Here is a 55,727-nt window from a genome sequence, read left to right as displayed (position 1 = left end):
CGAGAAGACCGTGGAGTACATGCGCGCCACCGGCCGCGACGAGGCCGAATGCGTGCTGTTCGAGGACTACTTCCGCGCCCAGGGCCTGTTCGGCGTGCCGCGTGCGGGCGAAATCGACTACACGCGCACGCTGGTGCTGGAGCTCGCCACCATCCAACCGTCACTCGCCGGTCCCAAGCGCCCGCAGGACCGCATCGCCCTGCCCGCCATGCGCCAAGAGTTCGAGCGCCTGTTCTCCGCGCCGGTGTCCGAGAACGGCTTCGGCCGAGAGCCCGGTCAGCTCGGCGACCGCTTCGCCACCGCGCGCGAAGGCGTGGACCTCGGCCATGGCGACGTGCTGATCGCCGCCATCACCTCGTGCACCAACACCAGCAACCCCGCGGTGATGATCGCCGCCGGCCTGCTAGCCAGGAAGGCCGTGGAGCGCGGCCTGCGCGTGAAGCCACACATCAAGACCTCGCTCGCCCCCGGCTCGCGCGTGGTCACAGATTACCTCGACAAGGGCGGGCTGCTCGAGCCGCTCGCTGCGCTCGGCTTCGCACTCGCCGGCTACGGCTGCACCACCTGCATCGGCAACGCTGGCGACCTCGCCACCGAGTTCAACGAGGCGATCGCCGAGCACGACCTGGTGGTGGCCGCGGTACTGTCGGGAAACCGCAACTTCGAAGCGCGCATCCACCCCAACATCCGCGCCAACTATCTCGCCTCGCCACCGCTGGTGGTGGCCTTCGCGCTCGCCGGGCGGGCCAACATCGACCTGACGCAGGAGCCACTGGGCACCGGCAGCGACGGCCAGCCGGTGTATCTGCGCGACCTCTGGCCGAGTTCGGACGAGGTCGCCGCGGTGCTGCCCTTTGCCACCGACCCGTCCACCTATCGCCGGCTCTACGCCGACTTCACCCGCGACCACGACCTGTGGAACGCGATCGCGGCGCCCACCGGCCAGGCCTACGACTGGCCATCCTCCACCTACATCGCCTGCCCGCCCTTCTTCGCGGGCTTCGGCATGACGCCGCCGCCCGCGCGCGACATTCACGATGCGCGCGCATTGCTGCTGCTCGGCGACTCGGTGACCACCGACCACATCTCGCCCGCCGGCTCCTTCCGCGAGACCAGCCCGGCAGGGCGCTGGCTGCGTGAGCAGGGGGTGGATAAGAAGGACTTCAACTCCTACGGCTCGCGGCGCGGCAACCACGACGTGATGGTGCGCGGCACCTTCGCCAACGTGCGTGTGAAGAACCTGATGCTGCCGCCCAACCCCGACGGCAGCCGTGTCGAAGGCGGCTACACCCTGCTCGACGGCGAGCAGACCACGGTGTACGAAGCAGCGAGCACCTGGATGGCGCGTGGCGTGCCGAGCATCGTCTTCGCCGGCGAGGAGTACGGCACCGGCTCGTCGCGCGACTGGGCGGCCAAGGGCACTGCGCTGCTCGGGGTCAAGGCGGTGGTGGCAAGGAGCTTCGAGCGCATCCACCGCTCCAACCTGGTCGGCATGGGCGTGCTGCCGCTGCAGTTCATCGGCGACGACAGCTGGCAGGGGCTGGGGCTCGACGGCAGCGAGACGTTCACGCTCGAAGGCATCACCGCCGGCCTGGCGCCGCAGCAGCAGCTCACGCTGCAGATCAAGCGGACTGATGGGTCAAAGCGGTCGGTGCCTGTGCTGTGCCGCATCGACACCCCGATCGAGATCGAGTACTACCGCCACGGCGGCATCCTGCCCTACGTGCTGCGGGAGATCCTCGGCGCGTGACAACGCCGTTGGCGCGGGCATTCCCGCGCCAACGGCAACCCAGCCCTCTGCGGCTCGCCAGGCTCCATGACCCGCCTACCCGTCGCGGGAATCTCCCCGGGCCAGCCCCGGTATACTCCTGCCGCATGAAACCCACCGCCCCCTGCCTCTGCGGCTCCGGCCAGCGCTTTGCACAGTGCTGCGGCCCTGCGCTGTCCGGCGCACACCCGGCGTGCACGGCCGAGGCGCTGATGCGCTCGCGCTACACCGCCTTCGCGCTGTCCGACACGGCCTACCTGCTCGCGAGCTGGCACCCGAGCACGCGCCCGGCCTCGCTCGACCTGGACGAAACGCCGGCGCCGAAGTGGATCGGCCTGCAGGTGCGCGCCCATCGCCCGCTGGACGAAGTCCATGCCGAGGTCGAGTTCATCGCCCGCTGCCGCGTCGGCGGCCGCGCCCAACGCCTGCACGAGACCAGCCGCTTCGTGTGCGAGGACGGACGCTGGTACTACATGGATGGCGACCTCCACCCCGACTGAGCGCGCACCGGCAAGCCCCGCCCGGTTCCGACCGGCGGCGCGCGAGACATCGCAATGCGCCAGGCGCATAATCTGCAACACCACCTACCGGGCTCCGCGGCCGTCACACCGGCCTCGACGGGCCCCACCGAAGGAAGATCATGAACCTCGAAAAAGTCATCTTCGGTTTTTTCATCGTGCTCGCCGCCACGCTGAACTTCGGCTTCTTCGTCGGCGACATCGACAACCCCGCGCACCATGACATCTACGAGCTCTTCGCCGCGCTGGTGGTCAGCCTGATCGCCACCGTGCTCAAGTTCGGCGACCGCACGCAGATCGGGGCGATCCACCTGTCCACCAGTCTCGCGGCCGACCTGCAGTTGATCGCGGCAGCCATGGTGTGGGGCTATGCCGCACACGTCGGCGCCGAGGGCGTCACACCCGACATGATGGCCAAGATCGTGTCGCTGTCGGGCGGTGCGCTGTTCGCCAACATGGTGTCGGTGGTGATCCTGATCGCCGAGACGATCATGCAGCGCCGCTGAGCCGGCGACCGGGGCCGCGGCATGCAGAACCTCGCCCACCATCACAGCGTCTTCTTCCTGATCCTTCGGCGCCTGCGCACGCCGCTGATCCTGCTCATCACCCTGTTCTCGATCTCGGTGCTGGGGCTCACGCTCGTCCCCGGGCCGGAGGTCGAGGGCCGGACAAGCTACCTGAGCTTCTTTCACGCCTTCTATTTCATCAGCTACACCGCCACCACGATCGGCTTCGGCGAGGTTCCCTACACCTTCTCCGACGAGCAGCGGCTATGGGTGATGGTGAGCATCTACCTTTCGGTGATCGGCTGGGCCTATACCCTGGGCTCGGTGTTCAGCCTGTTGTCGGACCGCAGCCTGCGCCAGGCAATCGCCATGCAGCGCTTCGTGCGCGCAGTCCGGAGGCTGCGCGAACCCTTCTATCTGGTGTGCGGCTACGGCGAGACGGGTCGCCTGATCTGCGAGGCCCTGGACCGCATGGGCCTGCGCGCGGTCGTGGTGGAGATCGACGAGGGTAAGGTCGGCGAACTCGATCTGCACAACTACGTACTCGACGTGCCTGCGGTGTGCGCCGACGCCGGAAACCCCGAGACACTCAAGTTCGCCGGCCTCACCCACTCCAGTTGCAGGGGTGTGATCGCGCTGACCAACGACGACCACACCAATCTGGCGATCGCGATCTCGGCGCGCCTGCTCGCGCCACGACTGCCTGCACTGTGCCGGGCAGAGAACGACGCCACCGCGGACAACATGGCGTCCTTCGGCACGCGGCACATCATCAACCCCTTCGAGCGCTTCGCCGAGACCCTCGCGCTGTCGCTGCACGCGCCCAAGGCCTCGCAACTGATGAGCTGGCTCACCGGCGTGCCGGGCACAGAGGTCGAGCGCAGGCGCGATCCGCCGCATGGGGAATGGATCGTGTGCGGTCATGGCCGCTTTGGCAGCCAGCTCGTTGAAGCCATGGATTCCGAGGCCGTGCCGGTCACGATCATCGACCTCGACCCCAAGCCCGACGGTCTGCACCGCTGGGTGCAGGGTGATGGCACGGGCGCGAAGTCGCTGCGCGAAGCCGGCGTGGAGGCTGCCACGGGTATCGTGTGCGGCACCAGCTCGGACGCGGACAACCTGTCGATCGCGGTCACCGCGCGCGAGCTGAATCCGGAGCTGTTCATAATCCTGCGCCAGAACCACGAATCCAACCGCGCCCTGTTCGACGCTTTCGACGCCGACATCACGGTGGTGCCCAGCCGCGTCATCGGTCACGAGTGCATCGCCATCCTGAGCACACCGCTGCTCGTTCCCTTCCTGGGCGAGATCCGCGCTCGCGACGAGGCGTGGTGCGGGGCACAGCTCGAGCGCCTGACCGATCGCCTGGGCTGGACCGTACCTGAGGTGCGCAGCGAGCGCATCAACCTGAGCCGCGCACCGGCACTGTACCGGCGCCTCATGCGCGGAGAGACGATCACACTCGAGCAACTGATGCGCTCGCCCTCCGACCGCAGCCGCGGGCTGGACTGCGAGGTGATCTACCTGGAGCGCGACGACGACGACCACCTGCTGGTGCCGGAACCCGGCACCCGGGTCCGTGCCGGCGACGAGTTCCTGCTGGCGGGCACGCGGGCCGCACTCGACGATATCGGCCTGATCATCGCCAACGAGCACACCCTGGCCTACATCCTCACCGGCGAGGATCTGCCCGGAGGCTGGGTCTGGGAGAAATTCTCCCGCCGCGCGCGCGCAGCCGCTGCCCCGCACTTGCCCTGAACGATGTTCAGTCCTGCTGCATGAGCGTGATCTCCGCGCCGGCGTAGCGCACCTTCTGCCCGGGGCGCAGCTTGGCACGCTTGCGCATCTCGACCTTGCCGTCCACCCGCACCTGCCCCTGCTCGACCGCAGCATGCGCCGCGCCCCCCGAATCCACGAGGCCGGCGGCCTTCAGCAGTTGATCGAGCTGAATGTATTCGCCGCGCACGGCAAAGGAAGTGTTCATCGCGTTCTCCCGGTGGCCTGCGCGACGCCGCACGCACCCGCCCTCATGTCAAAATGGCGGCATTGTCTCCCCGACTCGAGCGCATGACCAGCACAGCCCACCCAGCCCCTGCGCAATTCGCTGAAACTGAGGTCGAAGACCTGATCGAGCGTGCCGACCGCTGCATCGCTGCGGCGCTGGAGCGCGGCGCCCTGGAACCCATCCGCACCGAACAGGACTGGCTGGAACAGGCCGGACTGCGCTTCTCCGTGCGCTGGGTGTCATCGCTGGCGCTCAAGGACCGCGCCCGCGTCGATACGGTGACCCGGCGACGCGCCGACTTCAACCCTTTCCTGCCGCCCGAAGCCGCGCTCACCGTCGCCAAGCTGGGCGACGACCACCTCTTGGTGCTGAACAAGTTTCCGGTGATCGAGCGCCACCTGCTCGTGATCACGCGTGACTTCGAGGACCAGAGCTGTCCGCTCACCGTGGCTGACTTCGATGCCCTGGGCAGCATCATCGCCACCCACGGCGGCCTAGGTTTCTATAACGGCGGCCGGGTCGCGGGGGCCAGCCAGGCGCACAAGCATCTGCAGTGGGTACCCGCGAGTGCGAGCCGGCTGGACAGTTTCATCCCGGCGCCGCAGCCTGGCCACACAGTCCCGGCCGGGGCAGCGTTCTGCAATCCGGCCCTGCCCTGGGCCCACGCCTTCGTCCGCCTCGACCCGACCTGCTGGCACTCGCCCAGCTCCCCCGGCACAGCCCTGCACGCCGCCTTTGCCCACGCCTGCAGCCAACTCGGCATGGCATGCAACGACGATCCGATGCCGGCCTACAACCTTCTGCTCACGAGACAGGTGATGCTGGTGGTACCGCGCACACTGGAGAAGTGGCGGGACGTGTCGATCAACTCGCTCGCCTACGCAGGGTCGCTCTTTGTGCGCGACCGCGCCCAGATCGAGGCGCTGCGCACAACCGGCCCGCTCACGGTGCTGACGAGCGTGGGCCACCCGCGCTGATCAGGCCGCGCGCGGAAGCGGCGCATGCGGTAGCGGCGGCAGACCAATCGTCGCGCGCAGCTCATCACACTTGGGGTTGGGCGTGCCGTCCTCGAAGTACACCGGAAATTCGCGACAGGGCGAGGGCCGGTTCTCGTAGATCGAACACGACACCGCCTTGCCAACTTCGCCGGTAAGCGCCGAACAGCGCCGCGGCACCTGATTGCTGCCCTTCATGCAGCGCAGGTTGTGGTTGAGCTTTTCGGTCATGTCCGCAGGTACGTAGCCACCGGGCGTGTCGTCCGCCTCGGCCCAGTAGAAGGAGATGCGGAAGTGCGTGCAGCAGATGCCGCAGTCCAGGCAGGGGTTGTAGGCGTCCATGATCGGGGGCGGAGTGCGCGAGGCGAGCGGTACGCGCGGCATGCGCGGAGCGCATGCTCGCAGCGCACTCAGGCGCTCTCGCGGGGTTGTTCGGCGCGCGGATTCTAGCGCTTCCGCGGCGCCGTTCAAGCCCCCGAATTTCTTTTTTTATTCAATGGCCTAAAGAGTTTTTGCGCAAAACTCTTCAGGCATGGAGAGCGTGCCTCAGGCGCTCTCTGCGCCGCAGCACTTCTTGAACTTCTTGCCGCTTCCACACGGGCAGGGGTCGTTGCGTCCCGGCCCGCCTGCTGCCGGCTTGCGCGGCGCCTCGGCCGAGAGCGCTTCCGCCGGCGGCAGGCCGAGATCGCGCCAGTGTGCGTAGACGTCATTGACCGCCTCACCTACCGCTGTGAGCCAGCCCAGGCGGGTGTCGTCGTCGGCCTTCGCCGCGCCCTCCTCGCCCCAAGGGGCGAGCACCTCGTCCAGCGTCGCGCGTACCGCCTCGACGGCGTCCTCATCCAGCCCTTCTTCCCAGCCCTCGGGCCACAGGTCCAGGCCCTGCGCAAAACCGTCGATCCAGGCTTCACCCAGCTTGAGGCCGTCGCCTTCCGCCACCGCGAAGCAGAAGGGTTCCCAGCAGGCTTCGTCCTCGTCGTCCAGACCCAGCGTGGAGAGCAGTTCGTTGTGGTAGGCCTTGACCAGGCGGATCGCACGCTGCAGCGCGCTACCCGAGCCGAAGTCCGCCTCATCGCCGTGGGCGGACCACACGCCCGGCAGCCAGCGCTCGGGCGGAATCGCACGCGGCGATATCAGCACGCCGGCCAGGTAGCCGTCGAGCATCTCGAGGTCCATGCAGTCCTCGGGCACCACATCCGAGGTGAGGATCTCCTCGAGTGCCTCGAAGTCCTCCTCGGTCATCTGTTCGCCCTGCATGGCGGGGAGGGCTGCAGCGTCGTCGCGAATATCGTCGTTCATCGTGTTCTCCGGTAATGGGGGCTAGCGTGGCGCAAGCGCGCACAGGGGGCAAGTCGGATCATCTCTTCGCCGCCGGACATCCGGCGCGGCTCATGCACCGGGTGGCGTCCCGCACCCCAGCCCAAGGTCAAGCTCGAGGCGGTACAGCGCCTGTCCGGAATCGCGGTATTTGCGCTCGAACGGCGTGAGCGGCACCTCAGCCGTGAAGGGCGCCCACCCCACCGGACGACCGGTGACCTCGCCCAGCGCGAGCGCGAACTCCTCGGCGTACACCTGCCAGTTGCTGCGGCATTCGAGCACACCGCCGAGGCGCGGAATCCAGGGAAACACGGGGTGGGCATGCCAGCGGCGACCCAGGTGCCCGATCTTGGGCCAGGGGTTGGGATAAAGGATGTAGTGGCGCGCCAGGCGCAGGCCAGCGTCGTCGAGCAGACGCCAGAAATCCACCAGATCCGCGCGCACGAACACCATGTTTCGCGGCAACAGGGCCTCTGGGTAGGGCTTGCGCCGGTTGAGGCGGTCTTCCGACTGGTCCACGCCCATCACCCAGTGATCCGGGTGAGCGCGCGCAATCTGGATGGTGCTGTGCCCCACTCCGCAGCCGGCATCGAGGATCAGGGGCGCCTTGCCGTCCCAGCCGGCGAGGGCGTGTTCGAGTGCGGCACGGTTGTAGTCGGCATAGGGTTTGCGGAAGGGTTGCATCAGGTGCTTGCGCACGCGCTCGCGCAAGGCGTCGTGAACGCCAGCCTGGGCGCTCTGCGGGATGCGGGAATTGGCGTAGCTCATCGTCGTTCCGTAGGTCTCATGCTGCCCGCGCCATGGCTTTGAGCGCGAGCGGAGGGTGCTCGATCCGCCGCCAGGGATCGCCCGCCGGCGCATCGCCGGGTTGCGGAGCGTGGATGCCGTGGCGCTGCAGCTCTGCCGCCACTTCGGGCAGGCTGCGCAGCGGGCGGATGCATGCGAACAGCGCGCGCGCAGCCTCGTGCCTGCGCGCGAGCATCTGCACCCATTGCTTGATGCGCCCCGGCGCATGCCGAGCCTCGACCTTGCGCTGTACCCCCTGGACGAATTCGCCGATCAACGGGCGCAGGGCCTGCCATTCGGCAGCGCGCTCATCGGCGTCGGGTTCGTCGAGGCCCCCGGCCCGAATGCGGCACGCGAGGAAAGGGTCGGCGACCGCACCGCGCCCGAGCATGACGTCCGCCACGCCCGACACCTCGCGGCAACGCACCCAGTCCTGCGCCGTCCACACCTCGCCATTGGCCACCACCGGCACCGGCACCGCGGCGGCGATGCGCGCCACCCACTCCCAGTGCGCAGGCGGGCGGTAACCGTCCGCCTTGGTGCGCGCATGCACCACCAGCCACTGCGCGCCGCCATCGGCCAGTGCCTGCGCACACTCCTGTGCGCGCCCGGCATCCCGCACGCCGAGCCGCATCTTGGCGCTGAGCGGCATGCCGGGCGGCAGCGCCGCGCGCACGGCCTGCGCGATGCGCCACAGCAGCTCGGGTTCGTCCAGCAGCGCCGCGCCGCCGCCGTGGCGATTCACCGTGGGCGCAGGGCAGCCAAAGTTGAGGTCGATCCCGGGCGGATTCAGACGCGCCAGCCTTGCGGCATTGGCCGCCATGCATGCGGGATCCGAGCCCAGCATCTGCACATGCACCGGCGTCCCCGCCACTGTGCGCCCCCCGCGGTCGAGTTCGGGCACGATGCGGCGGAAGAAGCGGTCCGGCAGCAGCGTGCCGGAGACGCGCGCGAACTCGCTCACCGCATGGTCGTAGCCGCCCACGCGCGTCAGCGCCACGCGCAGCACATCGTCCAGCAAGCCTTCCATCGGCGCGAGCAGCAGGCGCATCCAATCTCCCGAACACCGCCGCCGGCGCGGCAAAGTGCGCGATTGTAGCGCCGCCCGGGCGGGGGAACGGCCCAACGGGCGTTTTTTGCTGCTGTTTTCCTGCTGTTTTCCTTGCCAGCGGCGCGCAAGTGCACGATAATCCAGCGCTTTACGGCCTCAGGGTGGTCACATCCGCCACCCGCTCGATTCAGGAACACACCATGAAAGCAGACACCCATCCCAAATACGAAGACGTGAACGTGACCTGCTCCTGCGGCAACACCTTCGTCACCCGCTCCACGCTGGGCAAGCCCCAGTACCACGTCGAAGTCTGCTCCGCCTGCCACCCGTTCTATACCGGCAAGCAGAAGATCGTCGACACCGCCGGTCGCGTCGAGCGCTTCCGCCAGAAGTACGGCAACGTTCAGCGCGCCAGCTGAGTTGCAGGATCCCGCCGTGCAGGCGCGCATCGGTGATGCGCGCACACCGGCCCGGAGCCCCACACGAAAAGGCAGCGCAAGCTGCCTTTTTTAGTTTGCGCGTGCGCCGCGAAACCGCGCAGCCTTGGTCTTCACGCGCACTTCGCCGCACAATGCCCGCATGATCCGCGACCCCGCCACGCCCACCACGTTCCAGCGCCGTATCTACGGCACCGTCGGCCTGACGGTGCTGATCGGGTTGTACCTGCTCGTGGGACTGACATCGCACGATCCCTGGCGGGGCGACGACGCACGGCACTTCGGCCCGGTACTCGCCATGCTGCAGGGCGAATCCTGGCTTTTTCCCTTTCTCGCCGGCGCACCACTGGCTGAGCACCCCCCGCTCTATCACTGGGTCGCCGCTGCCTTCGCCTGGCTGACCGGTAGCCTGCTGCCCGCGCATGCCGGCGCCCGCCTGGCAAGCGCCTTCTTCGTCGCGCTCGCGGTGTTCTGGGTGGCGCGGACTGCGGAGTCGCTGTACGGGCGGCCGGTGCGCACGCCCGCAGCGCTGCTCACACTCGGCGCCCTGGGTCTGGTGCTGCACGCACACGAGACCCAGCCCCTGCTCGCGGTATTCGCCATGCTCGCACTCACGCTGCGCGGGCTTGCCGAAATGGCCGAGCGGCCCCTCACCGGCAGCCTCAAGGCCGGCGTCGGCAGCGGCCTCGCCTTTCTCTCCGGTGGCCTCGGCGGCCTGCTCATTACCCTTCCGCTGCTGCCGCTAGCCGTGCTGCTGTGCGCAGAATGCCGCACGCCACGCGCGAGCGGTGCCTTGCTGCTGGGGCTTTGCGTAGCGCTGGCGATCACGACGGTCTGGCCGCTCGCCCTGCACCTGAACCAGCCCGAGTTGCTCGAGTTATGGCTCCGCACCGAGTGGGCGCGCCTGAGTACGCCCGGGCTCAGCACCGCAAAGTTGCCCGGCGCCCTGGAGCTGGCAGGATGGTTCCTCTGGCCGCTGTGGCCGGTGGCCTTGTGGGCACTCTGGCGCGGCCGGCGCCGGCTGACCCAGCCGGCAATGATGCTGCCGCTGAGCAGCATTCTGCTTGTGGCGCTGTGGTTCGTGCTCGATGGCGACCTCGCCCAGGCCCGGATGACGGTGCTGGTGCCCGCCGTCGCGCTGCTCGCCGCGACGGGTGTAAGCACGCTGCGCCGAGGAGCCGCGAGTGCCTTCGACTGGTTCTCGCTGATGAGCCTTGCGGTCTTCGGCGTGCTGGTTTGGCTGGCCTGGAGCGCACAGACGGCTGGCTGGCCGCCCGGACTGGCGCGCCACGTCGCCCGCAACGCCCCCGATTTCGTACTGCCCGACAGCGAATACCGCCTCGTCGTCGGGGTGATCATCACGCTGACGTGGATCGTGCTGATCGCACGCCTGCCGCGCTCGCCCTCCCGCGCCCCGGCAAACTGGGCCATCGGCCTGGCCATGCTGTGGTGCCTCGCGGTGACACTGCTGATGCCCTGGTTCGACCACGGGCGCAGCTACCGCGAAATGGTCGGCTCGCTGGAGATCGCAGTGAGGGGTGAGCGCAGCGCGCAACCGGGCGCATGCATCGCGGGCAGCGGCCTGACCGACGCGCTGCGCACCTCGATGGACTACTACGCCGCCCTGCGCGTCGAACGCCCGCAGGACGGCGCCACAAACTGCCCGCTGCTGCTGATCGACACCGAGCGTGCGGAAACCGTGCAGGCCCTGTCGCACAAATGGGAGGCGGTGTGGGAGTACAGCCGCGGTGCCGGCAAGCGGACCGAAGGCTACCGGCTTCTGCGCCGCGTCACCGAATGAGCCGCAGCCTCAGCCGTAGATCTTGCACATCCCCGGCATGCTGACCGGATTCGAGAAGTAGCCCAGCACACTGAAGAACAGCGACAGCAGCAGCAGTATCAGCAACAGCCGCCGATGCCGGCGCACCCAAGCCACCAGCCCGGCGACCCAGCCGGAGAACCCGGGCGGACGCGGTGTGTTCATCGGACCGTGACCGTCATATCCTGCACCGTGTGCCACCCGGCCTCATTCGAGGCGCAGGAAATGATCCCGGTAATGACGCAGTTCGGCGATCGACTCATGGATATCGGCGAGTGCGGTATGGCTGCCGGCCTTCTTCACGCCCTCGTACACTTCAGGCCGCCAGCGCCGCGCGAGCTCCTTGATCGTGGACACGTCGAGGTTGCGGTAGTGGAACCAAGCCTCGAGTTGCGGCATCCAGCGCGCCATGAAGCGGCGGTCCTGGCACACCGAGTTGCCGCACATCGGCGAGGTGCGCGCCGGCACGTACTGCTGCAGGAATGCAAGCATCTGCGCCTCGGCCTGCGCTTCCGACAGCGTCGAGGCGCGCACGCGATCAATCAGCCCGCTCTTGCCGTGCGTGTTGCGGTTCCACTCGTCCATGGCATCGAGCACGCTGTCCGGCTGATGCACGGCGATCACGGGCGATTCGGCAATCACCTCCAACGACTCGTCGGTCAACACCACGGCCATCTCGATGATGCGGTCGCGGTCGGGTTCAAGGCCGGTCATCTCCATGTCCAGCCATATCAGGGTCTTCGGGTCCTGTGCCATAATCGTTCGGCCTATGTGAGCACCAAAGCGGGTACCTCGGCGGGCACCCCGGGTGCGAAACAATCAAGGGCGCGATTGTGTCACAGTTCCTGCCCGCTTCCTGCATCACCCACGGAACCTAGATGAACGCCCCTGATTCCTTCAGCCTCCTGTTCCTGCTCGCACTCGGCGCCGGCCTGATCGTGCGACTGTGGCTGCTGCACCGCCACGCCTGGCATGTGAAGGCCCACCGCGATACGGTGCCCTCCAGCTTCGCCGGCGCGATTCCACTCGCCTCGCACCAGCGTGCCGCCGACTACACCTTCGAGCGCGCACGCCTGGGTGCCATCGACGCGGTCGCCGGGGCTGCGCTGACACTGGCGCTGACACTGGGCGGCGGCCTGGACATACTGCACACGCTGTGGGCGCAGTTGCTCGTGCCTGGCGAGATCGCACACGGGGTGGCACTGCTTGCCAGCCTTGGCGTGGTGGGCTGGGCCGTCGAGCTGCCGTTTGCGCTGGTACGCACCTTCGGCATCGAGCGTCGCTACGGTTTCAACCGCATGACCCCGCGGCTGTTTGCCACCGACATGCTGCGCGAAGGGGCGCTGGCGGTCGTGATCGGCTTGCCGCTTCTCGGGGCGCTGCTGTGGATCACGCAGTCCATGGGAGCGTTGTGGTGGTTCTGGGTGTGGCTTTTCTGGCTTGGCTTCAACCTGCTCGTGATGGTGGTGTGGCCCACGTTCATCGCCCCCCTGTTCAACACCTTCACCCCGCTCGCCGACGAAGCCCTGAAGGCACGTGTCGAAGCGCTGCTCCAGCGCTGCGGCTTTCGCGCCAGCGGCGTGTTCGTGATGGACGGCTCGCGCCGTTCCGCACACGGCAACGCATACTTCACCGGGCTGGGTGCGACCAAGCGCATCGTGTTCTTCGATACGCTGCTCGACAAGCTCGAGCCCGACGAAGTCGAGGCGGTCCTCGCGCACGAGCTCGGCCATTTCCGCCGCCGGCACCTGCTCAAGCGACTGGCCGTGCTGGCGCCCGCCAGCCTCGCCCTGCTCGGCCTGCTCGGCTGGCTGATGAGCCAGCCCTGGTTCTTCAGCGGCCTGGGCATGCGCGCACAGGACATGGCGAGCGCCTTCGCGCTGTTTTTCATCGCCCTGCCGGTATTCACCTTTCCGCTCGCGCCGGTGCTGAGCCACTGGTCGCGCACGCACGAGTTCGAGGCCGACGACTACGCCGCGCGCCAGACCCGCGCCGAGGCGCTGGTCCGCGCACTCGTCAAGCTCTACCGCGACAACGCGGCGACGCTGACGCCGGACCCGCTCTACTCCCGCTTCTTCGATTCCCACCCGCCCGCCGCGCTGCGGGTGGCGATGCTGCAGTCAAGACAGTCGGCATGACCACGATAGAGAGGAGACAGACATGAACAGGACGACCCTTGCCGCGATGCTGGCCCTCGGCCTTCCCTTCGCCGCGCACGCCGACCCCTTCCCCGGCGCAGATCATGCACAGGCCATGGACATGCACAAGCGCATGTGTGTCGAGTGCCACGAGCAACGCTTCGGCGGCGAGGAGGGTTCGGCAATCTACCTGCGCCCTGATCGCCGCGTGAGTTCGCCCAGCGCGCTATCCCAGCAGCTGACCGCCTGCACGACGATGCTCAACCTCGACCTGTTCCCCGAGGACGAGCACCACCTCGCCGGCTATCTCAACAGCAAGTACTACAGGTTCGAGTGAGAACACGCGCACGCCCCGGCTCATCGAGCCCCCACCGGACGCACGGACGTATCGTCGCCGCCTTCGGCCGCCACTACGAGGTCGACACCGCCGCCGGCCACCTGCAGTGCTACCCGCGCGGCAAGAAAAGCAGCTACGCCTGCGGCGACGAGGTGGAGGTCGTGCCCGGTGGAGATGGCCAGGGCGTGATCGAGGCGCTCACCCCGCGACGCAACCTGCTGTGGCGTTCGGACGCGTTCCGCGAGAAGCTGATCGCCGCCAACCTCAGCCACATCATCATCGTGGTGGCGACCGAACCCGGGTTCTCCGACCTGCTGGTATCGCGCTGCATCGCAGCGGCCGAGAGCCAGGGCATCACGCCCCTGATCGTTCTCAACAAGGCCGACCTGACGAACCGGCTCGCCGGCGCGCGCAGGCAGCTGGAGCCCTTCGCCCGGCTCGGTTACGAAGTGCTCGAAGTCTCCGCGCTCGAGGGTGCCGATGGACTTCGGCGGCGCCTGAGTGGGTTGCGGGCGATCTTCGTCGGCCAGTCGGGCATGGGCAAATCGACGCTGACCAACGCCATCATCCCCGAGGCGCAGGCCGCCACGCGCGAAATTTCGGACGCGCTGGACTCAGGCAAGCATACGACCACCTTTGCCCGCCTGTATCCGCTACCGGCAATACCCGAAGGCCAAGGGAAGGAGAACGGCACGGGCGATGCGGGCTGGCTGATCGACAGCCCCGGACTGCAGGTGTTCGGCCTCGCTCACCTGTCCGCGGACGATCTGGCCGAGGCCTTCGTGGAGTTCCGCCCCCACCTCGGGCACTGCCGCTTCCGCGACTGCCGGCACGACAGCGAGCCGGGCTGCGCACTGCTCGCTGCGCTGGAAGCGGGCGAGATCCACGCCCGACGCTGGGAACATTTCTGCACGATCCGCGGCGAGATCGCAGAGGCGCGCCGCCTGAACCCGGGCTGGTGAAAGGCGCTCAGTCTGCCAGCAGGAACGCACGCACCACGCTGATCTGCGCCGGATCCATCAGCATCGGCGCATGGCCGACGCCGGGAAACTCCACCGTCTGGGCGCACGGCCCACGCCCGGCCATGGCGGCAAATGTGCCGCGCTCGAGCAGGTCGGACTCGGCGCCGCGCAGCGCCAGTGTCGGGCAGCGCACACCTTCATAGATCGGCCACAGATCGACGTCGGACACGATGGGCGTATTGCGGAAGGCATCGCCGATGCCCGGGTCATACACCATGCGGAACCCCCCTTCGCCGTCGTCGGTGGCGCCCACCGAATAGCGGGTGAGATGCTGCCACTGTGCGTCGGACAGCGGGCCGAAGGGCGCGCTCACCTGGCGGATGTAGCGCTCCGCAGCCCCGATGTCGGGAAACCGGGGCGCAGTGCCCACGTATTGCCCGATGCGGATCAGTGACGAGGCGGTGATCACCGGGCCGACATCGTTCAGCACCAGGCGCGTGATCGGCGTCTGGGGCTGGCTGGCGAGCAGCATCCCGATGATGCCCCCCATCGAGGTTCCGACCCAGTGCACCGTCTCCACGTCGAGTCGGGCAATCAGCGTCACCATGTCGGAGAGATAGACCGGAAAGCCGTAGTCCGTCTTCACCCCCAGCCACTCGCTGCGTCCGCGCCCGACCACATCCGGGCACACCACGCGATACTCCCCCGCCATCGCCCGGGCGAGCTCGTCGAAGTCGCGCCCGTTGCGGGTCAACCCGTGCACGCACACCAGCACGCGCGGATTCTGCGGATCACCCCATTCGGTGTAGGCCATGCGGTGCAGGCCATGCGGCCCCATGCACTGTACGCTGCGCTCGCGCGGCGAGCCTGCGGAGCGCGGGGTAGCCGGGGCCGGCGTGAAGAGACTTCGGAGCGAATCGAACAGGGACATGATGAGGAGGCGCGCTGCGCAGTCGGGTAGCCGGGCTTCAAGTCTAGCCCGAAGCGGCACCTTCCCGCAGGAAGGAAGCACCGCAAAAGGAGGAGCTACCCGCGCAGCGCTGGCGGGCTGCCCCCGCCCTCAGCCGCCCTCCTGCCCACACTCAGCGCCCGTGCCAGTAGCGTTCACCCGACACCCGCGCGGCAGACACCGACACCCCCTCTTCTACGCGGTCGCTCACGTCGATGCGGATCGCCCCCTGCGCATCCGTGCGCCAATTGCGCGCACCCACATCCGCCCAGCGTGCCCACACCTCGGGGTGTGGATGGCCAAAGGCGTTGCCATGGCCTGCCGTATGGACCACATGCTCGGGCAGTACCGCATCGACAAAGCGCGCTGATGAAGCGGAGCGGCTGCCATGATGTGCGCTCACCACCACCTCGGCGCGCAGGCCATCTTCCCCGTGTGAAGCAAGCAGCGACGCCTCGACCCGGATGCCGATATCCCCCGGAAGAAGAAGGCTCCCGCCTGCGCCACGCACGCGCAGCACGCATGAGGCATCGTTATCGTTGCCCGGCGGCCGCGATGAATCCGCCCCCTGCGATGGATGCAGGAACTCGAACAGCACGCCATCCCACGCCCAGGACTGACCTGCCGCACAGGCCATTCGTACGGGTACGGCGACCGCACGAGGCCGTCCCTTCATCCTGTGCTCATGCGCACCCGGCACAGCCTCGGTCTGCCCGGCGATCACCTCGGCCACCGGCACACCGGCCAGCACCGAGGCCGCGCCCCCGACGTGATCGGCATCGGCATGGGAGAGCACCAGCCGATCCAGCCTGCGCACACCAGAAGCGCGCAGATAAGGCAGGATCACCCGCTCGCCCGCGTCACTCGCGGAACCCCAGGCAGGCCCGGCATCGAACAGCAGGTCGTGCGAACGCGTCTGCACATGCACCGCAAGGCCCTGCCCGACATCGAGCACCTGCGCGACGAATCCGCCCTGCGCGGGCCGCGAAGGCTGCCACACGAGCAGACTCGCCAGCACGAGCGGAGCGGCCACCCGTCCTGGCGTGCCCCGAGGCAACAGCAGCGCCGCCACGGCCGCAAGCCCCACCGCAGTCAGCCATGGAGGCGGCGGAGCGTGCTCGTGAAAGGCATAAGGCAACGCCGCCATCCATTCCAGCGCCTTCATCATCAGGCCCGCCACGGCATCCGCGGGCGCCAGCAGCACAGGATGCGGCCAGGCGATGGCGAGCAAGGTCAGCGGCGCGATGACCAGACTGACGAGCGGCACTGCAAGCAGGTTCGCCAGCGGTGAAACGAGCGGAAAGGACTGGAACTGCGCGACCAGCAGCGGCATCAGGGCGAAGCTCACTGCGAGCTGGATGCGGACCGCCGCACGCCAGCCGCGCACCGCATGCGGCCGGCCGCCGAGCGTTGCCAGAATCACCGCGACAGCACCAAAGGACAGCCAGAACCCTGCCGACAGCACCGCCCATGGATCCACCACGAGCACCCCCAGCAAGGCCAGCGCGAGCACCTGCGAGGGCGCCACCGAGCGCCCGCCGAACAGCGCGAGCACAGCCGCGAGCAGCATCAGCCACGCGCGCTGCACCGGGATTCCCAGACCAGAGAGCAGCGCATAGCCCCCGGCAGCGATGAGCGCACCCAGTGCAGCCGCCTTCTGTGCAGGACAACGCAGCGCCAGCACCGGAGCACGCCGCCAGACCGCCCCCAACGCACCACCGCACAGCAGGCCGACCAGTGCAACATGCAGGCCGGAGATGGACACCAGATGCCCGACGCCCGTGCGGCGGAAGATGTCCCACTGCGCGGGAGATATCTCACCGCGCTCCCCTACGGCCAGCGCCACCAGCAGACCGGTCTGTTCACCAGCAGGAAGCGCCGCGTGGAGCGCGTCACGTACCCGCGCACGCAGACGGTGTACATGATGCATGAACCGGTCGGGCTCGGGGTCGAGCAGCACCGCCTTGCCGCGGACGTATCCGGTGGCGCGGACACCGCGCCCGAGTTGCCAGGCCTCCTGATCGAAACCGCCGGGGTTGGCCAGGCCGCGCGGGCGGCGCAGGCGCACCTCGAACGACCACTGCTCGCCGGCCTGAAGCGCGGGCGGCAATGCTCCCGTCCGCCGGTCGGGGTACCAGGAGAGCTCCGCGCGGGAAGGCAGGCCGGGGAGAGACGGATCGAGTTCGAACACGAAACGCCAGCCGCCCTCGCGCGCGCTGGGGAGACCGGCCACGCGCCCGTGCACGACGACGTCGACGCCCTCGAGCGCGCTGCCAAGCTGGTCCTGCAGCCGCAGCTCGGCGCGCCAGGTGGTCCACGACACCCCTGCGCCGAAGGCCAAGGCCGCCATCGCCATCCCCATCGCCACCGAAATTCCTGCGCAACCGCGCGCACCGGAGCACCGGGCACGCAGCAACGCGCACGCCAGCGTGGACGGCACGGCGAGCAGCAGCACAGCCACACCTGCCACCAGCCAGCCGTCCAGCGCTGCGCGCGTCTGCACCAGGCACACGCCAGAAAGGAAGGCTGCCGCGAAGATCTTCATGCCCGAATAATGCCGAAGGCATGTTCAAGGCGCTACTGAACGGCACTTTCTGTCTGCCTTGTCCCCTCCTGCGAGCCAAAAAAAGCCGCTCCGAAGAGCGGCCTGGCAGACGCTGCAGCCCTGCGCTCAGACCCTGAACCGGCTCGCCTGCTGGCGCAGTGCGCTGGCCAGCGCCTCCAGGGTCTCTGCCGTCGACGCCGTCTCGCGCACCGTACCGCTGTTGTGCTCGGCCATGTCGGCGATGCGCTCAATATTGCGAGCAATCTGCGTGCTCGCCTGGCTCTGCTCGTTGAGTGCGGTCGAGATCTCGCGCACCGCATCGAGCACCTGCCCGGCACCGGTGCTGATCTGCGCCATCGACGCCCCTGCGCGGTTGCTCATCTCGACACCATCGCGCACCCGCGTCACGCCCTGCTGCATGGTTTCCACGGCACGCTCGGTGCCCTGCTGGATCGCCACCACCATGCCGCTGATCTCCTGCGTGGCCAGCGAAGTACGTTCCGCGAGCTTGCGCACCTCGTCGGCCACCACTGCGAAGCCACGGCCGCTTTCGCCCGCGCGCGCGGCCTCGATCGCCGCATTGAGGGCGAGCAGGTTGGTCTGGTCCGCAATGTCGCGGATCGCATCGACGATGGTGCTGATCTGGTGGGATTTCTCGCCCAGCGCCTGGATCGCCTCACTCGACATATCGACCGCCTGCGCGATGCGCTCCATCTCGGCAACCGACTTCTGCATCACCTCGCGCCCTTCCGCCGAGAGCCTGCCCGAGTCCTCGGCCAGTTGCTGGGCAGTGGCCGCGTGATGGGCAATCCCATCGACCCCGCTCGACATCTCCTCGACCGCGGCGGCCACGCCCGAGGCGGCATCGCTCTGCGTCTCGGAGCCCTCTAGCACCTGCCGTGCAGACGCGTTGAGCTCGGTCGCGGCGCTGCCCACCTTTTCTGCGCCTTGCTGAATCTCGCGAATCAGGCCGGAGACCTGATCCGCCATGGCGTTGAACTGGCTCGCCACCTCGGCAAGCTCGTCATGCGCGGAGAACGCCACTCGCACCCGATAATCCCCCGCGGCAAAGGCCTGCGCCCCAGCCGAGAGCTCGCGCACCGAGCGCAGAATCGCCAGATAGACGCCGATGAACAGATAGGCCGCAAGCACCATGGCCACCGCGGAAATGAGGATCTGCGTCATCAGACGCTGATTCAGCTCGGCCAGACGTGCTTCGAGCAGACGGCCGGTTTCGGGGCGCAGCACCTGGTCGAAATTGCGCACCGCGGTGTCGATCGCACCGGTGACGAGCTCGAAGAAGGCCGCCGAGCTGATCGTGAAGCGCTGGTCGAGCACCTCCTGCTCGGCGGTCGTGCGCACTTGCGCCACCGCGCTGGAGATCTCCTGCCCCATCGTACCCAGGCGCCCCGAGAGGGCCGCATTGGCGCGCGCGGTGCGCTGCAGGCGCTCGAGCAGTGCGGATTCTGCGCGGTTGATCTCCGCAAGCAGGGAGACGACGCCATACTCGTCCGTGCGCAGCAGTTCGCGCCGCGCGACGATGTTCGTGCCACGTGCGCGCAACTGGCCCAGACGTTCGCTTAGTTCCGGCAGCGTCTGCAGCATCGGCACGATGAGGTTCGCGCTCGCCTGCTCGGGATCGAGCGCGAGACCCGAGACGTCACCGAGCTCTCCCAGCCAGCGCAACATCAGACCGATGGTCTGAGTGTGCGCGGCAAAGTTCTCCGGGCCGCTCAGGCGAAGGCCGGTGTCGGCCAGGGCCAGAAGCTCGGCGCGCGGCTTCTCCCAGCCCGGCTTGAGCACCGCCCAGGCAGGGTCGGCGGCGATCGCGGCGTCAAGCGCGTTCATCGCAGCCTTCAGTTCGACGGCCTTCTGCTCGCGCCGCGGCACGAGGTCGCTGGAGCCGCCGAGCACACCGGCAGAGAGGCCGCGGTGCTGCTGGGTCTTGAGGATGACCGCGAACCCGGCGTCGAACAACTGGAGTCCGGCGATCTCCTGCTGGGTGACCCGGATCTCCTCGCGCAGGCTGGTGAAGATCTGCGACAGAAGGACCAGCGAGGCCGCCGCACAGACGAGAATGATGAGACCGAACTTGAAGGGATAGCTCAGCTTGTCGAGCAAGCGGATGGCGGGCAGAAAGAGCAGTTTCATCGTCGTGGGCCGGCCCGGAGGCCAGAGCTGGAAGGAGATGAATTGTCTATCGACAGCCCCCGCGGAAACTTTAAGATTTGCGAAAAGTGGCTCGGTAAATCAGCACAAACGCCCGTCCACAAGACGGAGCACCCGTTGCGCGCGGGCCGCGAGCGCCTCGTCATGAGTGACGATCACGAAACTCGTCGCCAGCCGCTCGTTGAGCGAGAGCATCAGCTCGAACACCGTCTCGGCGGTGCGCCGGTCGAGGTTTCCGGTGGGTTCGTCCGCCAGCACACAGGCGGGCTGCGACACCAGCGCCCGAGCGATCGCCGCACGCTGGCGCTCGCCACCCGAAAGCTCGCCCGGCGCGTGGTCGAGGCGATGTGCGAGACCCACCTCGCCGAGCATCTGCGCAGCGCGCTCGTCGGCCTCGGCGCGTGGCACGCGCCGGATGTAGAGCGGCATCGCGACGTTCTCGAGCGCGGAGAACTCGGGCAGGAGGTGGTGGAACTGGTAGACGAAACCAAGCGCCTCGTTGCGCAGGCGGCCGCGCGCCGTTTCCGATAACCCGGAAAAGTCCTGCCCCATCAGCCGCACGCTGCCCGCGCTGGGCACGTCCAGCCCGCCGAGCAAGTGCATCAGCGTGCTCTTGCCGGAACCGGAAGCACCTACGATCGCGATCCGCTCGCCGCGCCGCACCTCGAGGTCGATCCCATCGAGCACCCGCACCGCATCGACCCCCTCGCGAAAATGCTTCGAGAGCCCCGAGCAGGCCACCACGGAAGCCTGCTCGCCGGTCCTGCCCATGGCCTCACTCATAACGCAGCGCCTCCGCCGGATTGACCCGCGAGGCCCGCCAACTTGGGTACAGCGCGGCCAGCAACGTGAGCACGAAGGAGACCGAGACGATGGTCACCACATCCGCGCCGAGCACTTTCGAGGGCAGTTCGTTGATGTAATAGATTTCCTTGTTCCACAGGGTTGCGCCGGTCAGCGCCTCCAGCGCAGGAATCACGACATCGAGATTGTTGGCGATCGCCAGCCCTCCGATCACCCCCGCCGCAAGCCCCACCAGGCCGATGATCGACCCCTGCAGCACGAAGATCGTCATGATCGAGCCCGGGCTCGCACCGAGGGTGCGCAGGATGGCGATGTCGGCGTATTTCTCCTGCACTGCCATCACCAGCGTGGACACGATGTTGAAGGCCGCCACCGCCACGATCAGGAACAGGATCAGCGTCATCATCGTCTTCTCCAGCGCCACGGCACGGAAGAAGTTGGCATGGCTGCGCGTCCAGTCGGACACGATGAGCCCCGGCTCGGTGATGCTCAGCGCCAGTTCGCGCGCCACGCGCGGCGCGCCGAACAGATCGTCGAGCTTGAGGCGCACCCCGCTCACGGCGTCGCCAAGCCGGTACAGGGCCTGAGCGTCGGCCATATGCACCAGGGCCAGCCCCGAGTCATATTCGTACATGCCGGCCTCGAAGATGCCCACCACCTCGAACTGCTTCACCCGCGGCAGCACCGCGGCGGGGGTCACCAGTCCCTGGGGCGCGATCAGCGTAATCTTGTCGCCAAGCCGCGCGCGCAGCGCAAACGCCAGATCCCGCCCCAGCACGATTCCGAAACGCCCGGGCTGCAGCGCGTCGAAGCTGCCCACCTGCATGTAGCGGGCAAAATCGGCCACCTTGTCCTCCTCGGCCGGAATCACGCCGCGCACGATGGTGCCACGCACGCCCTCGTCGAACGAAAGCATGCCCTGCTCCTGCACGTAGGGCGCAGCGGCCAGCACCGAGGGGTGGCGCATCGAGTCGTCGGCAACCTGTTGCCAGCGCAGCAAGCCACCCTCCGGGCTGTGTACCTGCACATGCGAGGCCACGCCCAGGATGCGCGTGCGCAGTTCTTCCTGAAAGCCGTTCATCACCGAAAGCACCACAATCAGCGCGGCGACCCCCAGCGCAATGCCGAACATCGACACAAGGGAGATGAACGAGATGAAGCGGTTGCGTCCCTGCGCCCGCTTGCGCGAGCGCGTGTAGCGCAGGCCGACGAGAAATTCGTAGCGCATCGGAGTGTTCGGGTCCCGGTTCCACATGGCAAGGGCCCGAATTGTGCACGGCCAGGACCGCACTGGCGAGCCCGAAAGGCATGTGAATGTAAGCATCGTCACGATCCGTCCTCTATAGTTCGAGGAGGCGACTGGCTCCTCGGTGGGAATCGTGGAAAACTGCAGACATGCAATCGAGGATGAATGCCCATGAGCGTGGCGACCCCAAAGCCAGCCTCATTCCAGACCGGCTTCACCCTGCTGGACCGCAAGTCGGTTGCCTGTGTGGCACTGAGCCTTGCGCTCGCGGTGACGCTGGTGACGTGGCGTCATTTCGACCTGCAGTTCGAAAGCCGCACCCAGGAGCGCTTTCGGCTGCGCGCTGAAATCGAGCACGGGCTGCTGCTATCGAAACTCGAGGCCTATGAACAGATGCTGCGCGGGGTCGCCGGATTATTCGCGGGGAGCGAACGCGTGGACCGCTGGGAGTGGAGCGCCTATATCGAAACCCTCGACCTGAAGCGCTTTCTTCCGGGCGTACAATCCATCGGCTACGCCCCGGTGTTCGGCGCGGACAAGCGCGCAACGGTCGAGCGCGCGGTGCGCGCAGAAGGCTTCCCCGGCTTTCGCATCCATCCGGAAACCGAGAACGACACGCAAAGCAGCATCGTATTCATCTCGCCGCTCGACGCAGTGAATGCCCCCGCCTTCGGCTACGACATGCTGACCGAGCCCAAGCGCAGGGCTGCAATGGAAGCCGCTCGCGACAGCGGCACCACGACGCTGAGCGAAGCGGTGATGCTGATCCAGAGCGCTCCGGAGCGGCCCATGCCGGGGTTCCTGATCTATCTCCCCGTCTACACCGCCCATGCGGACGCAGAAGCCTCACCCTCACCGGATAACAAGCTGCAGGGCTACGTCTTCGGCGCATTTCAGACGCAGAGGATCATGGAGCGCGTGTTCGGCGTATCTCCCGGCGCGATGGGCGTGGAGCTCTTCGACGGCAGCGTTGGCGAGCACCAGCGGATGTTCTCGAACGTGCCGGACGGGCATGCCTCGGCATTCAGCGCCACGCTGCCGGTCGAGTTCGGCGGGCGCACCTGGGTCGCACGCTTCAGCAGCACAAGGCACTTCGAGACCCTGGCGGTCAACCGCACGCCTGCGCTTGTACTGGTGGGCGGCCTCGCCCTTGACCTGTTGCTGTTCGCAATGCTTTACATCAATGCGCATCACCGCCAGCGCATGTCCACCGCCGCGACGCGGCTGGCCGACAGCCGCGAGCAGTTCCGCACCCTGGTGGAAAACGTGCCGGGGGTGGTGTTCCGCTCCGAGCCCCGAGCCCCATGGCGCTTCATTCACGTCAACCAGCGCATCGAAGGCCTCACGGGAGCAGACGCACTGCGTTTCATGAACGGGGAGCTCACCTTTGGCGACTTCATGGCCGAGAATGACATCCCGCACGTGTCCACGCGGATCGAGCAGGCGATCGCCACACGCAGCCCCTACGAAATCGAATACCGCATCATCGACCGCAGCGGGCGGCAGCGCTGGGTCAGTGAGCGCGGGCAAGCGCATGTCGATGCCACGGGGCAGGCGCAATGGCTGGACGGCGTGATCGTGGACATCACCGAACAGCGCGCTGCAGTCGAAGCCGTGCGCAACCTGGCCTTCGTGGACACGCTGACGCAGTTGCCCAACCGCCGCTTCCTGCTCGACCGCCTGCGTCAGGGCATTGCCAACAGTCGCCGCAGCGGGCGTCATGGTGCCCTGCTCTTCGTCGATCTGGATCACTTCAAGATGGTCAACGACATGCACGGGCACGACGCGGGTGACCAGCTCCTGTGTGAAGTCGGCACGCGGCTGCGGCAAAGCGTCCGCGAAGGCGACACCGTTGCCCGGCTGGGCGGGGACGAGTTCGTGGTGATGCTCGAAGACCTGGGCGACACCGGCGCAGAAGCCAGCGAAAAGGCCCAGCATATCGCCGAGAACGTCCTCGCAGCGCTCAACCGCCCCTTCATTCTCGACGGCAAGGCCTGCCACAACACGCCAAGCATCGGCATCAGCGGCTTCAGCGGTGCGGACGAGCGCGCCGAAGACCTGTTGCGCCGTGCGGACGAGGCGATGTACCGCGCCAAGGCCGGCGGGCGCAACCGCTTCGCAACCACGCCGCAGGCGATCGCGTAGTCGTCAGGCTCGGCCGCGGCGCGGCCTCCCGACCTGCGGGGGGTTTCCGGCTGTGGGCTTGGATCCGCTCTTGGGTGTGCTCGCGGGCGCACTGCTCGGCACCTTCTTGCGGGCACAGTGCCCGCCTTTCTCCTTTCGCGCCCCTGCCGCAAGCGCTGCGCCAGGCTGGTGGCGCGGAACGAGGCAGTGCGGGCCGTTGCCGATCAGGTCTGCGCGCCCCATCTGCGTCAGCCCCTCGCGCAGGGTCGGCCAGTTTTCCGGGTCGTGCCAGCGCAGGAAGGCCTTGTGCAGCTTGCGGATCTTCCCCGCACGAGCCGTTTCCACAACCTCGGAATCGGCCGAGACCTTCTTCAGCGGGTTCTTGCGCGCGTGGTACATCGTGGTCGCCAGCGCCATTGGCGTGGGCAGGAAGGTCTGCACCTGGTCGAGGCGGAAGTTGTTCTTCTTCAACCACAGCGCCAGGTTCAGCATGTCCTCGTCGGTCGTGCCCGGATGCGCAGCGATGAAGTACGGCACCAGATGCTGCTTCTTTCCCGCCTGCGCCGAGAACTTGTCGAACATCTGGCGGAATTCCTCATACGCGCCGATGCCCGGCTTCATCATCTTGGAGAGCGTGTTCTCCTCGGTGTGTTCGGGCGCGATCTTGAGCAAACCGCTGACGTGATGGGTGACCAGTTCCTTGACGTACTCCGGTGAACGCACCGCGAGGTCGTAGCGCAGTCCCGAGCCGATGGTGATGCGCTTGACCCCGGGCACCGCACGCGCCTTGCGGTAGAGCTCGACCAGCGAGGAATGGTCGGTGTCGAGGTTCTCGCAGATGCCCGGATACACGCAGGACAGTCGGCGGCAGTTCTCCTCGATCGCCTTGCTCTTGCAGGCCATGCGGTACATGTTGGCGGTCGGCCCGCCGAGGTCGGTGATGTGGCCCTTGAAGTCGGGTGACTTGTCGCGGATCTCCTCGATCTCGTGGAGGATCGATTCGTGCGAGCGGCTCTGGATGATGCGCCCCTCGTGCTCGGTGATCGAACAGAAGGTGCAGCCGCCGAAACAGCCGCGCATGATGTTGATCGAGAACTTGATCATGTCCCAGGCCGGGATGCGTGCATCGCCGTAACTCGGGTGCGGTGCGCGGACGTAGGGGCGGTCGTAGACGAAGTCCATCTCGGGCGTGGTCAGCGGCACCGGCGGCGGATTGATCCACACCTCGCGCGCACCCGGCCCTTCGCCGTGACACTGCACCAGCGCGCGCGCGTTGCCCGGGTTGGATTCGAGGTGGAACACCCGAGAGGCGTGGGCGTACATCACCAGGTCGTCCTTCACCTGCTCGTAGGACGGCAGCCGGATCACCGTGCGCGCGCGGTCGGCGCGGCGCGCGGCCACTCGCTCGGCCGCCGGCACGATGCGCACCGGCTGCGCACCGTCGGCGGCAGCCTTGGGCGCGGCGGCCGTCGGCTCCATCGCGTAAGGGTCGGGATGCGCATCGATGCGGCCCGGTCTGTCGAGCGCGAGCGAATCGACCTCGTGCCATTCGTTCGACGGCTGCCAGCCGGGCTTGACCATGAAGGCCGTGCCGCGCAGGTCACGGATCGCCTCGATCGGCTCGCCCGCTGCCAGCCTGTGGGTCAGCGCCACCAGCGCACGCTCGGCATTACCGAACAGCAGGATGTCGGCCTTCGAGTCCGGCAGCACCGAGCGCCGCACCTTGTCCGACCAGTAATCGTAATGCGCGATCCGGCGCAGCGAGGCCTCGATGCTGCCGATGACGATCGGCGTACCGGGGAAGGCCTCCCGGGCGCGCTGCGCATAGACCGTGACCGCGCGATCGGGCCGCTTGCCCGCCTCGGCGTTGGGCGTGTAGGCATCCTCGGAGCGGATCTTGCGATCCGAGGTGTAGCGATTGACCAGCGAATCCATGTTGCCGGCGGTGATGCCGAAATACAGACGCGGCTTGCCCAGTGCGCGGAAAGGCTCGGCCGAATGCCAGTCCGGCTGGCTGAGGATGCCGACACGGAATCCGTGCGCCTCCAGCAGGCGCCCCACCAGCGCCATGCCGAAGCTGGGATGGTCGATGTAGGCGTCGCCGGTCACCAGGATGACGTCGCACTGGTCCCAACCGAGCGCGTCCATCTCCTTGCGCGACATGGGCAGGAAGGGCGCAGCGCGGCGGCCCGCGACTGCACCGTCGACGATGCTGGAAACCTCTGATTCGACAACGGAAAGCGCGGCACTGGAGGCAGGATTTGATCGCATGATGGGCGCCATTGTATAGGGCGTAACGGGCCGGTGCGCCACCGTTACGCCCCTACCCGCCGGGTACCGCCCGCCACGCTCGTCCCGGACCATGATCCGGCGTCCAACCCGGGCGCGGGCGGGTTAAGTCACGCCGCAAGGTGCAAGTCACCTGCCATTTGTCCCTGAGGCGACGGCGAAGGGCAGCTTCTTCATCCTGCGAACTGACACGACTACTGTTCAGCTTTGTTCACTGGCTCCGACCTGTCTGTCCTCCACTCCGCCTGCCCCTTGTTATTACGCAACGAATGCCGCAGGCGCCCTTTTCAAGACGCTCCGCGACCCGTGCTGGTGTCGACTTCCAGCCCCCAGTCACCGTGCAGGTACCAGTCCTCCCCAAGCATCTCGGCAGGATGCATCGTTCGACCAGAACCGTTTCCACAGCCGCGCGCATCGGTCGCGCAATACTTGTCGCATCCCCAGCAGATACGTTCGGGTTGCTTTGGATTCAAGGGGAAGGATTTGCGCATGTCATGCTCTCCTTCGGATGTCGAGGGGTTCGCGCTGGTGTGCCTCGCTGCCGTGCCTTTGGGGCCAACGCGGAGCCCGCCCAAAAAAAGAACAGCGACACTTTACATCATGCCGTGATATAAAAGATCTCCTTCAGCTCTCCCCGCTCCCGATCGATCATGTTGCCCCTTCACCTGCCGCCAATGCTCTGGTCCTCTGATGCTGCTTGGGGCGAGATCTCCCGCCGTCCGCCGTCGTTGATCGCGACCGCCTTCGGGCTGGCGCTTCCGGCAGCGATGGTGCCCCCCGCCATACTGTTGCACGCCACGGATCTCGGCTCTGCGCACTACTTGCCTGCGCTTTCAGCCTCGGGTTGGCAGTTCGTCGAATTGGCGCTGATTGCCGCGCAACTGGTGGGTTTCCTGATGGTTCTGTGGTTGGTCAGGGCGGTTGCAGGGACACGTGGCGCAAAAGCGAGCGCGCGCGATGCATTCATGCTTACGACGGTGTCCCTGTTGCCACTTTGGCTGTCGTCCTTGGCGCTCATCCAGGACGAGATCCTTCCCGTTCTGGCGATCCCAATACTGGCAATCGGCGCTTCAGTCGCACTGCTGAAGAGGGGCGCGCGCTGCGTGCTGGGAATCCGAGAAGACATCGTTGCACTCGAGCTTGGCCTCGTCGCAATTCAAGGGGGAGTCCTGGCTTGGGCTGCAACGATGGTCGTGCTTCTGATTCCCGGCCTTCCGGCTGCGCCTCACCCGGCTAATTGACGCAGGCCTCCACCCCGCAGAGCGTATCCAAAGGCGCGCGGGCATGGCAGCGGCCGGCACTGCGTCAACCTGTGGTCTATGGTTCGAATACGAGCCATTCCGCCGCCGCTGGCGGAGGCTCGAACTGTCGGGGGGCCCATATGGAAAGGCATTCTCGTCGCTTGCCGGTATTCCTGAATCTGGCGCAGATCCGCTTTCCGATCGGTGCGATCGCGTCGATCGCGCATCGGGTGGCAGGGGTGCTGCTGTTCATTGCCCTGCCCGTCGTTGCCCTGATGCTCGACGCCTCGCTGCGCACCGAGGCGGGTTTCGTGGCGGCGCGCGATCTGTTTTCGTCGCCCTTATGGGGCGTGACGGCGGCGGTGCTGTTGTGGGCGCTCATGCATCACGTGCTGGCCGGGGTTCGCCACCTGCTGATGGACGTCGGCGTGGGCAGCGAGCTTGTGCGGGCACGAACCAGTGCGCGCCTGGTCCTGGTCGCAGCGCCTGCACTCACGCTGGTGATTCTCGTCTGGGGGCTGACATGAGGCTGTACGACGGCCAGCGGGCATGGGTGGTGCAGCGCATCAGCGCCTTGCTGCTGCTGGTGCTGATCGTGTTCGGCGTGCTTGCGCTGCCCTTTGCGTCGCCGCTCGATTTCGCCGGGTGGCGCGCCTTCGCCGGCGGCGTGCTGGGCGGGCCGCTGATCGCGCTGCTGTTCGGCGCCTTGTGCGCGCACGCCTGGGTCGGGATGCGCGACATCGTGCTCGACTACATCCAGCCGCGCGGACTGCGGCTGGCGGTGCTGAGCCTGATCGCGATCGTGCTGCTCGGCGTGCTGGTGCGCGTGCTGTTGAGCCTGGCCACGGTGGCGCTCACCGCCTGAGCGGCGAAGGGACGGACATGAAACTGAGCATCTATCGCTACGACCCGGAGACGGGCGATCCGCCGCGAATGCAGGCCTATGACGTGCAGCCGGAGGCGGGTGACAAGAAGCTGCTCGACCTGCTGATGCGGCTGCGCGTGCAGGACGACAGCCTGTCGTTCCGGCGCTCGTGCCGCGAGGGCGTGTGCGGCTCGGACGCGATGAACATCAACGGCCGCAACGGCCTCGCCTGCCTGACCGCGCTCGACGGGCTGAAGGAGCCGATCGTGCTGCGCCCGCTGCCCGGCTTTCCGGTGATCCGCGACCTGATCGTGGACATGACGCAGTTCTTCGCCCACTACCACTCCATCCAGCCCTGGCTGATCAACGACGACCCCCTGCCCGAACGCGAACGGCTGCAGAGCCCGACCGAGCGCGAGCGCCTGAACGGGCTGTATGAATGCATCCTGTGCGCCTGCTGCAGCGCGTTCTGCCCGTCCTACTGGTGGAATCCGGACAAGTTCATCGGGCCTGCGGGGCTGTTGCAGGCCTACCGCTTCATCGCCGACAGCCGCGACACCGCCACCGCCGAGCGCCTGGACTTTCTCGACGACGTCTATCGCCTCTACCGCTGCCGCACGATCATGAACTGCACCGAGGTCTGCCCGAAAGGCCTGAGCCCCTCGCGCGCGATCGAGCACATCCGCCTGGCGCTGCTGCGGCATTCATCCTGAAACACCGCGCCCTGCTGCGTTCCCTTCACCGCGCGCGCAAACGAAAGTGGGCGCTGCAGCCTTCGAGTTCGAGCAGGTGAGGCAGCAACTCGGAGTGCTCGTGTACGTGGAACACGAAGCGCGGTACGTCCCGCCCGGTCGCCTGGGCCATGAAGGGTTCGCCCCAGAAGCTCAGCAGGGCCTCGCAACCGCCGCTGTGCTGGCTGTCCGCGAGAATAAAGGAGAGTGTGCGCTCCAGCTTGCACCAGCGTGGCGGGCGAACACGCGCATGACCGGCGCAAGCGGCGATCTGGGGCGCGATCGTGCTGTCCCACAGCTCGCGCTGGCTTTCATCGAGCACGAACTGGATCGACCCGACCGCCGGGTTGTCGATGGCCGGTCGCAGCAGGGCGTCGAAGAGCGCGGGGGTGCGGTACATCGACAGGCACACGTTGAACCAGATCGAGTCTCCGCTCATCGCAAGCAGGAAGCGGTGATACGCCGTCTGCAACTGGCGCGGCCCGATCAGGGCCAAGCCCGGACGCACGAGTGCGGCCTTCAGGCTGTCGACCGTATGCCCCATGCGCTCGACCTGCTCGGCGGTCAGCTCGTTGTTGCGGCTGTGGCGCATGAAATTGATGAACAGCAGGCCCACGAGCGCCAGCAGGATCGGAAGCACGACCGTCTCATCGACGATGTGCAGCAGGTGCAGAACGATGGCCACGAAGGCGGCGGCGATGCCGGCGATCGCGTCCCACTCCCAGCTCATGGCCTGACGGATCTTCATCGCTTCCCCTCCACTGTTTTTCCAACATAGCACAGCCCCCCGAAAGGCCTTGGCACCGGCCTTGGTTTCGGTCCGGCGCTCGGCCAGTTCCTTGACGGTGACGCGCCGCTCGGGGCAGGCCCCGGGGTACATGAGGGCCCGAAGCGCGTAGCCGTTGTGCTGTGTGATGTTCATAGCCAGAGCGTGCAGGTAAGTGACTGCCAACAGCATGCTAGCAACAATAGATTCACATCAGTTGACTCTTTTAAAGAGGAGTTCTAAATTCTTCTTTAAAAGAGTCATTACAGGAATCCGCCATGAAGCGCCACACCCGCCTCGCCCAGTTGTCCCGTGAGCATCACACCGCGCTGCGTCTCGGCAGGCACTTGCTCGCCGGCGGCGCCCGGGCCGAGCTCGGCGCCGAGCTTCCCGGCATCAAAGCCCATTTCGCGGAGGAGGAGCGCGACCTGCTGCCGCTGCTCGAGACGGATCGCCACGGCGCGCTCGCCGAACGGCTGCGCGCCGAGCACGCCCAGCTCAGGCTTCTTTTCGCGGCGGCGCTGAGCGGCAGGGACGAAGCGCAGGCCGGGCAGGCACTGATCGATCACGTTCGCTTCGAGGAGCGGGAGCTCTTTCCCGTGCTCGAGACCCTGTTCGAGGAGAAAAGGCCATGACCCATGTCGTCACCGAGGCGTGCATCCGCTGCAAGTACACGGATTGCGTGAGCATGTGTCCCGTCGATGCCTTCCGCGAAGGCCCGAACTTCCTGGTGATCGATCCGGAGGAGTGCATCGACTGCACCTTGTGCGTGGCCGAATGCCCGGTGGATGCGATCGTGCCGGAAGGTGAGCTCACCGATGCGCAGCGTGAATACCTCGCGCTCAATGCCACGCTGGCGAAGGCGTGGCCGCGCATCGTCGAGGCGCATCCGGCGCTGCCCGATGCGGACGTGTGGGCGAAGGTGGGCGAAAAGCGGGAGTGGCTCAAAGCCTCGGGAACGAGTCACACAAGCGTTGCTTCGCCGGCCGTCCGGCCAGCGCCGATACCAACAGTTCGATGAAGTGGAGACCTGCAACTCGCTGGGACTGAGTGCCATGCGGCCGCAGTTGGGCACCTTGCTGCCGCTCACCTTGGTACAACCTGACTGGCAGGTCAGGCTGATGAATACGTCTTGGGTATCCGGCAGGCTTCACAGCGGTGCTCCCGCTCGAGTGTCCTTGGAGCAAAGAGACTAACCGACAGTCCTTGGCCGGATGCCGCGATTGGCAGACACATCCTGATAGCTGCTCGTCGACCGAAAGGTATGGTGGGTGTCAGGTCAGGCCGACAAGTCCTTCCGGGGCAGATCGAACTCTGCTTCCAACTGCGCGAAGGCCTTGTCGTAGCCGCTCAGCCACGCCAGTTCGCGGGGGATCTCGTCTTCCAAAGCCTGTTGGATCATGCGGTGAAGGCCGACAGCGCATCCATCGCTGCATCCAGATCCGGCGAGTTGCCGAACTGCTCCTTGGTGCTGTTCACCGCCTGCTCGATCAGCGTCTCGCACTCGAGCCGCTGCCCTTGAGCGCGTTGTTCACGTAGAGCAGCTTGTCACCCTCGGTGAGCTCGCCGACGAAGAACTGGTTCACCCGCGCGATGATCTCGTCGAGCGCGGACTGATCCTTGCCGCGCAGCGCCACCTCGCCCACGTGCTCGACCTCGAACGTGTCTTAAAAGCCCAGGCCGTCGAGATTGGCGCGCAGAGTGTAGATCTGCTCGGGATCGCTGACGCCGGCCAGTTCCGCCGTGGTGTGATAGACGCGGAAGGCGGCGAGGACCTCGTCCGGATCATTAACGAAGTCACGAAGTCGACCACGTAGGTCGTGTCCTTGCCTGGATGCGCGCGGTTCAGGCACGACGACGTCTGCACCGCCTGAATGCCGGCGAGGCGCTTGTCGACGTAAGTGCCACACAGCAGCGGCTCCACCGCGTTGCCGCCCGCCAGCACGAGAGCGCAAGGCCAACGAGCGCCACGCCCAGCAGCGCAAGCGTACCCGGCTCAGGGATGGTCCCATTCCCATTCCCGGTCCCATTGCCGCTGTCCGTCGGTTCGATCAAGAAACCGGCGATCGAGAAACCCGCACCAATACCGAGCTGCGATACCTGGGTCGCGGCGAGATTGCCGGTCAGCAGATCGTCCAGCGAATTGAAACTGGCCAGGAAAACCTCGGCTCCACCCAACGTATCCTGATCGGACTCGAGCAACACACGATAGGGCGCCGCCATGACGGAGGTCGAGAGCATCAACAGCGCGGCTGAAGCCCAAAGGACGAATCGGCTGAGCAGTCGAAGATATGCGCCCATACAAACCTCCACCTCTGTTTTCCTTGCCGGGGCAAGCAAGGCGCTGACCGCCTGAACAGGATTGACCAAACATCAAGTGCCTCAACCCTCGAGATGGGTGAAGCACCATTCGATCCTCGTTTGCCATCCTCGTTTGCCATCCTCGTTTGCAATCAATGCGTTGCATTCTCATTACAGGCTCTGGAGCACAGCACCTGCGCCGACTGTAAAAAATCCGACAGCTGCTTCTCCTGCTTTACGCGGACGCTAAACGCATTTACAGCTCGTCGCCCGGCTTGGAGGCATCATCGGCGCTATTTCGAGCGGTTTCGCGCGAGACGCAGGGAGGTTCTGATGCCCTTGGCCCACTGCTCAACTACATAGGGCGCCACCTGGTCCTGCTCCGCCCGATGATTGCGCGCGACCACGGCACAGGCCGCTTCAGTGGCCCTCAGACTGACGGCCTCGTGGGGCACCCCTGCCGGGACGAACAGGAACTCCCTGGCTTCGCTGATCACCTCGTGCTCGAGCTTCGTGGCCCAGCGCGTCAGCACCGTTCCTGCCAGCACATAGATCCAGGTCTCATACCCGACGTGGTCGTGCGGCTCTGACTTGGCGCCAGGCAGGATCGCCACCAGGTGCATGCTCAGCCCCCTTGAAGCCCCCTCCCCCTTACCACAGCCGCGCATCGGGCCTGTACTCGATCCGACGCGTCTTCACCCGCCCCGCATCCGGATGCGCCGGGTTGAGAAGGTAATTCCACCCCACCGGCACCACCACCGATGGCACACGCAGCAGCAAGGTGCTGCCGCGCGCCAGCCAGTCGTCGCCAACGCACTGCGACACCGCGCGGCCCACCGACCAGTCGACGTTGTCCGTATCCCAGCCTTCAGGAAGCACGACCGTCTCGGCTGCGGCCACGACCGCAGCGGGCAGCGTCGCCTCCACCGCGACCAGATCCCGTGGCGGGCGTAGCGGGGTATGCACGCGCTTCTCGAGTTGCGCCAGGGCCAGGCTGTCCGCCAGGTAGATGACCGGCCTGCCCACGCTGTTCCAACGACCGCCGACGGCCGCCGCACCGTTGCCTGCACACGAGAAATCCTCCGCGACGCACAAGCGCACCCCGGTTTCGAGATCGACCCAATCCTGCGCCAGCCGCCACAAGGTGGCCCTGCGCGCAGCCATCAGGCAGCAGTGCCGGCCATGATGCGACGCAGGGCGTTCATCACGGCCTGGTGGCCCGGCGTGGTGGCGAGCAGTTCGATGGGGATCGCGCCGCCGAGCGCCGGGATCGGCGCAGCCAGCCATTCGCGGGCCGCCGCCTCATCACCGAACACGCGCGCAGCGGCGCGTTCGACATCGATCAGCCGGGCGACGCGATCGGAGTCATCCTGCGACAGGGGCTTGCCCTCGCGCACACGGCGATCGTAGGTGGCCGGCGCCACACCCAGCAGCTGCGCGAGGCTGCGTCCGCTGCGGCCGAAACGGTGGGCGAACGCGTCCAGCGAACCCGTATCAAACCCCTCGCGCACCATGTGATCGCGCTCGAGGGCCGATGCTGCGTGCAGGTAGTGCTCGATGCTCGCACCGCCAAGGACGCGCCCTGCGACGTAGGCGGCAGTGGGTTCGCGGGCGGTGGAAGGCGTCGTCTTCATGCTGGCCCCATGCAATCATGTGATTCTTTCATGTGCATCAATTGAAGGCTTTGCGCCGGCTTCTGTCAACTCGCACCCAACAGGCTCATCCGGGGCCGCTGCCCACCACGGGCGCGGGCTGGCGCGCGGCAGATGCCCCCTTGCACATGCTAGACTCGTGCCGCTCCCCATGATGCGCTTTCGATGCAGATCCAGCTCCTGATCCCCGGCCTGCTGTGGCCTACCGCAACCCTGCTCGGCCCCGCTTCCGGGCTGACGCTCGATGGGCTCGCCACCCTGCTCGGCCGCGGGTCGCGCTCGGTGCGCGATTTCGAGCCCTACGATGGTCAACGGGCAGGGCTGTTCGGCTTGCACGGCGCGCCACTTCCCCTGGCTGCACTCAGGCGCCTCGGCGAAACGAGCGCGCAACCCCCGGACGAAGACAGCCACTGGCTATGCGCAGACCCGGTCAACCTCTCCTTCGCCCGCGAGCACCTGCTGCTGCAGGGTTTCGACGACGGCCAGCTGGCGGCGGAGGAAGCCGCCGAACTGGTCGCTGCGCTCAATGAAATCTTCGCCGACCTCGGGGCGTTCGAGGCCTGCACCCCGACACGCTGGTATCTTCGGTTGCCGAAGGCCACGAACGTCACGCTGTACCCCCTGGACGACGTCGTCGGCCGACCGGTGAAGCACTTCCTCCCCGAGGGCGAGGACGCTCGGCTGTGGCAGCGCACGATGAACGAAGCGCAGATCGTGCTGCACAATCACGCGCGCAGCCGGGCACGCGAGGAATCCGGCCAGCGGCCCGTCAACAGCGTGTGGCTATGGGGCGCGGGGGAACTCGAGCCCATGCCGCGGGCGCCGGCGGCCCTGGTACAGGCCACCGACCCGCTCAGCATCGGGCTCGCACGTGCCGGCCGATGTCCGGTCGCTGCACCCAACCTCGCTTCTGCGTTGAAGCAGGACACGCTGGTCGTGCTGGACGACCTGCGCCGGCCCGCGCAGGTGCTCGATCTCGACGCCTGGCGTCGTGGCCTCCAGGCACTCGAACGCGACTGGTTCGCCCCGCTTGCCGACGCGCTGCGGCGCGGCCAGCTCGACACCCTGTGCATCACCGCACCAGGCGACCGCGGCACGCTGGTGGTCAAGAACCGCGGCAGCGACCGCTGGAAGTTCTGGCGCAAACCCTATGCTTTCGAGGCGCTGCTGAAGTCGATTGCCCCGGCACCGCTGACGACTTCCGGGCCGCCCTCGCCCCCGAATACACATTCCGACCGATGACCCGCATCCAGTCCCGCCCCGTATCGCAGCAAGCCTTCGCCCGCCTCGCGGACGCCGGCCTGCACCCGCTGCTCGCCCGCCTGTACGCCGCGCGCGGCATCGCTCGCGCCGACGAGCTCGACACCCGCCTCAAGAACCTGCTGCCACCCGAAGCGCTGACCGGGACGCAGGAAGCCGCCGTGTTGCTCGCCGACGCCATCGAGGCCGGCGCGCGCATGGTAATCGTCGCAGACTATGACTGCGACGGCGCCACCGCCTGCGCGGTGGGCATGCGCGCGCTGCGCGCCTTCGGCGCCGACGTACATTACCTGGTGCCCGACCGCGTCACCTTGGGCTACGGCCTCACCCCCGCCATGGTCGAGATCGCCGCGCGGCTCGAGCCCGACGTGCTGATCACGGTCGACAACGGCATCGCCAGCGTCGAGGGCATCGCCGCGGCACGTGCGCACGGCATGGCGACCGTGATCACCGACCACCACCTGCCCGGCGATGTATTGCCCGAGGCCGACGTGATCGTGAACCCCAACCAGCCCGGCTGCGATTTCCCGAGCAAGGCGCTGGCTGGCGTCGGCGCGATGTTCTACACGATGCTCGCGCTGCGCGCCGAACTGCGCGAGCGCGGCGCCTTTGCCGGCGGCACGGAGCCCAACCTCGCCGACCTGCTCGACCTGGTGGCGCTCGGCACCGTGGCCGACGTGGTCAAGCTCGACCGCAACAACCGCATCCTGGTGGCACAGGGTCTTGCGCGCATGCGCGCCGGCCGCATGCAGGCCGGTATCCGCGCGCTTTTCGCCCTTGCCGGACGCGATCCGGCACGCGCCAGCACAATGGATCTCGGCTTCATGATCGGCCCACGGCTGAACGCCGCCGGGCGGCTATCCGACATGAGCCTCGGCATCGAGTGCCTGATCACCGACGACGCCGGGCGCGCGATGAACATCGCCCAGGAACTCGACAAGCTCAACCGCGAACGCCGCAGCATCGAAGCCGGCATGCAGGAAGAAGCGCTCGCGCGCCTGGCCGGGATCAATGGGGAAGTAAGCTCCGGCAACCGCGCCACCGTGGCGTTGTTCGAGCCCGACTGGCACCAGGGCGTGATCGGCATCGTCGCCGGCCGCATCAAGGAAAAGCTGCACCGCCCCACCATTGCCTTCGCCCGTGCCAACGACGGCGAGCTCAAGGGCTCCGGGCGCTCGATCCCCGGCCTGCACCTGCGCGACGCGCTCGATCTCGTCACCAAGCGCCAGCCCGACCTCATCGTGCGCTTCGGCGGCCACGCCATGGCGGCCGGACTCACCATCCGCGAATCGGAACTCGCGCGCTTCGACGCAGCCTTTGAGGAGGTGGTAAGCGAGTTGCTCGAGCCCGCACAACTCGAGCGACGCATCGACACGGACGGCAGCCTGGAGTCGGGCTACTTTGCGCTCGACGCCGTGCGCATGCTCGACAACGAGATCTGGGGCCAGGGCTTTCCCGCGCCGGTGTTCGACGACGTGTTCCGCGTCGAGCGCCAGCGCCTGCTCAAGGACAAGCACCTCAAGCTCGAGCTCTCGCGCGGGGGCAGCCGCTACGAGGCCATCCAGTTCAACCACGCCGAAGGTGCGGCCGCACAGATCCACGCCGCCTACCGGCTGGGCATCAACGAATACCAAGGGGTGTCGAGCGTGCAGTTGATGGTGGAGCACTTCGAGGCAGCCTGATCCGGGCACCCGCCCGGACGAAACCCGCGCGACCGCACACACGGACGTGCGACTTCGTATGGCGCGAGGTCGCTGACAAGTCCGCCCGCACCGCGCTGCACTGCACTGCGATGGCCGTCCGCGAAACGATGCGGCACGAAACGATGCCACACACGCCCATCGACTCATGGCCGGTATAATGCGCGGTTTTCCAGATTCAGCCGGAGCCGCAGCCATGGAAGCCGAACGCCAGAACGCCATCGCCGAAAAACTCGCCGACCTCGCCGCCCGCGGTCGCGAACTACGGAGGTATCTTTGACTACGATGTGAAAGCATCGAAGCTCGAAGAGGTTAACCGCGCACTGGAAGACCCGGCGGTCTGGAACAACGCCGAACGTGCCCAGGAGCTTGGCAAGGAAAAGCGCCAGCTCGAAGACGTGGTGCTGACGCTGCAGCAGATCGACGCGCAGTCGCGCGACCTCAAGGATCTCTACGAGCTCGCCGAGGCCGAGGACGACGACGACACCTTCGAGGCGGTCGAAGCCGACCTCGTCGAGTTGCAGGAGGCGATCGAGAAGCTCGAGTTCCGCCGCATGTTCAGCAACCCAATGGACCCGAACAACTGCTTCATCGAGATCCAGGCCGGCGCCGGCGGTACCGAGGCGCAGGACTGGGCGGGCATGCTCGAGCGCATGTACCTGCGCTACGGCGAAAAGAAGGGCTTCACCGTCGAGCTGATGGAAGAGACCGAGGGCGAGGTCGCAGGCATCAAGAACTGCACGATCAAGTTCTCCGGCGAATACGCCTATGGCTTCCTGCGCACCGAGACCGGCATCCACCGCCTGGTGCGCAAGTCGCCGTTCGACTCCAACGCGCGCCGCCACACCAGCTTCACCTCGGTGTTCGTGTTCCCCGAGGTCGACGACTCGATCGAGATCGAGATCAACCCCGCCGACCTGCGCATCGACACCTACCGCGCCTCGGGTGCGGGCGGCCAGCACATCAACAAGACCGACTCCGCGGTGCGCATCACCCACGAGCCCACCGGCATCGTCGTGCAGTGCCAGAACGACCGCTCGCAGCACAAGAACAAGGCCGAGGCCATGTCGATGCTGAAGGCGCGCCTGTACGAGGCCGAACTGCGCAAGCGCCAGTCCGAGCAGCAGAAGCTGGAAGACTCCAAGAGCGACATCGGCTGGGGCCACCAGATCCGCAGCTACGTGCTGGACCAGTCGCGCATCAAGGACCTGCGTACCAACTACGAGGTCGGCAACACCCAGGCCATTCTGGACGGTGACCTGGACGACTTCATTGCGGCGAGCCTGAAGCAAGGCGTCTAAGGTTTGACTGACCCTTTCCTGTCCGACTTCCTCGCCGCAGGCGTCGACGCCGACGAGGTGCCCGAGCTCGCGGCGCTGGCCTCGGCCCGTCCGCTGCTCGACGCCTTCATCACGCTCTTCCGCGGCACCGAGCCCGAGGTGCTGATGCGCCTGCTGGTGCTGCGCGAGATCGGGCGCGAAGCGGACTCGCCGCGCTGGGCGCCCGAGGCCTTGCGCGCGCGCTTCACCTACCTCGACCCGGTCAAGCTCGAGACGGTGCTGAAGCGCCTGCGCGACAACGCCCTGCTCGCGATCGGCGAGGACGGCCACTACGCGCTGTCCGACATCGGCCGCAATGCGGTGGCGGCGATCGCCATGCTGCTGCGCTTCGGCGAGGAAGAAGACGCCGAGCTCGGCTTCCTCACCGCCCAGCTCGCCGGCCTGCAGGCCGTGGGCGGCGTCACGGCCGAATCCCTCGGCCATCTGCTGTCCAAGCTCAACGACCTCACCTGGCACTTCGAGGAGGCGATCGCCTCGGGCTCCGAGTTCCGCATCCTCGATGCACGTCGCCGGCTGTCGGCCAACGGGCGCTGGCTGGAGCGCGGCACCGAGCTGCTCAACAAGCTGCTTGCCGACCCCGAGGTCGACTTCGACATCGCCCGCGTTGCCCAACGCATCGGTCTGGCGCAGTCACGTCTCGCACGCGCAGACGCCTCTTTCCAGCGCGCGCTCAACAAGATCGAGTCGCAGCGGGTAACGCTGGGCGCCTCGGGAATCTCGTCCTCGGACGTCTCCGCCTGGCTTCGCAGCCTCGATGCGGATGCGCTCGCAGGGCTCGCGTTCGACGCGTTCGCCGCGGTGCCCGAGCTCGCACTGCTGGCCGGTGGTCACGAATTGCTCGACCGTGCCGAAAGCCAGCTCGACGGCAATGCGGTGACCGCCGCGATCGACGCGCGCCTGCCGCCTCCCGACGACACCTCGGGCGAGGTCGCGCCACACACCGAAGACCTGCGCCTGCTGGAGCATTTCACCCACCGTCTCGAAGGCCTGCCGGCGCCGCAGCCACTCCAGCGCGTGATCGCCGGCGGCGGCTTCGCGCCGGCAAGCTACCGTCTGTCGCTGCTCGCCCTGCTTGCGGATGGCGCCCGTACCGGTCCCGAGGGCGGCTCGGAGGATGGCCCAGTGAGCAGTTTCATGCGCCTGCCGCTGGAGGTCGAGTTTGGTGACACGCTCACCGCCGTCGGCGAAGACGAGATCGCCGCGATCACGCTCGGCGAAGTGCGCCCACGCAACACCGCCACGGCCTGAGCCGCCAGGACTGCCCATGGAACACGAACTCAAGACGCTCACCGCCCGGCTGCTCGCGCAGCGCTGGCTGCCGCGCAGCGACAAGCAGGTGCGCCGCGCGCTGGTAGACGAAACCTTCCGCCTCGAGCTCGACCGGCGGCTGGCCGACGTCGGCCTGCGCCTGCTCGACAACCCCTACGCCGCCCATGTCGGTGTGGCACTGCAGTCCGAAATGGCCGAGCCGGTGTTCGGCGGTGGGCGCGAATACGCCGCCAGCAATCTGGGCCTCACGCGCGACGAGATCGCGCTGCTGGTGATCCTCTGGTCGCTGATCGTGCTGCCCAAACGCGAGCGTCAGGTCACCCGCCGCGAACGGATCGACGACGGCCAGACCGACCTCTTCGGCGGCGCCGACAAACCTGTGGCACATGGCGAGTCCGTGTCCGGCACACTCACCGAGGCTTCGCTGATCGCCGACTTCGGCCCGCGCCTGGGCGGGCGCACCAAGGTACGCAACTTCATGCTCGGCAAGCTCGCCCGCCTCGGCTTCATCGAGCGCCGCAACGGCCTGATCAGCGAAGGCCCCCTGCTCGACCTTGCGCTCGACTACCGGGTGATGGCCGACCGCGTCATCCACGGCACGCTCGGTGAGGTGCTCGCCGCCGCCGGCCACGCGATGCCTGCGGCCAATGCCTTGGACTTTGCCGACGTGCTCCCGGACGAGGAAGACGCCACGGAAGAGGAGCGCTGAATCCATGGCCCTGCCCGACATCCACCCCGCGCACTACGAAGAGCAGCTTTCCACCAAGCTCGCGCGCTACCGCGCCGACTTCGCCGAATTCGACCTGCCCGAGCCCGCGGTCTTCCGCTCCGCGCCGCTGCACTACCGCCTGCGCGCCGAGTTCCGCCTGTGGCACCACGAGGGCCGCATCGACTACGCGATGTTCGACAGCGCGGACCCGAAGCAGCCCATCCTGCTCGAAACCTTCCCCGCCGCCGCCGAACCCATCGCCACCCTGATGCCGCGCCTGCGCGACGCCCTACAGGCGAGCGAGCCGCTGCGGCGCAGGATCTTCCAGGTCGAGTTTCTCGCCACGCTGAGCGGCGAGTGCCTGGTGAGCCTGGTCTATCACCGTCCGCTCGACGAGGCCTGGGAGGCGGCCGCGCGCGCGCGCGCCGCCGACCTGCAGATCCAGCTCATCGGCCGCAGCCGCAAGCAGAAGATCGTGCTGGATCGTGACTGGGTGCAGGAGGTGCTCGAGGTCGACGGCCAGCGCCTGCGTTACCAGCAGTTCGAAGGCAGCTTCACCCAGCCCAACGGCGGCGTGAATCAGCACATGCTGACCTGGGCGCGCACGCAGGCCAAGGCAGTGGGCGCACGCTCGCAAGGCCCGGGCGACCTGCTTGAGCTTTACTGTGGCAACGGCAATTTCACCGTCGCGCTGGCGCCGCTGTTCGGGCGTGTGCTCGCGACCGAAATGAGCAAGACCTCGGTGCGCGCCGCACACACCAACCTCGCCGACAACGGCGTGGGCAACGTCACCATGGTGCGCATGGCGAGCGAGGAGATCAGCGACGCGCTCGCCGGCGGGCGCCAGTACCGTCGCATGCAGGGCGTGGACCTGGCCGGCTACCGCTTCAGCACGCTTTTCGTCGACCCGCCGCGCGCCGGCCTCGACGACGGCACGATTGCGCTCGCCCGAGGCTTCGACAACATCCTCTACATCTCCTGCAACCCGGAGACCCTGCGCGCCAACGTCGCCGCGCTCGCCGCCACCCACCGCATCGCCGCGGCGGCAGCCTTCGACCAGTTCCCCTACACCCACCACCTCGAGTGCGGGCTGCTGCTGCAGCGGCGCTGAGCCTCACCGCGACCCCGGCCCATGTTCCACATCAAGACTCTCGAGCTCGTCCACTGGGACTTCTGGCGGCGCTTCTCGCTGCCGCTGGACGCGCAGATCATCACCATCGTAGGCCCCAACGGCTCGGGCAAGACCACGCTGCTCGACGCTCTGCGCACGCTGTTCGCGCTGCGCTGCTCGGGCAAGCGCGACTTCCGCCGCTACGTGCGCCGCGCCGATCGCAGCTTCGCGTGGATCCGCGCGGTGGTCGCCAACCAGCCCGGCCACAGCGGCAAGCGGCCCTTCTTCCCCTGCCTGGCGGACGAGGTCACGCTCGCCTGCCGCATCCGCAAGGCCGGCGGCGACTGGATCCGCGACTACACCATCGTCGACGGCAATCTGGCGATCGAGGCGCTCGAGCAGACCAACGACTGGATCGGCCTGCGCGACTACCAGAACCGCCTCGCCTGGGGCGGCCTGACCCCAGCCATCACCAAGGTGCTCGCGCTGGAACAGGGCGACACCGACAAGCTGTGCGAATACTCGCCCAAAGCCCTGCTCGAACTCGTCTTCGACGTCTTCGGCGACAAGGAGGTGCTGGACAACTACCAGGCCGCGCGCGAGGAGCAGAAATCCGCCGAGCGCGAGCTGGGCGAGCTCGGCATCGATCTCGACCGCCTGAAGACCCAGGCCGAGGAGAAAAAGGCCGAGGCCAACCGCTTCCTGGAGTGGAAGCAGCTTGCCGACGAAGCACAGGCGCTGGAGGCCGAGATCGTCCCCCGCCTCGAGATCGCCGAACTCGAGCGCGAGATTGCCAGCGAACGCGAAGCCCTGCAGCGCATTGGCCGCGAGCGCGCCGAGAAACTCGTCGAGCAACGCGAATCCCGCCAGCGCCTGGAGGGCGTGCGTATCGAGCAGGAAGGCGCGCAGGCCGAGCGCAAGCGCCTGAAGGAAAGCGACACCGCCTCCGAAAAGCACTACCTCGCCGCCCACGACCGCGTGCGCGACCTGGAGAAGCTGCTCGACGAGCGGGACATGCTGCGCGCCCAGCTCGCCAGCGAACACGGGGCGGACGCCGTCGCGCTGGAAAAGGAGCATGAGGAAGCCGACGCTGCGCTCGCCGCACTGCGCCGCAAGGAGCGAGAGCTGGTCACCGCCTTCGAGGAGAAGACCGACACCCTGCGCGGCGAGCGCAACCGGGCCGGCCCGCCGGGCGACACCGAGGTGGCGCGCTTTCGCGTCAAGCTCACGGCCGAAGGCATCGCGCACAAGAGCCTGGCCGAGGTGGTGGAGGTCATCGACCCCGCGTGGCAGGCCGCGCTCGAGGCCATCCTGCGCCCCTACCGAAATCTGATCCTGCTCGAACGCGAAGCCGACCGGCATGCGGCATGGGCGCTCGGCGAGCGCGAACGCTTCCGGCACTTCATCGTCCCGGAACGCGAGAATGCGCCGCCTCCGCGACCGATGAGCCTCGCTGAAGTGGTCGAGTTCAGCGCCCCGGTGCCGCGCTGGCTCGCCGACTTGCTCAACCGTATCCGCCGCGTAGAGCACGCCGAGGCCGCGCGCGACCTGCCGCGCGAGCAGGAATGGATCACCCGCGACGGCTACCACCGCGAGCGCCGCGGCGCACGCCACCTCGGCCGGCCGCAGGAATTCCACTTCGGCGAGCTCGCCCGCCAGTCGCGAATCGCCGCGCTGCAGGACGAGATCGCCGGGCTGGACAAGCAGCTCCAGGCCCTGCGCCCCAAGCTGGATGCGGCCGCAGCCCGGCTCACCACGATCCGCCAGCGCCTGCTAGGCCTGCAGTCGGCGCAATTGCTCGCAGCCAAGGCCGAAACCTACGTAAGTGCCGAAACCGAGCTGCCCGCCGCGCGCAGGGCGCTCACCGAAGCGATTGCCGAGCGCACCGAGACGCGCGGCGAGATGGACCGTCTCGCCGAAAAGCTCAACGGCATCCAGATCGAGCTCGACCGCCGCAATCGCGAACTCAAGGCCATCGACCTGCGCCTGGCCGACATTGCGCGCGAGCACGGCCCGCGCCGCCACACCCAGGCCGAACGCATCCTCAAGCTGCGCCGCCGTCGGCGCGGCATGCCCGCGCACTGGCTCGACACCAGCGAGCTCGCCCTGCTCGCAGACAAATACGGCGATGCCCGTGGCGCCCGCCTGCAAGTCGAACGCCTGCGCCGCCACCTCGACGAAGGCGACTGGATCACCGACCCGGCGGTGCTGGTGGTGCGCGACCGTCTCGGCGCCGACGTCGCGCTGCGCGAGCGCGACTACCTCAACCGCCAGGGCTACTGCACCACCGCGCGCCTGCACACCGACAACGCACGCGCAGCCTACATCGCCAAGCTGCGTGCCACCGTGCGCCAGTACGCGAAGAACCTGAAGGCGCTCGGCGAGTTGGCCAACGTCAGCGTGGACTGCCCCACCCCGCACCTGGACAATGACGACCTCTCGCTCGCCCAGGCCGGGCTGGAGGTGCGCTTCGACTTCGACCGCAAGGGTGCGGTGGGCCTCAACGACGGCGAGGCCTCGGGCGGGCAGCAGGTCATGAAGTCGCTGATCCTGCTGATCGGCCTGCTGATGGACGAATCCCGCCCGGGCGGCTTCGTCTTCATCGACGAGCCCTTTGCTCACCTGGACGTCGCCAATATCGACCGCGTCGGCACCTTCCTGCGCGCTACCCGCGCGCAATACCTGATCACCACGCCGGTCACCCACAACGCAAACGTCTTCGCCCCAGCCCAACTGACGCTGGTCACGCGCAAGAAGCAGCCCGGCACCGACTGGGCGCCACCGATCGGGGTGCTGCAGCGGGCGGTGGACTAAGCAACCCAGTGTTCACGGTAACCATGAAGGCCGGGTTGCTCAGGGGGCAGCGCTTCAGCGCTCCAGCAGCGCCTCCGCCGGCGCGCCGATGCGCACGTTGCCCCAATGGCGGCCATTCACCATGATCGGCATGGCGATGTCGCACAGCACCTCGCCCGTGTCGCGCAGGAAGGTCTGTAGCAGCATGGACTCCGTATTGCGCGCCGCGCGCAGTTCGGGCGGGCGCTCGAACTTGCGGCAGGTGCGGTTGCCGACCAGATCCTTTTCCGGATCGCCGGTGAGCGCCTTCGAATAACAGGCGTTGTGCGCCGAGAGGTAGCTGTCGGTGTTGACCGCAACCGCATAGGCTGCACCGCGCGCGCTCAAGCGCCTCGTCCAGCATGCCCTGGCAGCGACGGGTGAATTCTTCGCTCCAGGCCACCTTGAATTTCGTCGGATTGGTGCCGGCGATCGGGCGGTAATTGCGGTCGAAGACGTCCACCTTGGAATCTGCCATGGCCTGCAGTGTCGCCTGCACCCGGTCGCGGAACTCGCGCGCCTGCGTGACCAGGTTGTCGAAGGCGCCGCTGCCGATGGTGAAGCGCGACACCAGCTCCTGCACCGCTTCGGTCGACTTGGTAAGCTCGTTGGTGCGGCGCTCGCACTGGTCCATCTGGCCGGCCACGGTGGTCGACAGATCGTGGATCAGGCTGACGTTCTCGTGCACGCGTGCGTTGGTCTCGTTCAGCGACTCCATGCCCCCCGCAATTTGCGTGAGCTGCTCGCCGGTCCGCTCGAACTCGCCCACCATGTGCTCGAACTGCGCTGCCGATCGCGTGACCACCTCGCGCGTCTGATGCACGTCCGCGTTGATGACTTCGTTCTCGGACCGCGTCTCACCGACCAGCTCGAGCATGCCATTGATGTTGCCGACGATCTCCTGAGTAGCCTTGTTGACGCGCTCGGCGAGCTTGCGCACCTCGTCCGCCACCACGGCGAAGCCGCGCCCGGCCTCGCCCGCGCGGGCGGCCTCGATCGCAGCATTGAGCGCGAGCAGGTTGGTCTGATCGGCGATCTCGCGAATCAGCGCGGCAATCTGCATGACACTCTCGGAGCGCTGCGACAGGTCGTCGACGGTGTGGTTGAAGCGCTGCAGCTTCTCGCTGACGAGATTGATCTTCTCCGCCACGTTCTGCACCTCCGCGAGCGAAGCGCGTGCGATCTCGAGGTTGCTGCGCGTCGAACCGTCTATCGCACGCGCGCTGCCCGACACGTCGGCGATCGCCGAGGTGGAACTGGTGCTCGCATCGAACACCAGGCGCGTCATCTCCCCCTGCTTGCGCGCGTCACGGGCCGAGTTCTCGACACCCAGTTTCACCTGAACCGCCTCGCGGGCAATGCTGACGCTCATGGTGCGCACGCTGCCGATCACCTCGCGCATCTTGACCGCGAAGCGGTTGTACCCCTCCGCAAGCTCGCGCAACTCGTCATGCGTGGTCAGTGGCAGATCACGGGAGAAGTCGCCCTGCCCTTGGGCGATCTCGTTGAAGATACGTGTGACGACCCGGATCGGGCGTACGATCAGATGCCGCAAATAGAGGATCTGCCCCACCAGGAACGCGACTGCGAACGCGGTGAGCACCAGCATGGCATACAGCCCGAAGTCGAAGGCTGCGCTCACCTGGGCAAGCGTCTCGGGCGAGGCGCCCCCAGTCCGCAAGGCCTGCTCGACGTCGGAACGCTGGCTGCTCCAGATCGCGAAATAGCCAAGGTTGAAGACGAGCAACATCAACAGGCTTAGGAGCTTCTTGGTCAGCGAGTTCCAGAAGGTCCGCTCCACTGATTCGTAAAGTTCGCTGAACGTGCTCATGAGAATCTTCCGCCAGGAGAAATAGTCTTAATGGACTAATCGGTCAAAGAGCGCCGGACTTTAGCCCAGCCGTGCAGAAACGTGCACCCGGGTAAGCACGCGATTGCCGCATGGCGCCGGGCCTGCCACAATTACGCCTTTCGCGCCGGGGTCGCACCCGCGCCGCATCCACTCTTACCGCCCCGACACCGACCATGTCCGACCAGACGAACACTCCGCCGCAGGACGAGAACCACCTGATCGCCGAGCGTCGCGAGAAACTCGCCGCCTGGCGCGCCAGCGGCCGCGCATTCCCCAATGACTTCTCGCGCGAGAACACCGCCGGCAAGCTCGATGAGCTCTACGGCGAGAAGGAGGCGGACGCGCTGGAAGCCACGCCGGTCGAGGTCAAGGTGGCCGGCCGCATCATGTTGAAGCGCGTCATGGGCAAGGCGAGCTTCGTCACCATCCAGGACCTGTCGGGCCGCATCCAGCTCTACGTGCAGCGCGACGGCGTGGGTGAGGACGTGTACGCCCAGTTCAAGACCTGGGACATCGGCGACATCGTCGGCTGCGTGGGCACCGTGTTCAAGACCAAGACCGGCGAGCTGTCGGTCAAGGCCAGCGAGATCCGCCTGCTGACCAAGAGCCTGCGCCCGCTGCCGGACAAGTTCCACGGCCTCACCGACGTCGAGCAGAAGTACCGCCAGCGCTACGTCGACATGATCATGAACGAGCAGACGCGCTTCACCTTCGTCGCGCGCAGCCGCATGGTGCAGTCGATCCGCAACTACATGACGGGTCATGGCTTCCTCGAGGTCGAGACGCCGATGATGCACCCCATCCCCGGCGGCGCCGCGGCCAAGCCCTTCACCACCCACCACAACGCGCTCGACATGGAGCTGTTCCTGCGCATCGCGCCAGAGCTCTACCTCAAGCGCCTGGTGGTGGGCGGCTTCGAGAAGGTGTTCGAGGTCAACCGCAACTTCCGCAACGAAGGCCTCAGTCCGCGCCACAACCCCGAATTCACGATGATGGAGTTCTACGAGGCGTACGCGAACTACAAGACGCTGATGGACTTCACCGAGGGCCTGATCCGACACGCCGCGCGCGAGGCGCTGGGCACCGAATCCTTCGTTTACCAAGGCCGCGAGCTGGACCTGTCCAAGCCCTTCCACCGCCTCACCATCGTGCAGGCGATCCGCAAGTACCACCCGGGTTTCACCGAGGAGCAGCTGGCGGATGCCGAATGGCTGAAGGCAAAGATCGTCGCCTTCGGCGAGAAGGTGAAGCCGGGCGGGCTGGGCAGCCTGCAGTTGCAGCTGTTCGAGGCCTGCACTGAGGCCGAGCTGTGGGAGCCGACCTTCATCATCGACTACCCGGTCGAAGTCTCGCCGCTGGCGCGCGCCTCCGACACCGACCCCGAGATCACCGAGCGCTTCGAGCTCTTCATCGTCGGGCGCGAAATCGCGAACGGCTTCTCCGAGTTGAACGACCCCGAGGACCAGGCCGCGCGCTTCCGCGCCCAGGTCGAGGCCAAGGAAGCCGGCGACGAGGAAGCCATGTACTTCGACGCCGACTACATCCGCGCGCTCGAGTACGGCCTGCCCCCGACGGGTGGCTGCGGCATCGGCATCGACCGCCTGGTGATGCTGCTGACCGATGCGCCGGCAATCCGCGACGTGATCCTGTTCCCGCAGATGCGTCCGGAGTAAGCCGCCGATGGCCGGCACCAGCCTCTTCGTTCTTCTCGACGACATCGCCAGCATCCTCGACGATGTCGCCACCATGACCAAGGTGGCGACCAAGAAGACGGCGGGCGTGCTGGGCGACGACCTCGCCCTCAACGCGCAGCAGGTGTCCGGCGTCGAAGCCGACCGTGAGCTGCCGGTCGTGTGGGCGGTGGCCAAGGGGTCGATGGTGAACAAGGCCATCCTGGTGCCCGCCGCGCTGGCGATCAGCGCGTTCATTCCGTGGCTGATCGTGCCCCTGCTGATGCTGGGCGGCGCCTTCCTCTGCTTCGAAGGCGTCGAGAAGCTGGCGCACAAGTACCTCCATGGCAAGGAAGATGCCGAGCACCGCCGCAAGGTGGTCGAAGCGATGACCAACCCCGAAGCCGACCTTGTCGTGCTGGAAAAGGACAAGATCAGGGGCGCGATCCGCACCGATTTCATCCTGTCGGCCGAGATCATCGTGATCGCGCTCGGTGTGGTGAGCGGCATGGACTTCACCACCCAGGTCGCCGTGCTGATCAGCATCGCAGTGATGATCACCACCGGCGTGTATGGGCTCGTGGCGGCCATCGTCAAGCTCGACGATGCAGGCCTCTACCTGCGCCGCCGGGCCAACGCGATCGCACGTGGCACCGGCGCCGCCCTGCTGTGGCTGGCGCCCTGGCTGATGCGGGCACTTTCGGTGCTGGGAACACTGGCGATGTTCCTCGTCGGCGGCGGGATTCTCAGCCACGGCCTGCCACCTGTTCACCACCTGATCGCATCGCTCACGGTCGACATGGAAGGCGTTGCGGGGGCGCTGGTTCCAAGCCTGCTTGACGGGGTGTTTGGCCTCATCGCCGGTGCGGCGGTGCTGCTGCTCGTCAGCCTGATGAAACGCCTGCTGCCCGGCAGGGCGCAGACCGCGCACTGAGCCAGGCGCCCGGCCACACGCTCCGCCCCCTGACCTGATGCCGCTCTTTCCAGCCCGGCTCGCCTTCGCCGATGACGGCACGCCCTGGTCCGAAGCCTTCGAGGACGTCTATCACTCCGCCCACGGCGCACTCGGGCAGGTACAGCACGTCTTTCTCGCCGGGAACGACCTGCCACAGCGCTGGAAGGGACGCGAGCGCTTCGTCGTCCTCGAGACGGGCTTTGGCCTCGGGCTCAACTTTCTCGCCACCTGGGCCGCCTGGCGGGCCGATGCGCAACGCAGCACACGGCTGCACTTCGTTTCCTGCGAACTCCACCCATTCACCCGCGAGCATCTCGTAACCCTGCACGCTCGCTGGCCGGAGCTCGCGCCGCTCGCTACCGAGCTCCAGGCACGCTGGCCGGTTCTTGCACCTGGCCTGCAGCGCTTGCACCTTGACGGTGGACGGGTCACGCTGACGCTCTACTTCGGCGATGCACGCGACGGGCTCGGCCAACTGACACTTCGCGCCGATGCCATCTATCTGGATGGCTTCTCCCCCGCGCGCAATCCCGAACTCTGGTCGGAGCGCATCTTCTGCCAACTCGCGCGCCTGGCCGCACCGGGCGCCACCGTCGCCACGTGGTCGGTCGCCGGCCATGTGCGCAAGGGATTGCGCAGCGCCGGCTTTGCGCTCGAGAAATCGCCCGGCTTCCGCGGCAAACGCCAGATGTTGCGCGGCCGCCTCAACGTACCCGTACCGCCCGAGCCCGCACCCCATCGCCACGCGCTGATCATCGGTGCCGGCATCGCGGGCTGCAGCGTAGCCGAGCGGCTGGCGGCGCGTGGGTGGCGCATCGACCTGATCGACGCTGCGGCGGGCACCGGCCAGGGCGCGTCCGGTAACCACGCCGGGGTGCTGCGCCCGCTGCCCAGCCTGGACGACAACCGCATGAGCCGTCTGACGCGTGCTGGCAGCCTCTATGGCTGGCAAATGATTGCGCGCCTGAGACGCGACGGGTTCGCACCCAGGGCCGAGGCCTGCGGCGTGCTGCACCTCGCCCGGGACAACGCGCAGGAAGGCAAGATGCGCAAGGTGGTCGAGGCCCTCGGACTCCCTTCGACGCACCTGCGCTACGTGGACGCAAAGGAAGCCGCGGCGATCGCCGGTTGCGCGGTGCGGCACGGTGGCTGGTTCTTTGGTGACAGCGGCTGGGTTCAGCCGCCGAGCCTGTGCCGTGCCCTGCTCGACAGCGCGAGCGCCAGCGCCCCCCTCCACACACATCTTGGCGCACAGGTCGATCGTATCGTTCACGTGGCTGAACACTGGGAGGCAATTGCCGCCGACGGCAGCCGGATCGCCGCAGCACCGACACTGATCCTGGCAGCAGGGACCGGCATCCGGAGCTTTCCACAGGCCAGCGCGCTGCCGGTCGTCAGCGCCCGCGGCCAAGTCTCGCTGCTGCCCGCCAAGGCAAGCAGCCCGCCACGCGTCGTCGTCTGCTGCGGGGGCTACATCAGCCCCGAGATCGACGGCCTGCGCTGCGCCGGTGCCACCTTCGCGGTGGACGACGACGACCCCACACTGCGCCCTGCCGACCACGCGGAGAACTTGGCCAAGCTCGAGAGCATGCTGCCCGGCGCGGCACAAGGATTCGAGGCCGCACAGCTTGCCGGGCGCGTCGGCTTCCGGCCGGCCTCGCCGGACCGGCTGCCTATGGTCGGCGCCCTCGATGCCGGGCGAAAACTGTACGCGCTGTCGGGGTTCGGCGCCCGCGGACTCGTCTGGTCCATGCTCGTGGCCGAGCATCTGGCTAGCCAGCTCGAAGGCGACCCCCTTCCGCTGGCGTGCGATCTGGCCGACGCGATCCGCGCTGGACGCTTCGAAGCCACGAGCACCTGACCCCAAACGGGCGCCACATCACCTTCACCGTCGCACGCGTCCGAGCACGAATACTTACAAAGCCGCCACAATTCGCCAACTTTGACACGCTCCGAATCGATCCTGGAGATGGATAATTGAACCGTCGTACTCCAGCGACCGACCACGGGCAGCCAAGTGATCACCTATCGACGGATCCTCATCCTCGTAAGCTTCGTCACAGGCCTCATCTTCCTGTCGGCAACAGCCTACTTCGTCCGCCAGGACGAGCGTCGGAACACCCAGGAACTGCACACGGAGATCCTCGCCCTGCGGACGACCTATGAGGTCCAGCTGGCCGAGCTCGAACGCAACCTCGTCAACCTTGCGCAGATTCTTGCGAGTGAGCCCGAGCTCATTCGCCTGATGACGCGTGTCGCCGCCCTGCCGCACCCTGCAGACAGCTCGGAGCGCGGGGAAATGTTCTCCGCGCTCCAGGAAGACCTGCGTACCGTGCTCGAGCCGCGCTGGCAGGTGTTGCGCGACGAATTGGGCATTCGCCAGCTGCAATTGGTGACGCCAGACCTCATTTCGGTGCTGCGCTTGCATGCCCCCGGAGAGCATGGTGACGCGCTTGGTGAAGTCCGTCCCCTGCTCGAAGCAGCGGCCCGCGAGCGCATCGCCCAGAGCGGCTTCGAGATCGGCCGTGCGTTCGCCGGGCTGCGTGGCGCCGTGCCGGTGATGGCCCACCACGCAGACACCCCACCGGCGCTGGTCGGGCTGATCGAACTGGGGGCCCTTCTCGACGGTTCCATCGAGCGGCTGACACGGTCGACCGGGGTCGGCTACGGCGTGCTACTGAATCCCAACGCGGTTTCGGCCACGATGTGGGACGCCTTCAAGCCCCCGCGCTCACACGAGGACCACAGCTGCTGCTTCCTGCTTGCCCACTCACGGCCCGAGCTCCGCCAATGGATCCAGGAAGGCAGGCTCGCTCCCTTCAACGCCCCCTACCAGATCGAACGCATGCACGCCGGCGGGCAGCACTTCGACCTGCTCCGCGTCCCCCTGCAGGATTTCCAGGCAGAGCTCGACCCGGGTCGCGGACCGGTCGGCGCGCTGACGATCTGGCGCGACGTAACACCCACGCTTCAGGCGCTGGGCGCCGCACGGGAGGAGAAGATCCTCTCGGGTCTGGCGGGATTCCTGCTGGTGCAGGGGCTCATCCTCGGCGTCGCACACCTGTCGCGGCGAGAGTGGCGGGCACAACTGGTTGCGCAGACACACGAGATCTCACAGCTCGCCCAGCGCAACGAGGTGCTGCTGATGACCGCCGAGGAAGGGATCTACGGTGTTGACCTCGAAGGTCACACAAGCTTCATCAACACCTCTGCCCTGCGCATGCTCGGCTTTCGCCAGGACGAGATCGAAGGCAAACGTCAGCATCTGCTGTTCCACCATTCGCACCACGACGGCCAGCCTTACCCGGAAACGGAGTGCCCGATTGCCAAGACGCTGAAGGATGGCTTGGTCCGGAGGCAGGAAGAGTGGTTCATCCGACGCGACGGCAGCGGCTTTCCGGTGGAGTTGACCTGTGCGCCACTGATCGAGGACGGGCGACTCAACGGCGCCGTCGTGGTGTTCCACGACATCAGCGAGAACAAGCGGCGCGAGGAGGCCCTGGTGGCGCTCGCCAACACCGACGCACTGACGGGGGTGGCCAACCGGCGCCACTTCCTCGAGCGGCTACAGGCCGAACTCGGTCGCGTGAGTCGTCACGCGACACAGGCCTCGCTGTTGATGATCGATCTCGACCACTTCAAGCAGGTCAATGACAACTTCGGCCACGCTACCGGCGATGAGGTGCTGCGCAACCTGGCCGCCCTGTCCCGGCAGACGCTGCGTCACTCGGACGTGATCGGACGCCTCGGCGGGGAAGAATTCGCTGCGCTGCTGCCGGACGACGATGCGGTGAGCGCAATGCAAACTGCCGAGCGCCTGCGCAAGGCGCTCGAGACCCATCCTGTGCGCACCGCGGACGGCACAGCCGTCACGGTCACCGCCAGCATCGGCGTCACCCGCCTGCGGCCTGACGATCACAAACCCGAGACACCGCTCGGGCGCGCGGACAACGCGCTCTACCAGGCCAAGAACGAGGGGCGGAACCGCGTCATGCTCCACCTATCGGACATCGTTCCGCCGGAAGGCGCCTGAACCCACGCCCTCACTGCGTTCAGAGGCGGCGATCAAGCCGCTGCAGCACACGCTCGCGCCCGAGCACCTCGAGCACCGCGTCAATCGCCGGGGTCTGCGGCACGCCAAGCACCGCCACGCGCAACGGAATAGCCACCTGCGGCATCTTCAGGCCGTGCTCGGCCATGGTGTCCTTGATCGCCTGCGACAGCGCGGCCTTGCTCCACTCCGTGTCCGCCAGGCGCGCACGCAGGCTGGCGAGCGCGGCCCGCGCCGCGTCGGTCAGATGCTGGCCGATCACCTCCGGCGCCGGATGCACGTCGGCCACGAACAGCTCTGCCGCATCGGCGAGCTCGTTGAGGTTGGTGGCGCGGTCCTTGTACAGCGCCACCACCGCCTCCAGGCTCACCCCGGTCTCCGGATTCACCTCGCGCCGCGCCAGGCGGTTGGCGACCTCGGCGGCGAGGAACGAATCGTCCGCCTTCCTGATGTACTGCGCGTTGAGCCAGTTGAGCTTCTCGGTGTTGAACTGCGCGGCCGAGGGCGTGATGTGGTCGAGGTCGAACCACTCGACGAACTGCTCGCGGCTGAAGATCTCGTCGTCGCCGTGGCTCCAGCCCAGGCGCGCCAGGTAGTTGATCACCGCCTCGGGCAGGTAACCGTCCTCGTCGTATTGCATCACGCTCACCGCGCCGTGACGCTTGGAGAGCTTGGTGCCGTCGTCGCCGAGGATCATCGACAGGTGGGCGTACAGCGGCACTTCGGCGCCGAGCGCGCGCAGCACGTTGATCTGGCGCGGGGTGTTGTTCACATGGTCGTCGCCGCGGATGACGTGCGTGATGCCCATGTCCCAGTCGTCCACCACCACGCAAAAGTTGTAGGTCGGCGTGCCGTCGGCGCGCGCGATGATGAAGTCGTCCATCTCGGCGTTGGCGATCTCGATGCGACCCTTGACCAGGTCATCCCAGGCCACCACGCCCTCGCTCGGGTTGCAGAAACGCACCACCGGCTGCACGCCCGCGGGCGGCGGCGGCAGGGTCTTGCCCGCCTCGGGGCGCCAGCGCCCGTCGTAGCGCGGCTTCTCGCCCCGCGCTCGCTGTGCCTCGCGGATCTGGTCAAGCTCCTCGGACGACATGTAGCAGTGGTAGGCGGCGCCGGCGGCCAGCATCTGGCCGATGACCTCCTTGTAACGGTCCATGCGCTGCATCTGGTAGAACGGGCCCTCGTCGTGCTCCAGGCCCAGCCACTGCATGCCGTCGAGGATCGCCTGCACCGCCGCGGGGGTGGAGCGCGCGACGTCGGTGTCCTCGATGCGCAGGATGAAGCTGCCACCGTGGCGACGGGCAAAGGCCCACGAGAACAGCGCGGTGCGCGCGCCGCCGATATGCAGGTAGCCGGTCGGGCTGGGGGCGAAGCGGGTGCGGACGGGACGGGATATGGAATTCTGGGGCATGGCAGCGTCGGTGCGGTCTTGGGCAAAACGCGGATTCTAAGCGATTGCCCGGGACATCGGCGGCCGTGAAGGTCGGAAAGCGCACGGCGAAGGACTCTGTGAGTCGAGAACAATCAGGCGTTCAAAGTCCCTGAACGAAATGGGACCTCGGCAACATCCAGCGCCCCGGCTGGCCAGGAAGCTCGACGAATCCGACGTGTTTGTAGAAGGTGGCCGCAGCGGGCGATTTGGCATCGACGATGATGGCCGCCACCGCGAGCGTCTGGCTGGCGGCGGCCACCCGCTTGCAAGCATCGACCAACAAGATGGAACCCAGGCCCTGCCCTTGCGCCACTTCACTCACGGCAAGCCGACCGAGCAAGGCGGCAGGGACGGGGTAACGCGGCAGCTTCTTGCGCAAGGACTCGGGTAGCTTTTCGGCGGCAACGCTGGCGGCGCTCAGTGTGTAGAAGCCTGCGACCTCGCTGACCAGATCGGCCGGCGTCGCCACGAACACCCGCGCCACTCCGCGCTTGACGTTCTGCCTGGCAAAGCGGTGCAAGTATTCATCCAGCGCCGCCTCCCCACATACAAAATCGGCGGTCGCCGTCTCGTTGTCGAGCGCGCGAATGCGGTACTCCACTCAACGCACCTGGCTGGCGTGGCGGACGAACGCCCTCTGCAAGGCCGGAGCGGGGTGAGCCGGTGCATCCAGGGCATCGAGAAACGCGGAAAAATCCTGCTGCGACAGCGTGATGGCCTCGTGCTGCTGCACCAGAGTCTGGGCCTGCTCGACAGCGTTTCGCAGCACGAACTCCGACACGCTCATGTGCGCGTAGGCCGCCGCCTTGTCGAGCAGACGCCGAACTTCCTGGTCACACCGGATGTGCAGGCGGGTGTCTTTGGTCAGGGAGTTCATCGAGCGCTCCTAGGAAAACAATGCGCTAATTGTGCGCCAGTCGTGCGCACAACTCAAGGGTGAGCACGATCCCTCGCCGCGCTTGCTGACTGCATCCGGCCCCGTGCTGCCGTTCATTCAACCGAACGACCAATGACAAGTAACAGCATCAAGCCGCCGCCTGCTACGCAACGCTTACGAATAGCTAGCTGGCACGGCGGTAGCACAATTTGAATGTCGATGATGTAGGTCCGGGTAGTGCGGGCGCCCGCAATGCTCTCAACTTAACGCTCCCTTATAGGACATATGCAAATGTGGCTTGCTTCGGGGCGGTCGTGGGTAGCTTCTGCCTGGCTGGATGCGGCATCG

Annotated in this window: 52 protein-coding genes and 2 pseudogenes (1 of these 54 running past the window's edge); 28 read left to right on the top strand and 26 right to left on the bottom strand. The window is 67.1% G+C overall.

Annotated elements, in window-relative coordinates; genetic code table 11:
* From acnA to ACPT9U_RS12130, 4 genes are all read left to right on the top strand, one after another.
* Positions 1-1,750: the 3' portion of an aconitate hydratase AcnA gene (gene acnA, locus ACPT9U_RS12145; RefSeq protein ID WP_435751120.1), read on the top strand. 947 nt of this gene lie to the left of the window's left edge; only the last 1,750 of its 2,697 coding nucleotides appear in the window; the start codon falls outside the window, past its left edge; the stop codon is at positions 1,748-1,750.
* A 125-nt stretch (positions 1,751-1,875) separates the two neighbouring features.
* Positions 1,876-2,268, top strand: coding sequence for a YchJ family protein (locus tag ACPT9U_RS12140; protein WP_435751119.1), 393 nt, complete (start codon positions 1,876-1,878; stop codon positions 2,266-2,268).
* 140 nt (positions 2,269-2,408) lie between these two features.
* Complete coding sequence (locus ACPT9U_RS12135) at positions 2,409-2,792, top strand: DUF6394 family protein (RefSeq protein ID WP_418363182.1); 384 nt, start codon at positions 2,409-2,411, stop codon at positions 2,790-2,792.
* A gap of 21 nt (positions 2,793-2,813) precedes the next feature.
* Positions 2,814-4,550 carry a potassium channel family protein gene (locus ACPT9U_RS12130; RefSeq protein ID WP_418363183.1) on the top strand — a complete coding sequence of 579 codons (1,737 nt, stop codon included), beginning with the start codon at positions 2,814-2,816 and terminating at the stop codon, positions 4,548-4,550.
* A gap of 7 nt (positions 4,551-4,557) precedes the next feature.
* Here ACPT9U_RS12130 and ACPT9U_RS12125 read toward each other — a convergent pair whose 3' ends face one another.
* Positions 4,558-4,776: an RNA-binding S4 domain-containing protein gene (locus tag ACPT9U_RS12125; protein ID WP_418363184.1), complete on the bottom strand. Its 219-nt coding sequence runs from the start codon at positions 4,774-4,776 to the stop codon at positions 4,558-4,560.
* Between the two features lie 83 nt (positions 4,777-4,859).
* Here ACPT9U_RS12125 and ACPT9U_RS12120 point away from each other — a divergent pair, with 83 nt between their 5' ends.
* A complete protein-coding gene (locus tag ACPT9U_RS12120; protein ID WP_435751118.1) occupies positions 4,860-5,774 on the top strand; it encodes an ATP adenylyltransferase family protein in 915 nt (304 codons plus the stop codon).
* Here the strand turns inward: ACPT9U_RS12120 and ACPT9U_RS12115 are convergent, their stop codons facing one another.
* The 4 genes from ACPT9U_RS12115 to ACPT9U_RS12100 all read right to left on the bottom strand — a co-directional run bounded on the left by ACPT9U_RS12115 (position 5,775) and on the right by ACPT9U_RS12100 (position 8,943).
* Positions 5,775-6,134: a YkgJ family cysteine cluster protein gene (locus ACPT9U_RS12115; RefSeq protein WP_435751124.1), complete on the bottom strand. Its 360-nt coding sequence runs from the start codon at positions 6,132-6,134 to the stop codon at positions 5,775-5,777. It abuts the gene before it with no gap.
* Between the two features lie 204 nt (positions 6,135-6,338).
* Complete coding sequence (locus ACPT9U_RS12110) at positions 6,339-7,088, bottom strand: UPF0149 family protein (RefSeq protein ID WP_418363186.1); 750 nt, start codon at positions 7,086-7,088, stop codon at positions 6,339-6,341.
* 90 nt (positions 7,089-7,178) lie between these two features.
* Complete coding sequence (trmB, locus tag ACPT9U_RS12105; RefSeq protein ID WP_435751117.1) at positions 7,179-7,874, bottom strand: tRNA (guanine(46)-N(7))-methyltransferase TrmB; 696 nt, start codon at positions 7,872-7,874, stop codon at positions 7,179-7,181.
* 16 nt (positions 7,875-7,890) lie between these two features.
* The gene (locus tag ACPT9U_RS12100) at positions 7,891-8,943 is read right to left on the bottom strand and encodes a tRNA dihydrouridine synthase (RefSeq protein WP_435751116.1); all 1,053 of its coding nucleotides are present in this window, start codon (positions 8,941-8,943) and stop codon (positions 7,891-7,893) included.
* A 200-nt stretch (positions 8,944-9,143) separates the two neighbouring features.
* On the opposite strand from ACPT9U_RS12100, the gene rpmE reads away from it, so the two are divergent.
* Both rpmE and ACPT9U_RS12090 read left to right on the top strand, forming a co-directional pair.
* The gene (gene rpmE / locus ACPT9U_RS12095; RefSeq protein WP_418363189.1) at positions 9,144-9,362 is read left to right on the top strand and encodes a 50S ribosomal protein L31; all 219 of its coding nucleotides are present in this window, start codon (positions 9,144-9,146) and stop codon (positions 9,360-9,362) included.
* 160 nt (positions 9,363-9,522) lie between these two features.
* Positions 9,523-11,181: an ArnT family glycosyltransferase gene (locus ACPT9U_RS12090; protein ID WP_418363190.1), complete on the top strand. Its 1,659-nt coding sequence runs from the start codon at positions 9,523-9,525 to the stop codon at positions 11,179-11,181.
* A 9-nt stretch (positions 11,182-11,190) separates the two neighbouring features.
* Here ACPT9U_RS12090 and ACPT9U_RS12085 read toward each other — a convergent pair whose 3' ends face one another.
* Both ACPT9U_RS12085 and orn read right to left on the bottom strand, forming a co-directional pair.
* Entirely contained in the window at positions 11,191-11,364 is a 174-nt protein-coding gene (locus ACPT9U_RS12085; RefSeq protein ID WP_418363191.1) for a hypothetical protein, read from the bottom strand.
* Between the two features lie 42 nt (positions 11,365-11,406).
* Entirely contained in the window at positions 11,407-11,955 is a 549-nt protein-coding gene (orn, locus tag ACPT9U_RS12080; protein WP_418363192.1) for an oligoribonuclease, read from the bottom strand.
* A 122-nt stretch (positions 11,956-12,077) separates the two neighbouring features.
* Between orn and ACPT9U_RS12075 the strand changes: the two genes are divergently transcribed.
* The 3 genes from ACPT9U_RS12075 to rsgA are packed head-to-tail and all read left to right on the top strand — an operon-like array spanning position 12,078 to position 14,636.
* A complete protein-coding gene (locus tag ACPT9U_RS12075) occupies positions 12,078-13,337 on the top strand; it encodes a M48 family metallopeptidase (protein ID WP_418363193.1) in 1,260 nt (419 codons plus the stop codon).
* Between the two features lie 22 nt (positions 13,338-13,359).
* Positions 13,360-13,674: a hypothetical protein gene (locus ACPT9U_RS12070; RefSeq protein WP_418363194.1), complete on the top strand. Its 315-nt coding sequence runs from the start codon at positions 13,360-13,362 to the stop codon at positions 13,672-13,674.
* Positions 13,671-14,636: a ribosome small subunit-dependent GTPase A gene (gene rsgA, locus ACPT9U_RS12065; RefSeq protein ID WP_418363195.1), complete on the top strand. Its 966-nt coding sequence runs from the start codon at positions 13,671-13,673 to the stop codon at positions 14,634-14,636. Before ACPT9U_RS12070 ends, rsgA begins: the two co-directional genes overlap by 4 nt.
* 7 nt (positions 14,637-14,643) lie before the next feature.
* Here rsgA and ACPT9U_RS12060 read toward each other — a convergent pair whose 3' ends face one another.
* The 5 genes from ACPT9U_RS12060 to ACPT9U_RS12040 form a co-directional block, all read right to left on the bottom strand.
* Positions 14,644-15,567 carry an alpha/beta fold hydrolase gene (locus tag ACPT9U_RS12060; RefSeq protein ID WP_418363196.1) on the bottom strand — a complete coding sequence of 308 codons (924 nt, stop codon included), beginning with the start codon at positions 15,565-15,567 and terminating at the stop codon, positions 14,644-14,646.
* Between the two features lie 151 nt (positions 15,568-15,718).
* Positions 15,719-18,130, bottom strand: coding sequence for a DNA internalization-related competence protein ComEC/Rec2 (locus ACPT9U_RS12055; RefSeq protein ID WP_435751115.1), 2,412 nt, complete (start codon positions 18,128-18,130; stop codon positions 15,719-15,721).
* A gap of 126 nt (positions 18,131-18,256) precedes the next feature.
* Entirely contained in the window at positions 18,257-20,281 is a 2,025-nt protein-coding gene (locus ACPT9U_RS12050; RefSeq protein WP_435751114.1) for a methyl-accepting chemotaxis protein, read from the bottom strand.
* Between the two features lie 99 nt (positions 20,282-20,380).
* Complete coding sequence (gene lolD / locus ACPT9U_RS12045; protein WP_435751113.1) at positions 20,381-21,082, bottom strand: lipoprotein-releasing ABC transporter ATP-binding protein LolD; 702 nt, start codon at positions 21,080-21,082, stop codon at positions 20,381-20,383.
* Positions 21,075-22,331 (bottom strand): lipoprotein-releasing ABC transporter permease subunit, encoded by a 1,257-nt coding sequence (locus tag ACPT9U_RS12040; RefSeq protein WP_435751112.1) that lies wholly within the window; start codon positions 22,329-22,331, stop codon positions 21,075-21,077. The genes lolD and ACPT9U_RS12040 overlap by 8 nt, the downstream gene beginning before the upstream one ends.
* 189 nt (positions 22,332-22,520) lie before the next feature.
* Here ACPT9U_RS12040 and ACPT9U_RS12035 point away from each other — a divergent pair, with 189 nt between their 5' ends.
* Complete coding sequence (locus ACPT9U_RS12035) at positions 22,521-24,494, top strand: CHASE domain-containing protein (RefSeq protein WP_435751111.1); 1,974 nt, start codon at positions 22,521-22,523, stop codon at positions 24,492-24,494.
* Positions 24,495-24,497: 3 nt separating this feature from the next.
* Here the strand turns inward: ACPT9U_RS12035 and ACPT9U_RS12030 are convergent, their stop codons facing one another.
* Both ACPT9U_RS12030 and ACPT9U_RS12025 read right to left on the bottom strand, forming a co-directional pair.
* Entirely contained in the window at positions 24,498-26,636 is a 2,139-nt protein-coding gene (locus tag ACPT9U_RS12030) for a YgiQ family radical SAM protein (RefSeq protein WP_435751123.1), read from the bottom strand.
* Positions 26,637-27,049: 413 nt separating this feature from the next.
* Positions 27,050-27,253 (bottom strand): DUF3079 domain-containing protein, encoded by a 204-nt coding sequence (locus ACPT9U_RS12025; protein WP_435751110.1) that lies wholly within the window; start codon positions 27,251-27,253, stop codon positions 27,050-27,052.
* Positions 27,254-27,412: 159 nt separating this feature from the next.
* On the opposite strand from ACPT9U_RS12025, the gene ACPT9U_RS12020 reads away from it, so the two are divergent.
* The 4 genes from ACPT9U_RS12020 to ACPT9U_RS12005 all read left to right on the top strand — a co-directional run bounded on the left by ACPT9U_RS12020 (position 27,413) and on the right by ACPT9U_RS12005 (position 29,581).
* A complete protein-coding gene (locus ACPT9U_RS12020; RefSeq protein WP_435751109.1) occupies positions 27,413-28,003 on the top strand; it encodes a DUF1282 domain-containing protein in 591 nt (196 codons plus the stop codon).
* 140 nt (positions 28,004-28,143) lie between these two features.
* On the top strand, positions 28,144-28,530 hold the full coding sequence (gene sdhC, locus ACPT9U_RS12015) for a succinate dehydrogenase, cytochrome b556 subunit (RefSeq protein WP_435751108.1): 387 nt from the start codon (positions 28,144-28,146) through the stop codon (positions 28,528-28,530).
* Positions 28,527-28,868, top strand: coding sequence for a succinate dehydrogenase, hydrophobic membrane anchor protein (gene sdhD, locus ACPT9U_RS12010; RefSeq protein ID WP_435751107.1), 342 nt, complete (start codon positions 28,527-28,529; stop codon positions 28,866-28,868). The genes sdhC and sdhD overlap by 4 nt, the downstream gene beginning before the upstream one ends.
* A 17-nt stretch (positions 28,869-28,885) precedes the next feature.
* Positions 28,886-29,581 (top strand): succinate dehydrogenase iron-sulfur subunit, encoded by a 696-nt coding sequence (locus ACPT9U_RS12005; protein ID WP_435751106.1) that lies wholly within the window; start codon positions 28,886-28,888, stop codon positions 29,579-29,581.
* Between the two features lie 25 nt (positions 29,582-29,606).
* Here ACPT9U_RS12005 and ACPT9U_RS12000 read toward each other — a convergent pair whose 3' ends face one another.
* A complete protein-coding gene (locus tag ACPT9U_RS12000) occupies positions 29,607-30,521 on the bottom strand; it encodes a hypothetical protein (RefSeq protein WP_435751104.1) in 915 nt (304 codons plus the stop codon).
* Positions 30,522-30,643: 122 nt separating this feature from the next.
* Between ACPT9U_RS12000 and ACPT9U_RS11995 the strand changes: the two genes are divergently transcribed.
* The gene (locus ACPT9U_RS11995; RefSeq protein ID WP_435751103.1) at positions 30,644-31,000 is read left to right on the top strand and encodes a hemerythrin domain-containing protein; all 357 of its coding nucleotides are present in this window, start codon (positions 30,644-30,646) and stop codon (positions 30,998-31,000) included.
* Positions 30,997-31,386 carry a ferredoxin FdxA gene (fdxA, locus tag ACPT9U_RS11990; protein WP_435751102.1) on the top strand — a complete coding sequence of 130 codons (390 nt, stop codon included), beginning with the start codon at positions 30,997-30,999 and terminating at the stop codon, positions 31,384-31,386. Before ACPT9U_RS11995 ends, fdxA begins: the two co-directional genes overlap by 4 nt.
* 258 nt (positions 31,387-31,644) lie before the next feature.
* Here the strand turns inward: fdxA and ACPT9U_RS11985 are convergent, their stop codons facing one another.
* From ACPT9U_RS11985 to parS, 7 genes are all read right to left on the bottom strand, one after another.
* Entirely contained in the window at positions 31,645-31,767 is a 123-nt protein-coding gene (locus ACPT9U_RS11985) for a hypothetical protein (RefSeq protein WP_435751101.1), read from the bottom strand.
* An 88-nt stretch (positions 31,768-31,855) separates the two neighbouring features.
* Positions 31,856-32,011: a hypothetical protein gene (locus ACPT9U_RS11980; protein ID WP_435751100.1), complete on the bottom strand. Its 156-nt coding sequence runs from the start codon at positions 32,009-32,011 to the stop codon at positions 31,856-31,858.
* A gap of 21 nt (positions 32,012-32,032) precedes the next feature.
* Entirely contained in the window at positions 32,033-32,218 is a 186-nt protein-coding gene (locus ACPT9U_RS11975; RefSeq protein ID WP_435751099.1) for a hypothetical protein, read from the bottom strand.
* Entirely contained in the window at positions 32,211-32,666 is a 456-nt protein-coding gene (locus ACPT9U_RS11970) for a PEP-CTERM sorting domain-containing protein (protein ID WP_435751098.1), read from the bottom strand. Before ACPT9U_RS11970 ends, ACPT9U_RS11975 begins: the two co-directional genes overlap by 8 nt.
* A gap of 293 nt (positions 32,667-32,959) precedes the next feature.
* Positions 32,960-33,289: a cupin domain-containing protein gene (locus ACPT9U_RS11965; RefSeq protein WP_435751096.1), complete on the bottom strand. Its 330-nt coding sequence runs from the start codon at positions 33,287-33,289 to the stop codon at positions 32,960-32,962.
* Between the two features lie 28 nt (positions 33,290-33,317).
* Positions 33,318-33,830, bottom strand: coding sequence for an RES family NAD+ phosphorylase (locus ACPT9U_RS11960; protein WP_435751095.1), 513 nt, complete (start codon positions 33,828-33,830; stop codon positions 33,318-33,320).
* Entirely contained in the window at positions 33,830-34,300 is a 471-nt protein-coding gene (gene parS / locus ACPT9U_RS11955; RefSeq protein WP_435751094.1) for a type II RES/Xre toxin-antitoxin system antitoxin, read from the bottom strand. Before parS ends, ACPT9U_RS11960 begins: the two co-directional genes overlap by 1 nt.
* A gap of 183 nt (positions 34,301-34,483) precedes the next feature.
* Between parS and ACPT9U_RS11950 the strand changes: the two genes are divergently transcribed.
* From ACPT9U_RS11950 to ACPT9U_RS11920, 7 genes and pseudogenes are all read left to right on the top strand, one after another.
* On the top strand, positions 34,484-35,560 hold the full coding sequence (locus ACPT9U_RS11950) for a hypothetical protein (protein ID WP_435751093.1): 1,077 nt from the start codon (positions 34,484-34,486) through the stop codon (positions 35,558-35,560).
* The gene (recJ, locus tag ACPT9U_RS11945) at positions 35,557-37,260 is read left to right on the top strand and encodes a single-stranded-DNA-specific exonuclease RecJ (protein WP_435751092.1); all 1,704 of its coding nucleotides are present in this window, start codon (positions 35,557-35,559) and stop codon (positions 37,258-37,260) included. The genes ACPT9U_RS11950 and recJ overlap by 4 nt, the downstream gene beginning before the upstream one ends.
* A gap of 214 nt (positions 37,261-37,474) precedes the next feature.
* Positions 37,475-38,579, top strand: a protein-coding gene (gene prfB / locus ACPT9U_RS11940) for a peptide chain release factor 2 (RefSeq protein ID WP_418363215.1) whose coding sequence is annotated in 2 segments (ribosomal slippage) — positions 37,475-37,555 and positions 37,557-38,579 — 1,104 coding nt in all. Because the reading frame shifts where the segments join, the coding sequence is not laid out codon by codon here.
* A gap of 3 nt (positions 38,580-38,582) precedes the next feature.
* On the top strand, positions 38,583-39,866 hold the full coding sequence (locus ACPT9U_RS11935) for a hypothetical protein (protein ID WP_418363216.1): 1,284 nt from the start codon (positions 38,583-38,585) through the stop codon (positions 39,864-39,866).
* 16 nt (positions 39,867-39,882) lie between these two features.
* Positions 39,883-40,596 carry a hypothetical protein gene (locus ACPT9U_RS11930; protein WP_418363217.1) on the top strand — a complete coding sequence of 238 codons (714 nt, stop codon included), beginning with the start codon at positions 39,883-39,885 and terminating at the stop codon, positions 40,594-40,596.
* A 4-nt stretch (positions 40,597-40,600) separates the two neighbouring features.
* Positions 40,601-41,707 carry a tRNA (uridine(54)-C5)-methyltransferase TrmA gene (gene trmA, locus ACPT9U_RS11925; protein ID WP_435751091.1) on the top strand — a complete coding sequence of 369 codons (1,107 nt, stop codon included), beginning with the start codon at positions 40,601-40,603 and terminating at the stop codon, positions 41,705-41,707.
* Positions 41,708-41,752: 45 nt separating this feature from the next.
* Positions 41,753-41,863, top strand: a pseudogene (locus ACPT9U_RS11920) (AAA family ATPase); the annotation flags it as partial.
* 2,712 nt (positions 41,864-44,575) lie between these two features.
* Here the strand turns inward: ACPT9U_RS11920 and ACPT9U_RS11915 are convergent.
* Positions 44,576-46,370: pseudogene (locus ACPT9U_RS11915) on the bottom strand (methyl-accepting chemotaxis protein).
* A gap of 194 nt (positions 46,371-46,564) precedes the next feature.
* On the opposite strand from ACPT9U_RS11915, the gene lysS reads away from it, so the two are divergent.
* The 4 genes from lysS (at position 46,565) to ACPT9U_RS11895 (ending at position 53,049) form a co-directional block, all read left to right on the top strand.
* On the top strand, positions 46,565-48,064 hold the full coding sequence (lysS, locus tag ACPT9U_RS11910) for a lysine--tRNA ligase (RefSeq protein ID WP_435751090.1): 1,500 nt from the start codon (positions 46,565-46,567) through the stop codon (positions 48,062-48,064).
* Between the two features lie 7 nt (positions 48,065-48,071).
* Entirely contained in the window at positions 48,072-48,995 is a 924-nt protein-coding gene (locus tag ACPT9U_RS11905; protein ID WP_435751089.1) for a DUF808 domain-containing protein, read from the top strand.
* Positions 48,996-49,032: 37 nt separating this feature from the next.
* The gene (mnmC, locus tag ACPT9U_RS11900; protein ID WP_435751088.1) at positions 49,033-50,877 is read left to right on the top strand and encodes a bifunctional tRNA (5-methylaminomethyl-2-thiouridine)(34)-methyltransferase MnmD/FAD-dependent 5-carboxymethylaminomethyl-2-thiouridine(34) oxidoreductase MnmC; all 1,845 of its coding nucleotides are present in this window, start codon (positions 49,033-49,035) and stop codon (positions 50,875-50,877) included.
* Between the two features lie 156 nt (positions 50,878-51,033).
* On the top strand, positions 51,034-53,049 hold the full coding sequence (locus tag ACPT9U_RS11895) for a diguanylate cyclase (RefSeq protein WP_435751087.1): 2,016 nt from the start codon (positions 51,034-51,036) through the stop codon (positions 53,047-53,049).
* Positions 53,050-53,068: 19 nt separating this feature from the next.
* On the opposite strand, the gene gltX is transcribed toward ACPT9U_RS11895, so the two are convergent.
* The 3 genes from gltX to ACPT9U_RS11880 all read right to left on the bottom strand — a co-directional run bounded on the left by gltX (position 53,069) and on the right by ACPT9U_RS11880 (position 55,379).
* A complete protein-coding gene (gene gltX, locus ACPT9U_RS11890) occupies positions 53,069-54,481 on the bottom strand; it encodes a glutamate--tRNA ligase (protein WP_435751086.1) in 1,413 nt (470 codons plus the stop codon).
* Between the two features lie 121 nt (positions 54,482-54,602).
* Positions 54,603-55,103, bottom strand: a complete 501-nt coding sequence (locus tag ACPT9U_RS11885) for a GNAT family N-acetyltransferase (protein WP_435751085.1) — start codon at positions 55,101-55,103, stop codon at positions 54,603-54,605.
* Positions 55,104-55,379: a DUF1778 domain-containing protein gene (locus ACPT9U_RS11880; RefSeq protein WP_435751084.1), complete on the bottom strand. Its 276-nt coding sequence runs from the start codon at positions 55,377-55,379 to the stop codon at positions 55,104-55,106.
* Positions 55,380-55,727: the final 348 nt, after the last annotated feature.

The sequence above is a fragment of the Thauera sp. AutoDN2 genome (assembly GCF_051280715.1).
Lineage (GTDB): Bacteria > Pseudomonadota > Gammaproteobacteria > Burkholderiales > Rhodocyclaceae > Thauera.
The sequence above is the reverse complement of the archived record's forward strand: the minus strand, read 5'-3'. Positions and strand labels throughout refer to the sequence as shown.

Excerpts from the sequence above, each read along its gene's own strand:
- ACPT9U_RS12140 (WP_435751119.1), top strand. The coding sequence starts at position 1,876 with ATGAAACCCACCGCCCCCTGCCTCTGCGGCTCCGGCCAGCGCTTTGCA.
- ACPT9U_RS12135 (WP_418363182.1), top strand. The coding sequence starts at position 2,409 with ATGAACCTCGAAAAAGTCATCTTCGGTTTTTTCATCGTGCTCGCCGCC.
- ACPT9U_RS12130 (WP_418363183.1), top strand. The coding sequence starts at position 2,814 with ATGCAGAACCTCGCCCACCATCACAGCGTCTTCTTCCTGATCCTTCGG.
- ACPT9U_RS12125 (WP_418363184.1), bottom strand. The coding sequence starts at position 4,776 with ATGAACACTTCCTTTGCCGTGCGCGGCGAATACATTCAGCTCGATCAA.
- ACPT9U_RS12120 (WP_435751118.1), top strand. The coding sequence starts at position 4,860 with ATGACCAGCACAGCCCACCCAGCCCCTGCGCAATTCGCTGAAACTGAG.
- ACPT9U_RS12115 (WP_435751124.1), bottom strand. The coding sequence starts at position 6,134 with ATGGACGCCTACAACCCCTGCCTGGACTGCGGCATCTGCTGCACGCAC.
- ACPT9U_RS12110 (WP_418363186.1), bottom strand. The coding sequence starts at position 7,088 with ATGAACGACGATATTCGCGACGACGCTGCAGCCCTCCCCGCCATGCAG.
- trmB (WP_435751117.1), bottom strand. The coding sequence starts at position 7,874 with ATGAGCTACGCCAATTCCCGCATCCCGCAGAGCGCCCAGGCTGGCGTT.
- ACPT9U_RS12100 (WP_435751116.1), bottom strand. The coding sequence starts at position 8,943 with ATGCGCCTGCTGCTCGCGCCGATGGAAGGCTTGCTGGACGATGTGCTG.
- rpmE (WP_418363189.1), top strand. The coding sequence starts at position 9,144 with ATGAAAGCAGACACCCATCCCAAATACGAAGACGTGAACGTGACCTGC.
- ACPT9U_RS12090 (WP_418363190.1), top strand. The coding sequence starts at position 9,523 with ATGATCCGCGACCCCGCCACGCCCACCACGTTCCAGCGCCGTATCTAC.
- ACPT9U_RS12085 (WP_418363191.1), bottom strand. The coding sequence starts at position 11,364 with ATGAACACACCGCGTCCGCCCGGGTTCTCCGGCTGGGTCGCCGGGCTG.
- orn (WP_418363192.1), bottom strand. The coding sequence starts at position 11,955 with ATGGCACAGGACCCGAAGACCCTGATATGGCTGGACATGGAGATGACC.
- ACPT9U_RS12075 (WP_418363193.1), top strand. The coding sequence starts at position 12,078 with ATGAACGCCCCTGATTCCTTCAGCCTCCTGTTCCTGCTCGCACTCGGC.
- ACPT9U_RS12070 (WP_418363194.1), top strand. The coding sequence starts at position 13,360 with ATGAACAGGACGACCCTTGCCGCGATGCTGGCCCTCGGCCTTCCCTTC.
- ACPT9U_RS12060 (WP_418363196.1), bottom strand. The coding sequence starts at position 15,567 with ATGTCCCTGTTCGATTCGCTCCGAAGTCTCTTCACGCCGGCCCCGGCT.
- ACPT9U_RS12055 (WP_435751115.1), bottom strand. The coding sequence starts at position 18,130 with ATGAAGATCTTCGCGGCAGCCTTCCTTTCTGGCGTGTGCCTGGTGCAG.
- ACPT9U_RS12050 (WP_435751114.1), bottom strand. The coding sequence starts at position 20,281 with ATGAAACTGCTCTTTCTGCCCGCCATCCGCTTGCTCGACAAGCTGAGC.
- lolD (WP_435751113.1), bottom strand. The coding sequence starts at position 21,082 with ATGAGTGAGGCCATGGGCAGGACCGGCGAGCAGGCTTCCGTGGTGGCC.
- ACPT9U_RS12040 (WP_435751112.1), bottom strand. The coding sequence starts at position 22,331 with ATGCGCTACGAATTTCTCGTCGGCCTGCGCTACACGCGCTCGCGCAAG.
- ACPT9U_RS12035 (WP_435751111.1), top strand. The coding sequence starts at position 22,521 with ATGAGCGTGGCGACCCCAAAGCCAGCCTCATTCCAGACCGGCTTCACC.
- ACPT9U_RS12030 (WP_435751123.1), bottom strand. The coding sequence starts at position 26,636 with ATGTCGCGCAAGGAGATGGACGCGCTCGGTTGGGACCAGTGCGACGTC.
- ACPT9U_RS12025 (WP_435751110.1), bottom strand. The coding sequence starts at position 27,253 with ATGCGCAAATCCTTCCCCTTGAATCCAAAGCAACCCGAACGTATCTGC.
- ACPT9U_RS12020 (WP_435751109.1), top strand. The coding sequence starts at position 27,413 with ATGTTGCCCCTTCACCTGCCGCCAATGCTCTGGTCCTCTGATGCTGCT.
- sdhC (WP_435751108.1), top strand. The coding sequence starts at position 28,144 with ATGGAAAGGCATTCTCGTCGCTTGCCGGTATTCCTGAATCTGGCGCAG.
- sdhD (WP_435751107.1), top strand. The coding sequence starts at position 28,527 with ATGAGGCTGTACGACGGCCAGCGGGCATGGGTGGTGCAGCGCATCAGC.
- ACPT9U_RS12005 (WP_435751106.1), top strand. The coding sequence starts at position 28,886 with ATGAAACTGAGCATCTATCGCTACGACCCGGAGACGGGCGATCCGCCG.
- ACPT9U_RS12000 (WP_435751104.1), bottom strand. The coding sequence starts at position 30,521 with ATGAACATCACACAGCACAACGGCTACGCGCTTCGGGCCCTCATGTAC.
- ACPT9U_RS11995 (WP_435751103.1), top strand. The coding sequence starts at position 30,644 with ATGAAGCGCCACACCCGCCTCGCCCAGTTGTCCCGTGAGCATCACACC.
- fdxA (WP_435751102.1), top strand. The coding sequence starts at position 30,997 with ATGACCCATGTCGTCACCGAGGCGTGCATCCGCTGCAAGTACACGGAT.
- ACPT9U_RS11985 (WP_435751101.1), bottom strand. The coding sequence starts at position 31,767 with ATGATCCAACAGGCTTTGGAAGACGAGATCCCCCGCGAACTGGCGTGG.
- ACPT9U_RS11970 (WP_435751098.1), bottom strand. The coding sequence starts at position 32,666 with ATGGGCGCATATCTTCGACTGCTCAGCCGATTCGTCCTTTGGGCTTCA.
- ACPT9U_RS11965 (WP_435751096.1), bottom strand. The coding sequence starts at position 33,289 with ATGCACCTGGTGGCGATCCTGCCTGGCGCCAAGTCAGAGCCGCACGAC.
- ACPT9U_RS11960 (WP_435751095.1), bottom strand. The coding sequence starts at position 33,830 with ATGGCTGCGCGCAGGGCCACCTTGTGGCGGCTGGCGCAGGATTGGGTC.
- parS (WP_435751094.1), bottom strand. The coding sequence starts at position 34,300 with ATGAAGACGACGCCTTCCACCGCCCGCGAACCCACTGCCGCCTACGTC.
- ACPT9U_RS11950 (WP_435751093.1), top strand. The coding sequence starts at position 34,484 with ATGCAGATCCAGCTCCTGATCCCCGGCCTGCTGTGGCCTACCGCAACC.
- recJ (WP_435751092.1), top strand. The coding sequence starts at position 35,557 with ATGACCCGCATCCAGTCCCGCCCCGTATCGCAGCAAGCCTTCGCCCGC.
- ACPT9U_RS11930 (WP_418363217.1), top strand. The coding sequence starts at position 39,883 with ATGGAACACGAACTCAAGACGCTCACCGCCCGGCTGCTCGCGCAGCGC.
- trmA (WP_435751091.1), top strand. The coding sequence starts at position 40,601 with ATGGCCCTGCCCGACATCCACCCCGCGCACTACGAAGAGCAGCTTTCC.
- lysS (WP_435751090.1), top strand. The coding sequence starts at position 46,565 with ATGTCCGACCAGACGAACACTCCGCCGCAGGACGAGAACCACCTGATC.
- ACPT9U_RS11905 (WP_435751089.1), top strand. The coding sequence starts at position 48,072 with ATGGCCGGCACCAGCCTCTTCGTTCTTCTCGACGACATCGCCAGCATC.
- mnmC (WP_435751088.1), top strand. The coding sequence starts at position 49,033 with ATGCCGCTCTTTCCAGCCCGGCTCGCCTTCGCCGATGACGGCACGCCC.
- gltX (WP_435751086.1), bottom strand. The coding sequence starts at position 54,481 with ATGCCCCAGAATTCCATATCCCGTCCCGTCCGCACCCGCTTCGCCCCC.
- ACPT9U_RS11880 (WP_435751084.1), bottom strand. The coding sequence starts at position 55,379 with ATGAACTCCCTGACCAAAGACACCCGCCTGCACATCCGGTGTGACCAG.